We start from the raw sequence: 56,315 nt of genomic DNA, 5'->3' as shown, positions 1-56,315 counted from the left end.
CCGCCAGCTCACCGAGGACGAAGCGGCACACCCGCTCGCCGTACCCGCGCCCGCGCACGGCCGGCGCGGTGGCGACCCCGGCGACGAATCCCACCGGCGGGCAGGACCAGGCGTCGGCGGCCACCGCCACCAGGTGCCCGCCCTCGTCGCGCACCCCGGCCCAGCGCCGCACCCCCGCCACGCCCGGCACCGCCCACGCCGAGGGGGCCGCCCGCGCCAGCAGGGCGCTCACCTGCCCCTCCTGGTCGCTTGGCAGCCACCCCACCCCTCCCGGGCCCGCTCCCTGCCCCGGCGGCGGGGTGAGCGCCGCGCCCGGGGCGCCTGCGGGGGTGTCCATCCACTCGAACGTGCCCAGCACCCGAAGGCGCGCGTCCCGGGCGATCACCTCCTCGACCAGCGCCCGCTCCCCCACCATCCGGTAGGACGGGCCGACCTCCTCCAGCGCCCACCGCACCAGGGTGCTCACCGCTCCCGCCGGGCCGCACACCGTGAGGCGGTCGCGGCGGTTGAGGTCGGGGCAGGCCACCGCCACCGCCTCCCCCAGCGCCCACGCCCGCACCCCCGGGCCCATCGCCTGGGCCCCCCACAGCACGAGCGGGTCACCCGCGCAGGCCCGCGCGACCTCGGCGGCCTTCACCAGCGACCTCGGCGTGCCGTTCAGAGCGTTCAGAGGATCGCCCCGGGCCGGTAGGCGGCCGCCTGCGGGTAGCGGGCCACGACCTGCGCCACGCGCGCCACGACCGCCTCCACCTGGGCCGGGGCCGCGCCGGTGAAGGAGATCGGCTCACCCAGCAGGTCCCGCAGCGCCGCCTCGTCCAGCGGGAAACGCTCGTCGGCTCCCAGGCGGGCGATCAGCTCGTTGCCGCCCGCCTCCTCGCGCATCGCCAGGGCCGAGGCCACCGCGTGCTCCTTGATCAGCTCATGGGCGCTCTCGCGGCCCACCCCGGCGCGCACCGCGGCCATCAGCATCTTGGTCGTCGCCAGGAACGGCAGGTAGCGGTCCAGCTCGGCGGCGATCACCGCGGGGAAGGCGCCGAACTCCTCCAGCACCGTCAGCATGGTCTCCACCAGACCGTCGAACGCGAAGAACGCGTCCGGCAGCGCCACCCGGCGCACCACCGAACACGACACGTCCCCCTCGTTCCACTGGTCGCCGGCCAGCTCCCCGGTCATCGACGCATACCCCCGCAAGATGACCGCCAGCCCGTTGACCCGCTCGCACGAGCGGGTGTTCATCTTGTGCGGCATCGCCGAGGAGCCGACCTGCCCCTCGGCGAACCCCTCGGTGACCAGCTCGTGGCCGGCCATCAGCCGGATCGTCTTGGCCAGCGAGGAGGGGGCCGCGGCCAGCTGCACCAGCGCGGTGACCACCTCGTAGTCCAGCGAACGCGGATACACCTGCCCCACGCTGGTCAGCCGGTGGGCGAACCCCAGGTGGGCGGCCACCTCGTCCTCCAGCGCCGCCAGCTTGGCCGCGTCCCCGCCCAGAAGGTCCAGCATGTCCTGGGCGGTGCCGACCGGCCCCTTGATGCCGCGCAGCGGGTAGCGGGCGATCAGCTCCTCCAGCCGGGTGAACGCCACCAGCAGCTCGTCGGCCACCGAGGCGAACCGCTTGCCCAGCGTCGTCGACTGCGCGGCCACGTTGTGCGAGCGCCCGGCCATCACCAGCTGCGAGTGCTCCGCCGCCAGGCGCGCCAGCGCGGCCAGCAGTGCCACGCACCGGTCGCGGACCACCACCAGGCTGTCGCGGATCTGTAGCTGCTCGACGTTCTCGGTCAGATCCCGCGAGGTCATGCCCTTGTGCACCTGCTCGTGGCCGGCCAGCGCGTTGAACTCCTCGATGCGGGCCTTGACGTCGTGGCGGGTGACGCGCTCGCGGGCGGCGATCGACTCCAGGTCGACGTGGTCGAGGACCTTCTCGTAGTCCGCCGGCGCCTCGGGGGGCACCGCCACCCCCAGCCGCGCCTGGGCGGCCAGCACGGCCAGCCACAGGCGCCGCTCGGCCACCACCTTGTACTCGGAAGACCACAGGCGGGCCAGCTGCGCGGAGGCGTAGCGGGCGGCAAGGACATTGGGGATACGCGGCTTGGCAGTCACGTTGGGTCAGTATATTCCGCCGCCCCCGCCCGCCCCGACCAGGGGCGGGCGGGGGCGGTGAGGCAAAAGGGCCGCTCGCCCGCGCGGGCGAGCGGCCCTCCCGCTCCGCTCATCTTCGGCCGGTGGTCTACCGGGTCGTCGGCGCCAGCTCGTCCTTGTCGTAGACCTTCAGCTGCGGCCGCTCCGCGCCGTCCTTGGGCGTGCGCCGCAGCCGCTCCTTGAGCCGCTCCACCATCACGTACAGGGTCGGCACCAAAACCAGCGTCAGCAGCGTCGACGACAGCAGCCCGCCGATCACCACGATCGCCAGCGGCTGGGAGATGAACCCGCCCGAGCCGGTCAGGCCCAGCGCCATCGGGATCAACGCGAAGATCGTCGCCACCGCGGTCATCAGGATCGGCCGCAGCCTGCGCCGGCCTCCCTCGATCACCGCCTCCACGATGCCCATGCCCTGCTCGCGGTACTGGTTGATCAGGTCGATCAGCACGATCGCGTTGGTCACCACGATGCCGATCAGCATCAGCATGCCGATCAGGGCCGGAACCCCCATCGGAGTGCCCGTCGCCAGCAGCAGCCCGATCGCGCCGGTCGCCGCGAACGGCACCGACACCAGCAGGATCAGCGGCTGCACGAAGCTACGGAACGCCGCCACCATGATCATGAAGACGATCGCGATCGCCGCCAGCATCGCCAGCCCCAGCTGCCCGAACGCCTCGGCCTGGTCCGCGCTCACCCCGCCCATGGTGAAACTCGCCCCCGCGGGCAACGCCAGCGCCTCCAGCTTCGACGTCAGCCGCGTCGTCACCGCGCCCAGGTCACTGCCGGTCGCCGTACCCGACACCGTCGCGCTGCGCTCACCGTCGATCCGCGTCACCTGCGTGGGACCGGCCACCGTGGACACCTCGGCCACCTGCGACAGCTTCACCACGCCCGTCGCCGTCGGCAGCTTCAGCGCGCCCACGGCCTTGACGTCCTCGGGCGCGTCCGCCGTCCGCAGCACCACCGCACCCGAGCGGCCGTCCAGCGTCAGCTCACCCAGCGGCGCCCCGCGGAACTGCTGGGCCACCAGCTGCCCGATCTGCGTCTCCGTCAGCCCCCTGGCCGCCGCCTTCTCCCGGTCGACCCGCACCTCGACCCGCTCGGCGCCGGCCGCCAGGTTGGAGGTCACATCCCGCAGCCCGCCCAGGTCGGCCATCGCGGTGCGAACCATCTCGGCCGCCGTCCGCAGCGTCGCCACATCCGGCGCCTGAACGATCACCTGCAGCTGGTCGGTCGCCCCGCCGCCGGGGCCGCCCTGGCCGCCGCCCACGGTGACCTCACCGATCTCGGCCTCGGGCAGCTCCTTCAGCCGCCCGCGCAGCTCCTCCTCCAGCACCGCGCTGTCGGTCTCCTCGGCGACCGTCACCGAGTACGACGCCCGGTCACCGCCACCGCCGCCCGTGCCCAGAAATCCGCCGCCGCCGCCCACGTTCACCTGGTAGTCGCGCACGCCCTTCAGCGACGCCAGGACCTCCTCGACCTTCTTGGCCGCCGCGTCCGTCGTCGCCAGGTCGGTACCGGCCGGCATCCGCTGGCTGATCGACACCGTGTCCTGACCGGAGGAGTCGATGAAGTTGGTCTCCAGCCGCCCGGCCAGGCCCATCGTCGCGGCGAACACCACCACGCCGACCAGGAGCGTCACCAGCCGCCGCCGCGTCGCGAACCGCAGCACCGGCAGGTAGGCCCGCTGCAGCGGGCTGCGCAGCTCCTTGGCCTCGGCCTCCTCGCGCACCACCCGCGCCTGCTCCGGCGACAGCACCGGCGCCTTGAGGAACCAGTACGCCAGCACCGGCACCACCGTCAGCGACACCAGCAGCGACGCCAGCAGCGCCACCGTCACCGTGATCGCGAACGGCGCGAACAGCTGCCCCACCATGCCGCCCACCACCGCGATCGGCAGGAACACCGCCACCGTCGTCAACGTCGAGGCCGTCACCGCGCCACTGACCTCGCGCACCCCGGACAGCACCGCCTTGCGCTTGGCCTCCCCGTATCCCAGGTGACGCTTGATGTTCTCCAAGACCACGATCGAGTCGTCGACCACCCGGCCCACCGCGATCGTCAGCGCGCCCAGCGTCAGCAGGTTCAGCGAGTAGTCGCCCACCCACAAGGCGATCAACGCGATGACCACCGACAGCGGGATCGACGCCGCCGTCACCAGCGTCGAGCGCACCGACAGCAGGAAGACCAAGATGACCAGCACCGCGAACGCCAGGCCCAGCAGCCCCTCGGTCGTCAGGTCCTCGATCGACCGCTCCACGTACGGCGCCTGATCGAAGATCACCGTTATCTCCGAGGAGTCCCCGATCGCCCGCACCAGCTCCGCGCGCTTCTCCCGCACCTGGTGCGAGATCGCCACCGCGTTGCCGTCCGGCGTCATCGTCACCGACAACCCCAGGCTCGGCTGCCCGTTGGTCCGCGTCAGCGACGTCCCCTCGGCCAGCGTCCGCTCCACCGTCGCCACGTCCCCCAGCCGCACCGGCTTGGGAGCCGCCGGGGGGCGCTGCGCCTGCGCCTGGGCCCGCTGCGCCTGCTGGATCTGCTGGGCCTGCTGGGCCGATCCGCCGCCCGGCGCCTGCCGGGCCTGCGCCGGCGCCTGCTGCGCCGCCGGCGCGGCGGGCGTCAGGTACAGATCCTTCAACTCCTCCAGCGTCGAGACCCGCGACCCCACCTGAACCGTCAGCGACAGCTTGTCCTGGGTCAAGCTGCCCGCCGGAACCGGCTGCCCGTTGGCCCGCAGCACCTCGGCCACCGCCGTCGGCGACAACCCCAGCAACGCCAGCTTGCGGGCATCCGGAGTGATCGTCACCACCTCGTCGCGGGCTCCCGTCACCGTCGCCGAGCGCACCCCCTCGATGGCCTGCAGCTCCGGCACCACCAGCCGCTCCAGCCGCTCGGCCATGACCCGCTGGTCACCGCCGTCGCCCACCGCCAGCTGCATCACCGGGATGTCGTCGGTCCCGCCTGAGAGAACCTGCGGATCGACCCCCTCGGGCAGCTGCGCCTCGATCCGCGAGATCGCCTGCTGCATCTCCGCGACCGCCGCGTCGATGTCGGTGCCGTACTCGAACGCCACCTGGACCTGCGCCATCCCCTCCCGAGACGTCGAGGTCACCTCCGAGACCCCCTCCAGGCCCTGGAAGCTGTTCTCGATCGGCTCGGTCACCTGCTCCTCGACGATCTCAGGAGAGGCCCCCGGGTAGGAGGCCGCCACGAACGCTCCCGGAAACGACAGCGAGGGCAGCAGCTGCTGCTTCAGCGAGGGGATCGCGAAAAGGCCGAACGCGCTCAACACCAGCGCGATCATTATGACGAGGCTGCGGTTGGCGAGGCTCAACCTGGCCAGGGAGGTCATCGGGGCGGACTCCTCAAGGAGGGATATCACAACAAGATTCGCCCCAGACTAACACTTCGCCTCATACGAATATTTAACGATGCTTACCAATCCTGATAACCTTCTCAGGAAGCGAGAGGTGAGCGTGAACGACGACCGCGAACAACTGATCGACCAGATCGGCGCCATGCAACGCGACCTGGGCCGGCTCCTGGCCCAGCACAGCGCCCCATCCCCCCTCTTCGACTCCAACCTGACCATGCGCCAGCTCAAAGTCGTCATGATCCTCTCCGGCCAGGACTCCGCCTCGGGCCAGGACCTCGCCACCCACCTCGACGTCGGCCTCGGCACCGTCACCGGCCTCGTCGACCGCCTCGTCGCCCACGGCCTCGTCGCCCGCCGCGAAGACCCCCACGACCGCCGCATCCGCCGCGCCCAGCTCACCCCCGCCGGACGCGCCCTCGTCGAACAGATCACCGACGCCGGCCTCACCGAGTTCCGCCGCCTCCTGCGACACCTCGACACCCCCACCCTGCACGACCTGTCCGCCATCATGGACAAGATCCAGCAGGCCGCCCTCGCCCTCCAGGATCACCCCCCTCACAAAAAGGTGGGATGATAGGTTCTGTCGCTGTGACAGCACCCACCGACACCCTCTTCTCCCTCACCGGCCGCACCGCCCTCATCACCGGCGGCAGCTCCGGCATCGGACACGCCATCGCCCACGCCCTCGGCCACGCCGGCGCCGCCGTCATCATCGCCGCCCGCCGCACCACCGAACTCACCCGCACCCTCACCGAACTCCACGAACACCACATCACCGCCGCCGCCATCACCGCCGACCTCGCCAACCCCGACGACATCACCCGCCTGTGCCACCAGGCCCCCACCCACTTCGGCGACATCGACATCCTCGTCAACAACGCCGCCAACAACATCCGCGCCCCCATGGCAGACCTCACCACCGACGACTACCAGCAGACAATGGCCGTCAACATCACCGCCCCCTACCTCCTCGGCCAGCACTTCGGCCCCCGCATGGCCGAACGCGGCTGGGGCCGCATCATCAACATCGGCTCCCAGCAATCCCACAAAGCCTTCGGCGACAGCGGCGCCTACGGCATCTCCAAAGCCGCCATCACCGGCCTCACCCGCTCCCAGGCAGAAGCCTGGTCCCCCCACGGCGTCTGCGCCAACACCATCATCCCCGGCTTCGTCCTCACCCCCCTCACCCAACCCGCCCAAGCCATCCCCGGCCGCGTCGAAGCACTCGCCGCCCGCACCATGACCGGCCGCAACGGACTGCCCGCCGACTTCGCCGGCATCGCCGTCCTCCTCGCCGGCAACGCCAGCGCCTACATCACCGGCCAGGCCATCTGCGTCGACGGCGGCTTCTCCGTCCACTGACACCCCCACCACCAAAACCCACCATGATTGAATACGCCCCGGAGCCAACACACCCGGGGAGCTCATGACCACCACACACCGGCCCCCCACAGGCGCCCGCAAAGCCGTCTGCTACTTCTTCATCCTCCTCGGCATCACCTCCGGAGCCTGGGCCGCCCGCATCCCCGCCGTCAAACACACCCTCCACCTCAGCGACGGCCAGCTCAGCTACGGCCTCCTCGCCATCGCCATCGGACTCCTCACCGGCATGCGCTTCGCCGGACACCTCACCGACCGCCTCGGCAGCGCCCGCCTCATCACCCCCGCCGCCATCGCCACCGCACTCACCGTCATCCCCCCCGGCTACGCCACCACCCTGCCCGCCCTCATCGCCACCCTCTTCCTCTTCGGCTTCACCAACGCCTTCCTCGACGTCTCCATGAACGCCCACGGCGTCGAAGTCGAACGCGCCTACCGCCGCCCCATCATGTCCTCCTTCCACGGCATGTTCAGCCTCGGCTGCTTCACCGGAGCAGGCATCGGCGGCCTCTTCGCCGCCCTCGACCTCAGCGCCGCCACCACCCTCACCACCGTCGGCCTCCCCCTCGCCCTCGCCTCCCTGTACGCCCGCCGCCACCTCCTCCCCACCACCCCACCCCCCACAACCCCCACCACACCCCGCCGACGCACCCCCTGGACCGGCTGGATCATCCTCATGGGCATCGTCTCCTTCGCAGGCCTCGTCGGAGAAGGCGCCGCCAACGACTGGACCGCCGTCTACCTCTTCCAAAACCTCGGCGCCTCCCAAGCCGTCGCCGCCGCCGGATTCGCCGCCTTCTCCATCGCCATGACCATCGGCCGCTTCACCGGCGACCACCTCGCCCACCGCCTCGGCCCCGTACGCCTGGTCCGCTACTCCGGCCTCCTCGCCACCGCCGGCCTCACCACCACCCTGCTCGTCGGCCAGATCCCCACCGCCATCGCCGGATTCGCCCTCTTCGGCCTCGGCCTGGCCGCCATCGTCCCCCAGGTCTTCTCCGCCGCCGGCAACCACGACCCCGCCCGCGCCGGACAGGCCATCGCCCAGGTCGCCACCGTCGGCTACGCCGGCCTCGTCGCGGGCCCCGCCATCATCGGCGGCGCCGCCGAACTCATCGGCCTGCCCGCCGCCCTGGGCATCCCCGCCCTGCTCGCCGCCTTCATGGCCGCCTCCGCCGGAGCACTACACCCCAAGAAAACGGCATAACACCACACCCACTCCACGGGATCCCGGTAGTAATGAGGAAATTTCCAAGCCTGCGCCGACGACGCTGACATCGCGGTGCCGATCGGCCAGGAACACCGGCCCCGTGGTGCGGCCACCCACGGCCCCGCGAACGGGTCCGAGAACGCATCCGAAGCCGAGTGCGCGGGCCGTTGCAGGGGCAGGACACGGAACCGGTCGTCAGCAGAACACGCTGCTCACGGCCGGTGCGCGCCCTCAAGGCCGAATGGCGGGCGGCCTGCCAGCGATCGGGTTTCCATCGCTGGCAGGCCCCCCGCCACGAAGGCCGGCCGGGTAGGCGCGTCACAAGGACAGAACAGCTGTAGGCCAGGAGTCACCGAGAGCACCGAACCTCTGGATGGCCGTGGTCTCGTCCCGAAGGGCCTGAGTCAGACTCCGAACGCCGCCGGGTAGCGGATGGTGCCGGCCGGCACCGGCCGGGAGGAATCGAAGACGAGCACCATCATGTACTTGTCCTCGACATCGAAAGGCGGCCGGATGAAGTGGCTGGAGGCCGGGACGAAGCCGAAGCGGGGGTAGTACTCGGCGTGGCCGAGCACAAGCACGAGGTTCTCGCCTTGCCCACGGGCGGCGTCGAGGACGGCGTGGACGGCGGCGGCACCCGCGCCGCGCCGCTGGCGCTCGGGCCGCACGGCGCACGGGCCCAAAGTGAGGGCCGGAAAACCGTCGACGTGGCAGCGGGTGAGCAGCGCGAACCCGGCGATGGATCCGTCGGGCGCCTCGGTGACCCAGGACAGGCCGGGAATCCACGCCTGCGGGTCGGCGCGCAGCGCCTCGACCAGGTCGGCCTCATGAGAGGTGGGGAAAGCCGCGAGGTTGACCTCGCGGATCTGGGTACGGTCGGCGGCGGTCTCGGGGCGGGTGATCCAGGAAGTGGCCATGGGAGTGTTCGCGTCCGTTTCTGTGCTTGCCTGGGGGCGCAGGACGTAGCCGGTGCACTGGTAGTCAGTGCCCTGCTCGTAGCGCATGGTGATCTCTTGCGGCGTGGCCGCGACCGCTTCGCGCACCCCGGCCACGGTCGGGTCAGCCACGTGGGTTCGTTCCGACAGCGGCGTGTAGTACTCCTCGAACCAGTCGCCGTCGGGGAGCGGGTGCAGCGCGGCGGCGGCTCGCGCCAGCTCGTCGAGGAACGGCTGGTGCAGGTCGACCGCGGTGACCTCGGCGGCGGCCCCCGCGACCAGCACCAAGCCGGAGCGACCCGGCCCGCAGCCGATGTCCAGCACACGCGGACGCGGCGGAAGCGGTCCGGCCAGGGCGAGCAGGCGGCGGGTGGTCGCGTCGAAGCCGGAACCCTGGCGAGGCAGGCCGTGGTGCAGGGCGAACAACGCCGTCACGACGGGACCGGTGATCGTGTCGTGAGAGGCGCCGCTCGCGGCGGTGGCTGTTGCTTGCGGGCAACGGTCCGGCCCGGGAGTGCACTCGGCCGGCGGGTGGATCTGCGGCGTTGACGGGATGCGGTCGGTCATGACTGCTGGTCCCTGAACTTGTAGGTGGCGCGCAGATGGCTGGTGATGGCCTTCTGCCGGTCGGTACGCTCGCCGCGTAGCCGAGCATCGGTGCGCGAGGCCGCCCACGCGTTCTCGCGTTGTAGCTTGCGGTAGCTGCCCAGACGGCGCTCGGTCAGCTCGCCCGCCTGGATGGCGGCCTGAACCGCGCAACCCGGTTCGGTGTTGTGGGAGCAGTCGCCGAAGCGGCAGTCCCGGGCGAGGCTTTCGATCTCGGCGAAGACCTGTTCCAGGCCGTCGGTGGCGTCATGGAGACTGATCCCGCGCAGGCCGGGCGTGTCGATGAGGACCCCGCCGCCGGGCAGGGGAACCAGCTCGCGGCGGACGGTGGTGTGGCGGCCCTTGCCGTCCTGCTCGCGTACCGTGCCGGTGGCCAGCAGTTCCTCGCCGAGCAGCGTGTTGCCGAGGGTCGACTTGCCCGCGCCCGAGGGGCCGAGCAGCACGGTGGTGCCGTGCACCATCGCGGACAGCACGTCGATGTTGTGACCGGTGGCGACGCTGGTGACCAGGATGTCCACGCCGGGTGCCAGCGCTTCGGCCTCGGCGTGGACGGCCTCGGGATCGTGGGCTAGGTCCGCCTTGGTCAAGACGATCACCGGCTGTGCCCCGCTCTCCCAGGCCAGGGCGAGCAGCCGCTCCAGTTTGGCCGCCTCCAGGGGCGTGGCCAAAGACAGGGCGATGACGACCGTGTCGACGTTGGCGGCGAGCACCTGTCCGTGGGAGGACCTGGACGCCGACGAGCGCACGATCGCGCCGTGCCGCGGCAGCAGCGCCACCAGGTGCTCGGCGCCCGGCCGCAGCGCGGCCCAGTCGCCGGTGCAGGGCGCCAGGAGCGGGTCGGGAGAGTACAGCGCCGTGAGGGCGGCCCGCACCGGGCCGGACTCGGTGACCGCGTCACACAGGCCACGATCCACCCGTGCGATCCGGGCCGGTACCAGACCGGCCCCGCGGTATTCGGCGAAGGCGTTGTCGAGTGTTTCCGTCCATCCGTACCGGGTCAGGCCGACGTCGAATGGATCCGTGAAGAGATTTGGCAACGTGAGACACCTTGGGGAAGGGGCCCCGACGAGACGCAGACACTACCCTGCCTCGTAAGCCGGACGGCTCACGGCGAGGGTAAGAAGTGGGTCAGACCGGGGCCCGGGACGTGAGGAATGTCCGGGCGCTGCACACAGCAGCGGTCTTCACCGCGGTCATCAAACCTCACCTCCCTCTCATCCGGAAATCCAACAGCCAACGATCAGCAGCCTAGCACTCCCAGCAGAATGCCCTGTCACGGGTTCCCGCGCTGGGCCGAGTGGCATTCCCGCGTCCCCCGCGTGCGCAGGAGGTGCACCGGGGTGCCCTTGGAGGTCGGCCATCTCACCGCGGATGCCCGCCCAGCGCGGCGAACGCTCCCCCAGTCGTCGTATCGCACCAGGCCTCCCGGATCGCGGTGACCGCCGCGGCTCCACGCTACAACCGGCGATCGGGCCGCCCCGTTTTTCGGTGATGAGTCTTTAGTCCGCTGTAAATGATCTTGGCACTAGTCGAGCGCCTTTACATTGTAGATTTATTTATTGGGGCGCCTCGAAACGGGCCAGCCAGGTGGTGAGGAGCGCCTCCAGAAGGGCCGCCTCCTCGGGAGACAGCTCGTCGAGGAGGCGGCGCTCGTTGCGCATGTGCTCGGCGAACGCCCGGTCGATCAGCTCCCTGCCCGCGGCGGTGAGCGCGACCACCCGCCCCCGGCCGTCGCTCTCACTCGGACGGCGGGTGACGAGCCCGTCGCGTTCGAGCCGGTCGATGCGCTTGGTCATCGCGCCGGTGGTGACCATGGTGAAGGCGGCGAGCTCTCCGGGGGCGCGCTCGAAGGGCGCCCCTGCGCGCCGCAGGGTGGCCAGGACGTCGAACTCCCCCTCCCCGAGCCCGTACCGCCGGTAGACGAGGCAGAGCTGTTCGGTGAGGTGTCCGGCGAGCCGGTGCAGGCGCCCGATCACCCCCTGCGGGCTCACATCCACATCCGGTCGCTCACGGGCCCACTCCCGCTGGATGCGGGCGACGTGATCCAGGGATTCGCTCATGCCCCCAATATAGCTTCTAAGGAAGCTATATTCCTTCCATGGAAGCTACCTTTCGTTGGACATTGGTCACGGCGACGGCACCGGTCGCGTGGGGGACGACCTACTTCGTCACCCAGCAGTTCCTCCCGCCCGGCTACCCGCTGTACGGCGCGGCCGTCAGGGCGCTGCCCGCCGGGCTCCTGCTCCTCCTGCTGAGCAGAAGGCTCCCTCGCGGCTCGTGGTGGTGGAAGTCCCTCGTCCTCGGAACGCTCAACATGAGCGCGTTCTTCGCGCTGGTCTATCTCGCGGCCCAGCTGCTGCCGACGAGCGTCGCCTCGACGATCATGGCGATGTCGCCCGTGGTGATGATGCTCCTGGCCTGGTCGATGCTCGCCGAACGGCCGCGGATCGCCCACCTGGCCGGGGCGGGCGTCGGCATCGCGGGGGTGTGCCTCATGCTGTTCACCGGCGCGGCCGCCGTCGACGCCCTCGGCGTGCTCGCGTCCGTCGCGGCCATGGTGATGTCGTCGTTCGGCTACGTGCTGGCCAAGCGATGGACCACCGGCGCCGGCGCGCTGTCGTCTGCCTCCTGGCAGCTCATCGCCGGGGGGCTGGTCCTGCTGCCCTTCGCCGCCGCGCTGGAGGGGCCGCCGCCGGCGCTGGACGCACCCGCGGTCCTCGGGTTCGGCTACGTCACCGTCGTCGCGACGGCCCTCGCCTTCGCCGCCTGGTTCTCGGGACTGCGGCACCTGCCGGCGGCAACGGTGGGCCTCGTCGGGTTGCTGAACCCGGTGACCGGGGTGCTGCTCGGCACGACGGTCGCCGCAGAGGCCCTCACCGCGCGGCAGCTCGGCGGGCTGGCCCTGGTCCTCCTCGGAATCCTCCTCGGCCAGCCCGCCGCGGCCCGCCTCGCCGCCCTCCTGCGAGACCGCAGGCGGCCTTCGGAAACCGCAGGGGGGCGGGGCCGGCGTCAGCCGACGTGGACCAGGGGACGGCGTGCGGTCTCGGGCTCGGCCTGGCGCAGCACCTCGCGGGTGAGCGGCGGGATGTCACCGCCGCCGAAGACCAGGTAGCGCAGCAACGCGCCGACCGGGTTGCCCTCGGCGGCCCAGTGGAAGTAGACGTGCGGGGTCTTGCCGGTCTGGTCACGCAGGTACAGCAGCAGGGCGGCGATGGCGTTGGCGATGGTGGGGCTCTCCATCCGCAGGATGCGGAACCCGTGGCGCTCCTCACCGACGACGCGCAGCTCACCGGCGAACTCCGAGGCGTCGGAGACGCTCACCTCCAAAAACAGCAGGCCCTCGCCGGTGCGCAGCCGGTGCAGCTCCCAGGCCTCGCGGGCCTTGTCGACGTACTCCTTGCAGTCGCGCGCGTGCGGCTCGTTGGCGATCAGCCGGATCTCCCCCGACTCGCTGACGTAGCGGCGGGCCAGGTCGTCCAGGGTGACCTTGGTGACGCGCAGCTCGGTGGAGCGGGTGGCCCGGGAGATCAGCGAGGTGATCACGATGGCCAGCACGAACAGCAGGGCGATCACCAGGCCGTCGGGGCGTTCGACGATGTTGGCGACGGTGGCGTAGGCGAAGATCAGCGTGATGATCCCGAACGAGACCGCCGCGCGGGTGCGGCCGTCGTTCCAGGCGGCCAGGGTGACCGCGACGGCGGCCGACAGGATCAGCGCGAGCACGCCGGTGGCGTAGGCGCCGCCCTGGGACTCCACGTCGGCGCCGAAGAACAGGGTGATGAGGAAGGAGATGGCGGTGAAGACCAGCACCATCGGCCGGGCGGCGCGCGACCAGTCGGGGGCCATGCCGTAGCGGGGAAGGTAGCGCGGCACGATGTTGAGCAGCCCGGCCAGCGCGGAGGCTCCGGCGAACCACAGGATCGCGATGGTGGACAGGTCGTAGACGGTGCCGAACCCGTCGCCCAGATACTCGTGCGCCAGGTAGGCCAGGGCACGCCCGTTGGCCGCACCGCCCTCGGCGAACTCACCGGCCGGGATGAGCACGGTGGTGGCGAAGCTCGAGGTGATCAGAAAGACGCTCATGATGACCGCCGCGGTGGTCAGCAGTTTCCTCGCACCGCCGATCCGCTGGACGAGGTCCCCCTTGACCAGCGGCATCACGGCCACGCCCGTCTCGAAACCCGACAGGCCCAGGGCGAGCTTGGGCATCACGTACAGCGAGACGGCGACCATCGCGATCGGGCTGGAGTGCTCGGCCGCCAACGCCTCACCCCAGCCGGTGACCAGCGCGGGGTCGGCGAGCACCCGGTGCAGGGCCGTGCCCAGGACGACCACGTTCAACACCAGGTAGAGGGCGACCAGGACGACGGCGATCGAGATGGCCTCGCTGAACCCGACCAGGAACACCCCGCCGAGCGCGGCGATCAGCGCCAGGGTGACCGGGACCTGCCCGCCGGACAGGAACTCCGGCACGAAGGGGTTGTGCAGGATGTGAGCGGTGGCGTCGGCCGCCGACAGGGTGATGGTCACGATGAAGGCGGTGGCCACGAACCCGAGCAGGAACAGCACCAGCAACTTGCCGCGCCAGCCGGGCAGCAGCCGCTCCAGCATCGACAGCGAGCCCAGCCCGTGGGGACTCTGCCCGGCCACCGCCCGGTAGGTCGGCAGCGCGCCGAACAGGGTCAGCGCCACCAGCAGCAACGTCGCGAGCGGGCTGAGCGCGCCGGCGGCCAGCGCGGCGATGCCCGGCTGGTAGCCCAGGGTGGAGAAGTAGTCCACCCCGGTCAGGCACATCACCTGCCACCAGGAATGCCGGTGCTCTGGCGGTTCCTCGTGGTGCGGGCCGCTGGTCCTGGGGTCGGAGCGTTGCAGCCCATGCAGTAACCACCCCCGCAGCCCCGAGTCCGCCCGCGCCGATGCCGACGTACCTGCCACTGTTTCCTCTCCCTGCGCTCACGTCGTTGCCCTGCTCCTGACGGGTGTGGACGGCGCGCTGTCGCGCCGCCGGCCGCCAGGTGCCGATGTCCGGTCCCTGCCGCCCGCGTCCCGCGGCCGCGAGATCAGAGCGGGTGACCGGGGAACGTCCGCCGGGAGGGACGTCCGGTACGGGGGTGGCGTGGCCGCCGGCCACCGGCCGGCGAGGGAACTGTGAGGCGTCCCGGACGGCGGAGCGCGGCCGGGACGCCTCGCCGCGGAAGAGGAACCGGGCGGGGAGGAACCGGGAGGGATCGCCGGAGAGGAAGACAAGACACCCCATACTCCCTACCGGTCCGGCCGCCGGGCGCCTAGAAAATCATGCGGATCCATACGCGTTCTTGACGCCTGTTCATCCGAATTCGAGCAGATCCGCCCTACCGCACTCGGGCGCGGGCCGTCGTGCCCCGCTGGTGCGGCACCGCTACGGGGCCGCCGCGATGCGCCTGCCCGCTCCGGCAACCCTCATGGCACACGACCGGCCGGCTGCCGCACCGCCCCGGCCGGGGACGGCGGATACCCGGCCGATACGTGACCGAGCGCCGACACATACGCGGCCTCGACGGGATCGATGTCCGATTCGCGAACAATGATGGCCATGCTCCCTTTTCGAATGACCAGCGCGCTGGCCACGGTCACCGCATTCGCGACGGCGCTGACCGGATGCGGTGGCGCGAGCGCGCCGGCCGGATCGCCGGCGCCCGCCAAACGCGGCGCGCAAAGCGCGGGCGACCCGCTCTTCGCCTACCTGGGTAACGGCGGTTACGACGTCGGTTCCTACGACGTGAGCTACGACTACCGCGACGGCACCACGAAGATGGACGCCTCGGTGAGGATCAGGGCCACCGCGACGCACGCCCTGTCCGGCTTCAGCCTGGACGCGGCGGTGGAGAAGATCACCAAGGTGACCGTGGAGGGCCGCCCCGCCGGCTTCCGCGTCGCGGGAGAGAAACTACTGATCACACCCGGGCGAGTGCTGCCCCGAGGCCGGCCGTTCCGCGTGGACGTCTCCTACCGCGTCGACCGCGCCGCCAACCCCCAGTCCCCCGCCTTCCCCAAGGACGAGAAACCGCACCGCACCGCCTGGGTCGACAAGAAGGACGGCTTCGCGGTCATGGGCCAGCCGGACCGGGCTCACCTGTACTTCCCCGGCAACGACCATCCCGGCGACAAGGCGAAGGTCACCTTCCGCATCACCACCCCGAAGGGCCTGCAGGCGGTCGCCAACGGAACGCTCCGCTCACGGACGGAGAAGGCGGGCCGCGTCACCCACGTCTTCACCACCCGCGACCCCATCCCGACCCACGTCGTGCAGGCGGCCGTCGGCCGCTTCACCCTGATCGAGGGCACGGGGCCGCACGGCCTGCCGCTGCGCAGCCACGTCGCCACCGCACAGGCCGCCAGGACCCGCGCCCTCATCGACGGCATCGCCGACCAGATGGCCTGGATGGAAAAGCAGGTCGGCCCCTTCCCCTTCGAGACCTACGGCGTGCTCGGCGTGCCCGGCGGCTACAACGGCGTCGCCCTGGAGAGCGCGACCATCTCCACCTACGCCGTGGAAAGCCTGACCGGCACCGACCGCCAGGGCCGGGTGACCACGCAGGACACCCAGGACGACGCGATCACCATGGTCCACGAGCTGGCCCACCAGTACTTCGGCGACGCCGTCGCGGTGCGCGACTGGAACCAGATGTGGATCAGCGAGGGCCACGCCGAGTTCTACCAGCTCCTGTACGCCGCGGAGAAGGGCTGGCGCGACCTCGACGACCCCTCGCGCGGGCTGCGCGCCCGCTACGACTTCGACGGGGACAAGCGCGCCGAGTCGGGCCCCCCGGGAAAGATGAAGCACGCGCGGGACGTGCTGGTCGGCACCAACACCGCGGGCCTGTTGATGCTGTTCGGCCTGAGGGAGATGGTCGGCCAGGACACCTTCCGGCGGATCGAGAAGACCTTCTTCGCCGAGTTCCGCGGCCGCTCGGCCGACACCCGGGACTACATCGAGGTCGCCAACCGGGTGAGCGGCAAGGATCTGACCGGCTACGTCAACGGTTGGATCCACAACGCGCGGACTCCGCCGATGCCGGGCCACCCGGACTGGAAGCCCAGGGCGTGACCGGCTTCCCCACAAGCCCCCACACCCGCCGGTGCCGCCGTCAGCCTCGGGGGCGACGGCGGCACCGGCACGATCCGGACCACCTCACCTGGGGATGGAGCGCTCCCACCGCCGATCGATGATTGAGCAGGTCAGAGCGGGTAGTACCCCTTCACAACTTTCACAGCGACCGTTCTGATCCTGGCGGACACGTCGGTAGCCCCCCGCTGAACGCCACAGACGGCACTCACGTAAGGGGACCGGACATGCACACCGATCAGCGGGGCCACTGGCCGATCAGCACCGACCTGATCGGCCTGCGCCGGCATCTGTACCGCCACATGAGCCAGGTAGGGCTGGCCGGGACGCGACGCGACGACCTGCTGCTGGCGGCCAACGAGGCCGTCATCAACGTGCTGGAACACGGCGACGCGGCCGGCAGCGTGAGCGTCTGGCGCGACGAGGCGGACCTCGTCGTCGAGGTCGTCGACGACGCCGGGCGCCTCACCCCCGACCAGGCCGACCGCCACCGGCCCGGCCCGGGCGCGGTCCGCGGGTTCGGGCTGTGGCTGATGGGCCGGCTCTGCGACGAGTTCACCATCTGCCACAGCGGTGGCCGGTCCCGCGTCCGGTTGCGGATGCGCCTGCACGCCACCTCCGGCGCCGGATAGCGGCCGGCGCCCGCGGCGGCGCCCGCCGTTTCGCGCACCCGGCGAGCCCGTGCCCGCGCACGGACCGCCCCCGGACTCAGCCGCTTCACGGATCAGGCTCCGCGAAGCGGCCGGCCGTGAGCATCAACGGGGTATCGACCCCGTGCCGGGAACTCGCGTCGGCGAGGAAGGCGGCCAGCCATCCCAGCGCGTCCAGCGACCACTCGGCGAGGGTGCCGTGGAAGGTGACCCGGTGATGAGCGGGCCCGAGCCACACCTCGTCGATGACGGCGGGTTCCAGGACCAGATCGTCGTCGTCCGTCACGGAGACCGCGTCGCACCAGAAGACGTCCTGATCGAGTTCCCGCACCCACCGGAGTATCCCGGGCGCCGCCGAGCGGACGGACGGATCCTGCCCGCCGTCCAACGTCACCCGCACCCGCACCCTCAGGCGCGGATCACCGTCGGCGAACCAGCCCGCGTCCTGGAGCAGGGTCATCACCGCGCCCGCACGCGACGACGCGCCCACCGGCGCGTCGAGGCTCTGCACGGGCAGCAGGAGCTGGACCGCCCGCAGGTGAGCGGTGCCGATACGCGCCACGACGTCGTCCGCGCACGACAGGAACGCCTGCACCGGCAACGGCCGGCCGTCCGGGACCGCTCCGGTCAGCGACACCTGAAACCACGCCACGCGTGCCGGCCGCGATCGCGAGGCCGAAGCCGACGCCGGGTCGTACCCGGCGTCGTTCATCCCCCAGAGGCCGCCGACCGCGTTCTCCTCGGCCTCGGTGAGCCATCCCATCGCGGACGACCTCGCGACGAACAGGCTGTAGGCGTCCGAGGAGGCGACGAGAGGATCCCGCCACGGGTGCACCACCAGCTCGCCGTACAGAGCCGCGAGCATGGTGCCGTCGGGTCTGATACTCACGTCGCCCCTCTCGCGTCATCGCCTGCAGTAGATGTTCTGCCCCGGCGTGAAGAGCTTGCCCGGGTCGTCGGCCAGGCCGACCAGGTCGACGTCGACGACGCTGCGCCACCCCGTCAGGCTGCCGTTGGTGCAGACCGCGCGCCCGGTCGCGCGGTTGCCGGCCCCGCCGCCGGACCTCACCGTCGCGCTGCCCGCCGTACCGGCGTTTCTCCAGGTGCCGTCAGCGTAGTACTGCTGCAGCTGGACCGTGACGATCGCCAGCGTGGCGTTGCAGTTGCCGTTGATCCACCAGCCGTGCCCGGACGCCTCGAAGGCGGACCCGGAGATGTGGACGTAGTCGCCCATGGTCTGGAAGAAACACACCGCGGAAGGCGCCCGGCCGTTCTCCGGGGAACCCGAGTTCCTGGAACTCGCCTCGCCGCCCGCGGGGGCGGGCGTGGGAACGGGGGCGGGCGGCGGGGCGGACCTCTCCGGAACCGCGATCGCCGAGGTCTGGGACATCGCGAGAAGCATCGCGCCCACGATGCCGGCCGTTGTGGAGATCCTGCGAAAAGGGTTACGCATGAACCGCACCTCCGAGCTGGGTCGAGCGGGATCAGGGGTTTCCGCGCGCCCCCTGACGGGCGCGCCCCTGACGGCGGTTGAGAACGCGCACGGCGCTGACCTGGAGCGGCGCGCCGAGCGTAAGTAAAAGTGTCATCGCCATTCCGCCGTGTCAAGAAAATTAAAATCATTTGGCGGCGTTTTGTTGGCATACGACATGTGATTTCGCATACATCCTGGTAAGCGGCAGGAGAATCACCTTGTCGGCCATTTCATGGCGATTATTCGAAGGATGGAAATGGAGAAAGGGATTCCGCGCGGCGAATTTTCGGACCCCGGGGAGCTGTTTTTGTTTCTTTGTGGGACGTTTTCGGACGACAGCCGCCCGGCTTTACAATGTAGATCAAAAATTCGCGATCCGTACCCGCCGGGGCCGGCGATCGCCATGGGCCGTCGAGTTTCGTCGCGAGCCCGGCGGGTGTCCCGGCCGCCGGGTGTCAGCCGTCGAGTCCGGGCAGCACCTCGGCGCCCAGCCGGCGGATGTTCTCCAGGGTGCGGGCGTGCTCGCCCGCACCCTCGACCATGAGGATCAGGTGTTCGAGCCCGGTCACCTCGCGGGTGCGCCGGATCGTCTCCACGCAGTGGCCGGCGTCCCCCACCGGATGGACACCGGTCAGGAAGTCGACGTACTCCCCCACGTCCCGCACGGGCCGCCGCCGGCCGTCCACCGGCACGTACCCGGCCAGGCCGGGCTCCAGCCAGCGGGGCATGGCGGCCCTCACCTCCCGCACGGCCGCCCTCGTCGAGTCGGCCACGTGTCCGACGACGGCGGCCACGTGCCGTACCGCACCCACACCCGCGTCCGCTTCCGGTGGGTGGGGCGGCGCGGGCGGGCGGGCCGCGTCGTACCCGGCGAGCATCGCCGCCTTGCCCTCGTCGTCCATGTGCATGCCGAGCAGCATCGGCAGCCCCCGCCCGGCCGCCAGCCGCGCCGTCTCCGGCGAGGTGCACGCCACCACGGGCCGCATCGACGCCGCCGGCACCATCGCGACCTCGCGGAAACGGAAGAACTCCCCCTCGGCCGACACCGTGCGCCGCCCCAGGGCCCGGCACAGCAGGTCGAGCGACTCGGCGAAGCCGCGCTCGAACCTCGCCAGTCCGGTACCGAACACCTCCAGGTCGACCCAGGGCCCGCCCCTGCCGACCCCCAGCGTGAAACGCCCGCCGGACAGGTGGTGCAACATCGCCGCCTGCTCCGCCAGTGCCACCGGGTGCTGCGTGGACAGCACGCTCACCGCCGTCCCCACCCCGATCGTCCGCGTACGCCCGAGCGCCACGGCCGCCAGCGTGGCCGCCGACGGGCAGACCCCGTACGACATGAAGTGGTGCTCGGCGATCCACGCGTCGTCGAATCCCGCCTCCTCCGCGACCTCGATCGCCTCCACGCAGTCACGCAGCACCTGTCCCTGAGGCCTGCCGGGGAAACCCGCCGCGACCAGGAAGATTCCGATCCGCATCCTGCTCACGCTCTCTCACGTGGGGGCGGGGTCCCGGCGCCCGCCCGGCCGGTGGCCCGCCTCCCCCGCCGGGTGAAGGACTCCCGCTCCCGCCCGCCTACCGGAGATACCGACATCTCGCAGGCCCTCCCTCTGACCCGTCGCGGCGCGAAGAAGGCCGCGCGACTCCCTTTTTCTGCGACCTTTTCCGGCCGGTTCCGCGGCAGGACGCCGACGAGGAGCGCTCGTTCGGGGATCTCGTGTCCGGCCGGTCGCTTCGCGAGGCTAGAGATCACGTGCCGGATCCGTCAAGGTGAGGCCGGCCAGGCCGGGGGGCAAGATGGTGGTCGTCAACGCCTGAACTGCAACGAGCATGACCTGCCGGACACGGCCAGAAGCCGACCGCGATCACCGTCCCCGGCCGGAGCCCCTTCTCGCGTGCGGCGAGGTCGAAGGGAATCTCCGGGAAATCCTCGGGGCGTGTCGATCCGGCCGCGCCTCGTTCGTCGTCATGGTGTACGGCAGCCCGCCGAGCGAAAACACGAAGGAGCCAGACCGTGAAGTACATATTGCTGATGTACGGTGCCGCGACGGCCGACGGGGACGACCAGTGCGACTTCCAGGAGTGGGTGGTCTACGAAAAGGCGCTGAAGGAGGCGGGGGTCCTGGTCTCCGGGCACGCGCTGAAGGACGTGAGCACCGCCACGACGATCCGGATCGGCCCGGCGGGCGAGCGGATCGTCACCACCGACGGGCCGTTCGCCGAGACCCGCGAGATCCTCGGCGGCTACGACGTCATCGACGTGCCGAACCTCGACGTCGCGCTCGACTGGGCCGCCCGCTGCCCCGGCGCGCGCTACGGCGGATCGGTCGTGGTGCGGCCGATCGACGAGTTCGAGGTCTGACGGTGAGGGGTGGGGAGGCGGGCGAGCGGGCCGGCGACGCCAGGTCGTCCGTGGAGTCGGTGTTCCGCGAGGAACGCGGCCGGCTGCTCGCCTCCCTGGTCCGCCGCTTCGGCGACCTCGACCTGGCCGAGGAGGTCGCCTCCGAGGCCGTCGAGGCGGCGCTGGTGCACTGGCCGGTCGAGGGGGTGCCGCTCAGGCCGGGGGCCTGGCTGCTGACGACGGCGCGGCGCAGGGCCGTCGACCGGCTGAGGCGGGACCGGGCCTACGCCGCCCGGCTCGCCGTCCTGCAGGTGGAGGCGGACCGGGCCGACCCCGCCCCGCCCGCGGACGCGGACGGCGAGCTCCCCGACGAGCGGCTGCGGCTGTTCTTCACCTGCGCCCACCCGGCCCTTCCCTCCGACGATCGCACGGCCCTGACCCTGCGCTGCCTCGCCGGGCTGACGACGCCCGAGGTCGCGCGGGCCTTCCTCGTCCCGTCCGCGACGATGGCCCAGCGGATCGTGCGGGCGAAGAAGAAGATCCGCGAGGCCCGCATCCCGTTCCGCGTGCCCGGTGCCGACGAACTGCCGGAGCGCCTGCCAGGGGTGCTCCAGGTCATCTATTCGATCTTCACTGAGGGCTACGCGGCCAGCTCGGGCCCGGACCTGCAGCGGCTGGACCTCGCCGAGGAGGCCATCCGGCTGGGGAGGATACTGCGCCGGTTGCTGCCCGCCGAGCGGGAGGTCGCCGGGCTGCTCGGGCTGATGCTGCTGGTCCACGCGCGGCGCGAGGCCCGCACCGGCCCGGGCGGCGAGCTGGTGCTGCTCGACGACCAGGACCGCGGCCGGTGGGACCGCGCCATGATCGAGGAGGGCGGTGACCTGGTGCTCGTCGCGCTGACCGGCGGACCGCCCGGCCCGTACGGGGTGCAGGCCGCGATCGCCGCCCTGCACGACGAGGCCCCGGACGTCGCGACCACCGACTGGCCGCAGGTCGTGGCCCTCTACGACGTGCTGCTCGCCCTCGTGCCGTCCCCGGTGGTCGCGCTGAACCGGGCGGTGGCGGTGGCGATGCGCGACGGGCCGGAGGCGGGCCTGGCACTGCTCGACGAGCTGGCCGGCGAGCCCCGGCTGCGCGACCACCACCCCTACCCGACGGCACGGGCGGACCTGCTGCACCGGCTCGGGCGCCTCCCCGAGGCCGCCGCGGCCTACCGGCAGGCGCTCGACCTGGCCGGCACCGACCCCGAACGGGCGCACCTGCTGCGCAGGCTCGGCGCGGTCGAGACATCCGATCCCGGCGGCACGGCCGGCGCATGACGGCGGGACCTCCCCGGCCGTCGTCGTCACCCACGCACACGAGCGAGAAGAGCCGTACATGGACGACGAAGAGATCTTTTCCTGGACAGCGGACGAACGGCTCGGCCTCGCCGCCCTGCTCGACGAGCTCGACGACCACGAATGGGCGGTGGCCTCCCTGTGCCCCGGCTGGACGGTGCACGACGTGGCCGCTCACATGACGCTGTCCACGCACACCCTGTTCCTCGACACGCTCAGGGGCGTGATCCGGACGCGTGGCGACATCAACCGGGTCTTCGCCGACCAGGCGCGGGACCGGGCGGCCAGGTTCGGGCCCGCGGAGCTCGTCGCGCAGCTCCGCGGGACGGCCGGCTCACGACGCCGCGGGCTCGGCTCCCGTCCGCTGGACACGCTCGTCGACGTGCTGGTGCACGGGCAGGACGTCGCGCGCCCGCTCGGGCGCGTGCGGGAGATGCCCGCCGAACGGGCGGTCGCGGGGCTCGGCCGCGTCCTGGGGACCGGTTTCTACGGCGCCCCCAAGCGCCTGCGGGGCACGAGACTGGTCGCCACCGACCTGGACTGGTCGGCGGGCGAGGGCCCGGACGAGGTCCGGGGCCCGGCGGGCGATCTCCTCCTGCTGGCGACCGGGCGGGCCGCGGGGCTCGCGGGCCTGTCCGGTCCGGGTGTCGAGCGGGTGGCGGCCGCTCTGTAGGTGAGAGCTCCGTAGGTGAGAGCTCCGTTGACGGGGGCTCTGTCGACGGGGGCGCGCCGGGGGTCACCGGGGGTCACGGCCGGGAGGGTTCGGCCCCCGGTGCCGCCGGCGCCGCCGGCGCGCCGGTCTCTTCGGAGATGACCTGCCCGTGCCGGATACGGTCGGCCTGGCGGGCGTGCCGGGTGACGGTGGCCCGGAGGAAGTCCCGGATGAGCACCAGCTCCTCCTCGGTGTGACCGGCAAGCCCGGCTTCGTCCTCCTCGCTCAGCTGACCCCAGATCTCCTGGGCGGCCCGCTCGGCCTGGGGCGTCGGCACCACCCGCACCTGTCGCCGGTCCCGCTGGTCCCGGACCCTTTGCGCGTACCCCGCCCGCTCCAGCCTGTCGATGGCGATGGTCGCCGCGCCGGGGGACAGCTTCGCGGCCACGGCCAGCTCCCCCGCCGTCATCGGACCGAGCGCGAACACGCACCCCATGCAGCGCATGTCGGTCCGGTTGATCCCCAGGCGTGCCGCCGCGGCCTCGTCCACCGCGTCCGAGACGTTCTGCAGCTCCATCATGGCCACCTGGACCTCGTCCACCAGGGACTTCCAATTTTCTTTTGTCATTTAAAATTTCTAACTACTAGACTTTTCGATGATCGAATCATATACCGATCTTCCCGGCAACACGCCCCTCCCGGGCCCCGCCGAGGCGACTCCCGGGATCCGGGTCTTCCCAAGGAGGTGCGAGTGAGCGAGCGCGGAAGTCCCTAGAAAGAGTGTGTGGACATGGATCTCGGTCTCGCCGGGAAGGTCGTCCTCGTCACGGGCGGCAGCGGCTCGATCGGCGCTCACCTCGCCGCCGCGTTCGCGGCCGAGGGCGCCAGAGTGGCGATCACGTACCACCGCAACAGGGACGGCGCGCACCGGGTGGCGCAGGAGGGCGTCCTCGTCAACGTCGTCGCCCCCGGCCCCACCGCCACCAGGGGCTTCCTCGCGCGGGTCCCCGAGGAGTTCAGGCAGGATCTCGCCGGCAGGTCCGCGGAGGAGATCAAGCGCTTCCTGAACAGGGGCGGGCCGGCCGGTCACATCTCCACGCCCCAGGACGTCGCCGGCATCGTCCTCTACCTCGCGTCCGCGACCAACGGCAACATCACCGGCAGCGTGGTCCACGTCGCCGGAGGCAACTGACGTCCGCCTCCCGCCGGGGGGAGGGGGTCCCCGGCCGCCGCACGCGCGGGTCACCCCCTCCTCGCGGCGCCGGGATCGTGGCCCTGCCGGGGCTGGTCTCACCGCGGCCTCCCCGGGCGCGGCCCCGGCTGCCAGGCTCGACCCCATGAGCGCATTCACCGACGGCGAAATCGCGTACCTGACCAGCCAGCCGCTGGGACGCCTCGCCACGGTCGGCCGCGACGGCAGACCGGCGGTCAGGCCGGTGGGGGTCATCTACGATCCCGAGGCCGGGGCGATCGTGATCGGCGGGGTCGCCGGTTCCGGCATGGCGGGAAGCAAGAAGTTCCGTGACGCGTGGCACCACCCGGACGTGTCGTTCGTCGTCGACGACCTCGCGGCCGTGGACCCGTGGACACCGCGCGGGATCGAGATCCGGGGGTACGCGGAGACGTACGCCGAGGGCGGGGAGCAGGTGGGCGAGCGGCTCGACGCGCCGTTCCCCTTCGACCCCGCGTGGATCCTGATCCGCCCGCGGCGGATCCTGACGTGGGGCATCGGCAACGGCTCCTTCGAGATGTCGGCGCGCGAGGTGGCCTGAAGCGACCCTGCCCGGAGCCGCACGAAGCCGCACGAAGCCCCCGGCCCGGTTCCGGCGGGACCCCGAGGTCACGGGGCCTCCGAGCGCGGCCTCCACGACCAACCGACCACCGGAAAGGACCTTCCTTGCGCTACCGACCACTGGGCCGGACCGGGCTGCGGGTGTCCGAGCTGTTCTTCGGCGCGATGACCTTCTACGAGCGCGGCGGCTCCGACGTGCCGCAGGAGTACCGGGCCATGCTCGACACCTACGCCGACGCCGGGGGCAACGTCATCGACACCGCCTCGGCGTACGGCGAGAGCGAGGAGATCCTCGGCGAGCTCCTCACCGGCCGCCGCGACCGCTTCGTCGTCGCCACCAAGTACACGCTCTCCCGCGACCGCGACGACCCGAACGCCGCCGGCAACCACCGCAAGAACCTCACCCTGTCGCTGGAACGCAGCCTGCGGCGGTTGCGGACCGACCACATCGATCTGCACTGGGTGCACATCTGGGACCGCCACACCCCGGTGGAGGAGACGATGCGGGCGCTGGACGACGCCGTGCGCGCCGGGAAGATCCTCTATGTGGGCATCTCCAACGCCCCGGCGTGGCTGATCAGCCGGGCCAACACGCTGGCGGAGTGGCGGGACTGGACGCCGTTCGCGGGCCTGCAGGTGCCGTACAACCTGCTCAGGCGCGACGTCGAGCGGGAGCTGCTGCCGATGGCCGAGGCGTTCGGGATGAGCGTGGCCGCGTGGGGGCCGCTCGCCGGCGGCGTGCTGTCGGGGAAGTTCACCGGCCAGGCGGCCGCGGAGGGGGCCACCCGGGTCGATCCCGGCTCCCTCACCGCGCGGGACCACGCGGTCGCGGGTGCCGTACGGGAGGTCGCGGGCGACCTGGGCGTCACGGCGGCCCAGGTGGCGATCGCCTGGACCCGCACCCGCTTCGCCGCCGTCCACCCGATCGTCGGCGCCAGAGACGTCGAGCAGCTCACCGAGAACCTGGGCGCGATCGACGTCGTCCTCCCCGAGGAGGCGGTCCGGCGCCTGGAGTCGGCGACGGGGTTCGAGGTGGGATTCCCCGGTGACTTCATCGCCGAGTGCGAGGCCGACCCGTGGGTGTTCGGCGAGGCGCCCACGCAGCCCCGCGTCCGCTCACAGGTCTCCGGGCCGTAGGTCTCCGGGCCGTAGGTCTCCGGGCCGTAGGTCTCCGGGCCGGCGGTGCCCGCCCGGTACGGGCCGCGTAGCGGCCACCACGTCCAAAGCCGCTGTCGTCCTCGACGGCCGCCCCGGCGCGCGGCCGCTCCCGCGGCAACGGCGAGTACGCGCGTCATCATGTCCGCCACGGCGTACGGCGGGCGGGTTCGGTTCGGCCCGGCGGGGTTTCCCGCCTCCGGTCCCGGGGTCCGGCGAACGCCACGACGAGTTCCAGCCCGCCCCCCGGGTTGGGGCTCGCCCGCACGCCGGCCCCGTGCGCCCTCGCGATCGACGCGACGATCGACAACCCGAGCCCGGCGCCCTGCTCCCGGGTCGTGTGCAGGCGCCGGAAGGGCTCGAAGAGGTCGCCGAAACGTTCCTCCGGCACCTCGGGGCCGGTGTTCCTGACGGTCAGGACCCCGTCGGCGAGCGTCACCTCGACGGTTCCGCCGGGACGGTTGTGGCGGACCGCGTTGTCGACGAGGTTGGTGACGAGCCGGTTCAGCAGGATCGGATCGCCGTGGACGACGAACGGCTCCGTCCGTGCCGTCACGGTGATGTCGCCGGAGCCCTCTTCGGCCAGGACGAGGCGTACCACCTGGTCCAGGGCCACCGGTCTCAGCCTTTCCAGACCGTGTTCCGCCTGGGCGAGGACCAGCAGGGCGTCGATGAGGTTCTCGGTGCGGCGGTTGTGGAACAGGAGCTTGTCGCGGATCTCGCCGACGTCCTCGGGAAGGCCGATCTCGATCGCCGCCCGCTGGACGGCCAGCGGGGTGCGCAGCTCGTGGGAGGCGTTCGCGACGAACCGCCGCTGCCCCTCGACCGAGCGTTCGAGCCGGTCGAGCATCGCGTCGAACGTGTCGGCCAGTTCCTTCAGCTCGTCCTTCGGCCCGGTGAGCGCGATCCGCTCGTGCAGGTTCGACAGGGACAACCGCCGCGCGGTGGCGGTGATCCGGTGGACGGGCCGCAGGATCCGCCCGGCGACCAGCCATCCGACGACCACCGACACCACCGTCAGGATCCCGACCGTCAGCGCGGTCACCTCCCACTGGTAGCCGATGACGTCGTCCACCAGGTCGGGCAACGGCACCGGCATCGGCCGATCCGCCGGCATCCCCGGCACCGGTGCCACCGGCGCGGGGGGCGCCGGCACCGGGAACCGTGCGATCCGCGTGCGCAGCGTCTGGCCCAGCAGCAGGTTGACCGTGACGAGCAGGATGACCGAGGTCAGCAGGAACAGCCCGGAGTAGGCCAGCGTGAGCCGTACCCGGACCGTCGTCACAGCAGGTACCCCGCGCCGGGAATCGTCTGGACGCACGGCGGGTCGCCCAGTTTCGCCCGCAGGCGGCTGACCACGACCCGCACCACCGTCGTGAACGGGTCGGCGTTCTCGTCCCAGGCCTCCTCGAGCAGCCGTTCGGAGCTCACGACAGCGCCGTCCGCCCTCATCAGCACCTCCAGGACGGCGAACTCCTTGAGCGACAGGTGCAGGTGCCGCCCGTCCCGCGACGCCTGGAGCCGGTGGGTGTCGAGCACGATCCCGTGCCGCGCCAGCACCGGCGGTACCGGCGACCGGCTGCGCCGCCCCAGCGCCTTCACCCGCGCGACCAGCTCGGCGTAGTCGAACGGCTTGGGCAGGTAGTCGTCGGCGCCCATCCCGAGACCCTCCACCCGCTCGGGCACCGACGCCGCCGCCGTCATCATCAGGATCCGCGTACGGCTCCCGCGCGCCACCAGCTCACCGCACACGAGGTCGCCGTGCAGCCTGGGCAGGTCCCGGTCCAGCACGAGGACGTCGTAGTCGTGCAGCGCCAGCCGTTCGGCCGCCGCGGCACCGTCGTACACCACGTCGACGGCCATGGCGTGGCGGCGCAGTCCCATCGCCACGAGATCGGCCAGGTCACGTTCGTCTTCGGCCACCAGAACCCGCATGCCGACGTTCTTACTCGAACGGGGGTAACAGCGGCGTTAACCGATCCGTTCACCGCCGCGAAACCCGCTTCCGGCCACGCTGACGTTCATGATCAGAACCCTCTGCGCGGCCGTCCTGGTGACGGCCTGCTCCCTGTCCGCGCCCGCCCCGGCATTCGCGGCGGACCCGTCGCCCCGGCCGACGTCCTCGTCCTCACCGGCCGCCCCGGACGGGGACTGCGCGCCCGCCACGGCTCCGCCGCCGGAATCGGCGCCGCCGACCTCGGTGAACACGCTCCGGCAGGCGTACTTCTGCGTGCTGGACAATTACTACGGCGGCCCCGCCCTGGATTCGAGAGAGCTGCTGAAGAACGCCCTGGCCGCCTACACCCAGGCCCTGATGCGGCGCGGCGCCGACCGGGCCGATCTCCAGCTGCCCGCGCTGACCGGCGGCCGTGACACCGACTGGGCCGCCTTCGCGAAGGTCCTGGGCACCGGTGACCCCGCGGCGCTGCGCGCCGCGATCACCGGCATGGTCGCCGGGCTGCACGACAACCACGCCCGCTGGGAGAGGCCGTCCCCGCCGCCGGAGGGCGGTCCCGTCGGGACGGGCATCGCGGGCGCCTCCGCCGTCCGGGGCCGGGAACTCGACCCGGCGGCCCGGCCGCCGCTGTTCATCACCCGCGTCCTGCCCGGCAGCCCCGCCGCCAAGGCCGGTGTCAGGCCCGGCGACATCGTGGTCGAGGCCAACGGAATGCCGCCGTTCGTCGGGGAGAAGGTGAACCAGAGCTTCATCGACGTCATCGCCTCCGGCGCGGTACGGATCACCCTCAAGCGCCCCACGACGGGACGGACGCGCACCATCGACCTCAAGGAGGGGGCGATCACCCGGCAGCCTCCGGCGGTGACGTCGAAGAGGCTTCCCGGCGGCGTCGCGTACGTCCAGCTGCCCGGATTTTACGAGGGCGCCGCCGACCAGGTCATCGCCAAGCTGGGGGGCAAGCCGAAGGCGGTCGTCCTCGACCTGCGCGGCAACGGCGGCGGATCGCCTCGCGAGGTGACGCGGTTGCTCGGCGCGTTCGCGCACGGCAAGGTCACCAGCTACTTCTGCCCGCCCAGGGGCGACTGCGTGCCCAACAGGACCGACGACAGCGTTCCGCTGCTCGGCCTGCGCCTGGTCGTCCTCACCGACCGCGGGTGCGCCTCGGCCTGCGAGGACTTCAGCGCGGCCGTCAGGGGCAACGGCCTGGGCACTCTCGTGGGGACCCGCACCGCCGGGGCCGTCTCCGGTCCCGCCGCCGCGTTCCTCCTCGACGACGGCAGCGTCCTGCTGCTGCCCAGGGTCCGGCACCTCGGCCCCGACCGCGAGATCATCGACACGATCGGCGTGCCGGTCGACCACCACGCTCCCCTGACCGCCCTCGACCTGGCCACCGGGCGCGACCCGGGCGTGGCCAAGGCGCTCTCGCTCCTGTAGTCCGGTGGTCCGCGGGCGCCCGCGGACCACCCCCACGGCGGTTGTCGCCGGGTCCGTTCCGGTGGACCGAGATCCGCCCGCCCTCCGGAGGTGCGCGCGAGGCCGCGCGCACCCGAGACGCCGTAACCGGACGGTCCGGCCGGGAACGCGAGACAGGCCGGCGTCAGCCTGAGGCCGTGCCGGCGCCTGTGCCTGTGCCTGTGCCTGTGCCTGTGCCGTACAGCGCGGCGAGGCCGGCGACGGTGGCGGCCATCTGCTCGCGCAGCTCGGGCGGCTCCAGCACCTCGATGTCGGCGCCCAGGCGCAGCAGCTGCCAGTGGGCGTGCCGGGTGGACTCGGTCGGCAGGCGCAGCACGACCCAGCCGTGCTCGTCGGGCGGCCCCGCCTCGGCGAGCGCGGCCTCGGCGACCTCGGCGCCCACCGTGTGACTCAGCATCCCCTCGGTGCCGGGCGCCATCCGCACCACGGCCTCGCCGGTGTGCATCCGCTCGCGGAAGTCGGCGGCGTACTCCCGCCAGAAGACGGGCAGGTCGAAGTCGGCGGGACGCTCGAAGTGCCCCGGCGCGAGTTCGGCGCTCACGATCCGCGACACCCGGTAGGTGCGCGGCCCTCCCTCTCCGGCGACCGCCACCATGTACCACGCCCCGCCCTTGAGAACCAGCCCGTACGGGTGGGCCAGCCGCTCGACGTCGCGGGGGCCCCAGCGCCGGTAGGTCATCCGCAGCGGCCGCTGCTCCCACACCGCTTCGGAGACCTCCCCGAGGAAGGGGGCCGGGTCGGCGTCGCGGTACCAGCCGGGAACGTCCAGGTGGAAGCGCTCGCGCATCCGGGCGGCGTGGAAGCGCGGCTCGGGAGGAAGCGCGGCGAGCATCTTCAGCTCGGCGTTGGCCGCGACCTCGGCCAGCCCCAGGTCGGCGGCGGGACCGGGCAGCCCGGCCAGGAACAGCGAGGACGCCTCCGCGGCGGTCAGGCCGTTGAGCCGGGTGCGGTAGCCGTCCAGCAGGCGGTATCCGCCGACGGGGCCCCGGTCGGCGTAGACCGGCACCCCGGCCGACGACAGCGCCTCCACGTCGCGGTAGACCGTGCGGACGGAGACCTCCAGCTCCCCGGCCAGCTCGGTGGCCGTCATCCGCCCCCGGGTCTGCAGGAGCAGCAGGAGTGAGAGCAGACGACTCGCGCGCATGACGGCCATTGTCCCGCACGTTTGCCAACCTCACATCACCCATGTTCAAATGAACATGTGGAAAGCAACAATCGCATTCGCGCGATCATGTCGGCGCTGCAGGCCAGCGACGCGGTCTCGGTCGCGGAGCTGGCGGTCGAGCACGCCGTGTCGGAGATGACCATCCGCCGCGACCTCGACGAGCTCGCCCAGCAGGGCGTGGTCAGGCGGGTCAGGGGCGGCGCGGTGAGCCTGCTGCTGCGCGGGGACGAGCCGCCCTTCGGGGTGCGCGAGCGCGAGGCCGTGGAGGCCAAGCGGCGGATCGCCGCCGAGGTCGCGGCCCTGCTCGCCGACGGGGAGGCCGTGCTGCTCGACAGCGGCACCACCTCCCTGGAGATCGCGCGCGTGATCCGCGACCGCCGCCTGACGGTCCTGCCGCTCTGCCTGCAGTCGGCCACCGAGCTCAGCGCGGCCTCCCGGATCCGCCTGGTGCTCCCCGGGGGCGAGGTCCGCCCCGGCGAGCTGAACTTCGCCGGCCCGCTGACCGAGAACGCCATCCGCTCCCTGCGCTTCGACACCGCGGTCATCGGCTGCTGCGGCCTGTCCGCCGAGCACGGCCTCACCGCCCACGACCTCTCCGAGGTCGCCGTCAAACAGGCGGCGATCGCCTCCGCCCGGCGCGTGATCGTGGCCACCGACTCCGGCAAGTTCACCCGCACCGCGTTCGGCGCGGTCTGCCCGCTGGACCGCCTCGACATGGTCGTCACCGACACCGCGCTGCCCCCCGCCGAGCACGACGCCATGATCGCGGCAGGCGTCGCCGTCCGCACCGTCTGAGTCACACCACCTGGTTCGCGGCGTCCGGCCGGAATCCGCCCCGCGACCATGCCGGACGCGCGGGGTTCGCCCGCCCCCTCCGATCCGCCCCTTCTGACTGGAGTCCTCCCCCATGCACGTCGCCCCCCTCGACCGGGCCGCGCTGCTACGCGGCCGGGTGGCGGTCTACCTGCTCTTCCTGCTCTCGGGCATGTCCATCGGCACCTGGACGGCACGCATCCCGTCGATCAAACAGGGGCTGGGGCTGAGCGAGGGCGAACTCAGCCTCGGGCTGCTCGGCATCGCCGCCGGGGCGATCGCCGGCATGCAGGTGGTCGGCCGCCTGGTCGACCGCCACGGCAGCGTCAAGGTGATGCTGCCGATGGCCTTCGCCCAGGCCCTCGCGCTGATCCTCCCCGCCTTCGTGCCGAACCTGGCCGTCCTGGCCGTCGCGTTGTTCGTCTTCGGGGCGGTGCACGGCACGCTGGACGTGGCGATGAACGCCAACGCCGTCGAGATCGAGCAGGCCACCGGCCGTCCGATCATATCGTCCTTCCACGCCGTGTTCAGCATCGGCGGCTTCCTCGGCGCCGCCGCCGGAGGGCTGCTCGCCCAGGCCGGCCTCAGCCCGGGGGCGACGTTCACCGCGGTCGCCGCCGTGATCGTCGCGCTCGCGCTCTGGGCCGCCCGCTGGGCGCTGTCCCTGACCGCCCACGCCGCCCCCGCCGGGACCGGCCCGGCGACCGGCGGGGGCGGCGGGGGCGGGGGGATGCTGCTGCTGGGCGTCCTGGCCTTCTGCTGCATGCTCGGCGAAGGGGCCACGGCCGACTGGAGCTCGGTCTACCTGAGCGAGAGCCTCAACAGCTCCGACGGGTTCGCCGCCGCCGCCTACGCCGCCTTCTCGATCATGATGACCGCGGGCCGCCTCGCCGGCGACAGGCTGGCCACCCTGCTGGGACCGGTCAACCTGGTGCGCGCGTGCGGGGCGCTGGCCGCCTGCGGGCTCGGCCTGGGCCTGCTCGCCGGCCACCAGATCGCCGCGGTGATCGGTTTCGGCTGCTTCGGGGCCGGCCTGTCCTGCATCGTCCCGCAGGTCTTCTCCGCGGCGGGCCGGCGCGACCCGGCCCGGGCCGGGAAGGCACTGGCCCGGGTGGCGAGCCTGGGCTACGTGGGATTCCTCAGCGGACCCGTGCTGATCGGTGGCGCCGCCGAGCTGATCGGCCTGCCCCGCGCGCTGGCCATCCCCGCCCTGCTGGCCCTTTTCGTCGCCCTTGCGGCCGGCGCGCTCAGAACCCCGCCCTTTACAAAGTAGATCAATGGATCGTGACCTCAGGGCAGCAGGAGGGAGACGATGCCCATTCTGCGAACTACACGCTGTCACTTTGACTACGCAGAGCGACTCTTCCTTTGGCCTTAAGAAGGTGCCTCGAGTCCTCCGGATGACGCATCGCCCCGCTGACATGATCAAGCGGTGAGCACCATCGCAGCCGCTCGACGTAGTGGGGTGATCCCAAGCCAGGCTGTCAGTGGCGTCTGCGACCGTGTGCGGCATGGGTGAGCTGATCGAGCGGGTGGATGAACAGGACCGCGTGCTGGAAGTCGTGGAGCGCGCAGAGGCGGTGCGTCAGCGGTGGATGCATCGGATCGCGACGACGATCTGCCGCGATCCGATGGGGCGGATCCTCGTGCTGCGCCGAGCCGAGGGGCATGTTCGCTTTCCCGGCCACTATGACGTGATGGTCGGCGGCGCCGCGGGCGTGGGCGAATCGTATGAGGACGCGGCGGCCCGCGAACTGGCCGAGGAACTGGGCGCCGGCGTCCCGGTCCGCTTTTTGTTCAAGTTCCTGTTCCAGGACGGGATCAGCCCTGTCTGGTTCGGGGTGCACGAGGCCTTGATCGCCGAGCCATTGGCTCCAGATCCGTCCGAGATCGCTTGGCATGCCTGGCTCACGGAACTCGAACTGTGGAAGGTGGTCAATCGAGGGCCCTTCGTTCCAGGTGGGCGAGAAGCCCTGCGCCGATATCTTGGCCGCTCAGCTCAGTGACGAACAGCCGCTCCCTGGCTGATGCTTCCTCAGTCAAAGGACGGGGCGGCGGCTTCAGTACATTCGTGACCAGCTCCGCCACGAGCCGCCGCCTCAACCCGCTCGCCAGTTGGAAGTGTGCCGAAGGCGTCCTTGCCCTCCACGTAGGCCGGCACATGCAGGCGCTTGCGGGCGAACCGCTCGGCCATCAGCGGTAGGAAGCCGGCAACGGCGCCGCGGCTGGGAATCTCGGTAAAGATCGCCCGTTTGAGGCTGGTGACATGGGCGTTACCGGCACGTCCGCCGTGAGTTCAGCCAGACTGAAGGACTTTCATCGGGAACCGACGTCGGTTCGGTTTGTGGGAGCCGAAAACGTGGAGAGTTCGACCAGCACTGAAGCTTCGCAGTCAAGCCGGAATATGGCGGAGAGTGGGCCTGGAGGTATGTTTGGGCTGGTTAGTGGCTTCTCTGCGGCGGGGCGTCAGGCCCCGTTCCGCCCGTTGGGGGCGTCATAGACCGGGGTGTATCGCCAGAACAGGCGCCGTCGGATCCGGGCGCCGGGCAGTTTCCGTGCGGCCGAGGCCCGGATGTCGGCCAGGGTCTCCCGCGGAGACGCACATCGCGCACTCGAAACCGAGAGCGCATCGGGCCTTTGGAACCCCTGCGCCAGGTCACCCACCGGTAGCCTGCCCGGCCCGGCTCGGCTCGGCGGCCAGGTCCCTCAACGAGGATGCCGCGCAGCGGTAACGGGCCGCGGGCTTGCGCCCGTTACCGCTCCACGCGGGCGTGGTGGGCACCGCATCATGGGGGTGGGCGGACTCATCGGAGCGGACCGCGACGATGAAGTCCAGATCACGCGACTCCCTCTGCGGTTCGAATATCGACACGTCTGGATGGGGACACCACTTGGTTCTCCTTCATTGGGGGGTGGGAACCTCAGCCGACCGGTGTGGCGGCTCAACGCCGTTTCGTTGGTCTCCGCGCTGAACACCACGTCCGGCCGGTTCTTACCGGTGTCGCCGGACAACCGCGCCCTGGTTCGAGGCGTTCGGAACCGTTCGCGTCACCGTCGTGGACGACGATGCCCGGCCTGGCCTCCGTGGCTTCGGCCGGTACGGCTCAGCCGTGAGCCGCCTGGTGAAGTTCACCTACGCAATCGGTTTGCCGTCGCTGATCCGCGTAGCCGTCCTGAAGCCGCCCTCATTGCGGTGGCACGACCGGCGAGTACCGTCCCGCACTCAGCGCCGGCAGCCGGTAACTCCGGCGTCGGTCGCGTTCGCGTAGCTCGTTCCGATCGCTCACATGTTTCTCCAGACATACCGCGGTGTCCGGCGAATGGCACCACGGGGGGTGTGATCCTGAGGGACTGCGTGAGCGGATGGTGCTGTCGGTCAGCCCGGCCGACGCACGAACCAGCACGAACCCCGCCAGGACGTCGATCTCGAAGGCGACAAGATCTTCTTCGCTGTTAGGGGCTCGGTGCTCGCGTAGATCTCGTACAACTCCCAGCGCCAACCCGTACCTCCCGACTTCACCGGCGCCGCCGTCTCATCACTCCTGCGACAAAAGCTTCACAGAGAGTGAAGCCGCTTCGGTGTGGTGATCAATCCGGCAAACGAAAGAAGATGCAGTTCGCAGGTAGCGAGCGTGCAGGTCGAGGAGGGGCCGGCGCCCTCAACTCAAGAACTGTTACTTACCCGGGATGCGCAGCATCGGCCGGCTCGGAACGAGACCGCGCGCCAGAAAATGACCTTGAGGGTGTGGCGGGCCCTCCGGCGGCCGGACGGGGCCCGGGTCAGCTCGTGCCGCGCGGGACCAGCCGCAGCCGCAGCGCCACCTCGCGGGCGGTCCCGGGCCGGTCGAGCCGCTGGATGAGCAGTTCCATCGCGGCGTGCCCGGACTCCTCCAGGGGCTGGCGCACGGTGGTGAGATCAAGGGCGTCGGCCAGGTCGCTGTCGTCGAAGCCGACCACCGCCAGGTCGCCGGGGACGGCGAGGCCGAGGTCGTGGGCGGCCCTCAGAATTCCGGCCGCGAGGGTGTCGTCGGCGGCGAAGACCGCGGACGGGCGGTCCGGTGCCGACAACAGCCTCCCTGCGGCGGCACGGGCCGGCGCGACGCCGTGCGCTGTCAGCAGCACGTCGCCGTCGGCGAGGGTGTGGCCGGCCTCGGCCAGGGCCGAGCGGTAGCCCGCCAGCCGTCGCTGGGACGGCGAGACGTACAGCCCGGATCTCTGCGCCTCACCGAGGAAGCCGAATCGGCGGTGACCACGGCTGATCAGATGCTCGGCGGCGAGCCGGCCGCCCGTGGCGTCGTCGGTGTGCACGGAGTCGAAGCGGGGATGGCGGACGTCCACCAGGACCGTGGGCAGCCGCAGGTCGGTCAGGCGGTCGGCCACCGCCTCCTCCAGGGAGAGGCTGACGACGATGAGCCCGTCCAGGCGGCCGGTGATGGGCAGGCTGGCGAGTAACGGCGAGGAGCTCTGCGCGGCCGACTCCTGGTCGAACACGACGACCTCCAGGGGCCGGTGGCCGACGGCCCGCAGGATGCCGTTCAGGCGCCGGGCGACGGACGGGTAGGAGGTGAACGGCGCGATGACGCCGACGCGCCCCACGCCGCGCCGCGCCTTGGCGACCGCGTCCTGCTTGGGGACGAAGCCGAGCGCGTCCGCCGCCGCGAGGACCTTGCGCCTGGTCGCCTGGCTGACCCGGGCCGGGGAGTTGAGGGCCAGCGACACGGTGGAGATGCTGACGCCCGCCGCGGCGGCGACGTCGTAGATGGTCGTCCGTGTCACCGTGCGGCCCTCCTTCCGGAAACGCGCTCTCGCCGCCGGCAGGAATCGTATCAAGCGCCCGAAGGTATCGAAGTGCTTCGATAGAAGTAATTGACATTTTCGCGGACGATCACGTCTCATGGGGAGGAGACAGCCGTGCGTCCGGGCGGGAGAGGAACACCGGCCCGCGTCGCGGCGGGCGGGAGCGCGCCGGTGGGAGGGCAAGAGCATGAGCCGTTCGTACGTGGTGACGGGAGGCGGTCGTGGCATCGGCAGGGCGGTGGTCGAGCGCCTGCTCGGCGACGGCGGCGCCGTCGTCGCCGTCGAGCGCGACCCGGCGGCCCTGACCTGGCTGGACGGCCATCCCGCCGGCGCGCGCCTGGCCGGTGTCACCGGTGACGCCGCCGACGAGACCGTGGCGGAGCGGGCCGCCGAGCTCGCGCGGGCCGCGGGCCCCCTCGCCGGCTGGGTCAACAACGCCGCCGTGTTCCGGGACGCCTCCCTCCACTCCGCCACGACCGGACAGGTGCTGGATCTCATCGCGGCCAACCTGAACGCCGCCGTCGTCGGGTGCGCGACCGCGGTCCGCCGCTTTCTCGCGGCGGGAACCCCGGGCGCGATCGTCAACGTCTCCTCGCACCAGGCGCGGCAGGCGGTCCCCGGCTGCCTGCCGTACGTCACCGCCAAGGCGGCCGTCGAGGGGATGACCCGTGCGCTCGCGGTCGAGTACGGCCCGCGCGGCATCCGCGTCAACGCCGTGGCGCCGGGCTCGGTGAACACCGAGCGCTACGCGGAGTTCCTCGGCGCCCAGGGGCCTGCCGGCGCGGCCCGCGTCGAGCGGGAGATGGCGCTGTCGCACCCGCTGGGCAGGGTGGCGCGGTCCCAGGAGGTCGCGGCCGTGATCGCCCACCTGCTCTCCGAAGACGCCGGCTTCGTCACCGGCGCGACCGTGCCCGTCGACGGCGGGCGGTCGGTGCTCGCACGCGATCCCGAGTCACAGTAGGTCACAGCAACGACAGGGCCCGGGCGGCGACCCCGGCCATGCCCAGGCGCTCGGCCAGGCGCAGCGCGCGGCGGAGCAGGCGGGCGGGATCCCCTCCGGAGTCTCCGAAGGGGTCTCCGGAGGGGATCCCGCCCGCGCCCTCTCGCAGGCGCAGCGCCCTGGCACGGTCGAGGTGGAGGTGCGCGATCAGCGGTGAGGCGGCGCCGGCGAGCGGGAGCGCCGCGTCGAAGCACCGCAGCGCCTCCTCGGCGTCCCCCTCGGCCAGCGCGAGCAGCCCGAGATAGCGGTCCGTCGGCCCCAGCAGGATCGTGGGCCACCCGGCGAGCGCGATCTGCCCCCGATGGGCCGACAACCGCTCCCGCACGAGGGCGCCGCACCGCGACAGCTCGGGATCGCCCTGGCCCGCCTCGATGAGGAGCGCGCACGCCTCGGCCAGCAGGGCCAGTGTCGGAACCGACCACCCGTCGGGCGGCAGCGCGCCGAGATCGGAGGTCTCGCGGAAGAACGCCCTCAGCCGGTCCCTCGCGTCCTCGTGCCCGCCGATCTCGCAGAGCGCCAGGATGAGCGCCGCGCGCCAGATCGGGAAGTACTCGTACTCCACCACCTGCCTGGCGAGCCCGGAGCCGAAGAGCTCTCCCAGCCTTCCCTGCTCGCGCAGCAGCCAGTAGTGCTGCCCGATCAGGGTCTGCCGCAGGGTGTCGGCGGCCACTCCCCCGCCCTCGCCCTCCTTGCCGAGCTGCTTCCACTCGGCCAGGACGCGCTCCTCGGCACGGCCGAACTCCCCGTGCCACACGTCCATCAGCGTGTCGAGGGTGGTCTGCAGCCAGGGGCCGAAGACCCGGTGGTTGCGCGCGACGTGCCTGCGGTGACCGGCCACGGTGGCGGCGGCCTCTCTCAGGCGGCCCAGCCTCAGCTGGTCGATCGTGAGGGCCACCATGGCCTCGCTGCGAAAGTGCGCGGACGCCGCCTGGATGCTCGCCTCCTGGAGCCGCTCGGCGATGCCCAGCAGTTCCTTCGGGTGCGCGAAGTCGTACAGGCCCCATCTGCACTCGTTCAGCACCTCGCAGCGGATGAGCGGCCCGGCCCCGGACTCCTCCAGCTCGCGCAGCGTCGCGCGGGCCAGCTCCACCCCGGGCCGCAGGCCGGCGTACGTGGGGTCGAGGCTGTCGCTGACCGCCATCGTCAGCTTGTGGGCGAGATGCGCCCGCAGCTGCAGCCGCAGCGGGACCGCCTCCTCGCCGGTGTCCTCGCGAAGCGCCTCCAGGCTGCCGCTCAGCACGTGCAGCAGCTGCCGGTCGGCCTGTCCGGGGTCCGACCAGCGGCGCGCCAGCCTGATCGCCGCCACCGCCGCGAGCCTCGGCAGGCTCTCGCCGTCGCGGTGGGCCCGCAGGTACAGGCGCTCGGCCTCCTCCAGGTCACCGGCGTCGTTGCGCGCGTCCCCCAGCGTGATCAGCAGGCCGGTCCGGGTCTCGGTGTCGCACCGCAGCTCCAGCCCGGCCAGCGCCCACGTGATCGCCCCCTCGGTGGCGAAGCCGCGCTGCTGCGCCCGCGCGGCGCCCAGGCAGGCCGCGGCGACACGTTCCTGGGACAGCCCGCTCCCCGAGGAGCGGGCGTGTTCGGCGACGCGCACCGGCAGCGCCGGGTCGATCCAGCCGTCCCCGGTGGTCCGCGCCAGCCGCTCGTCCAGGCTTTCGAACGCCCGGCGGTGCAGCTCCATGGCGAGTGCCGGATGGCGCCCCAGCTCCTGGAGCAGGCTCTCCCTGGCCGTGTCGTGGCCGAAGCGCAGTCCCTGGTGGTCGACGACCGTTCCCGCCGTCACGGCCACCGCGCGCCTGCGGTTCGCCTCCCGGGTGTCGAGTTCCAGCATGCCCGCGACGAGATCGGGGTCGATCTCCCGGCCCAGGGCGGTGACGGCCGCCGCGGCGAGCCAGCGGAACATCGGGCTGGAGGCGGTGTCGTGCCGCGGCAGGTCGCGGGGAAGGCCACCGGCCTCGGTGATCCGGCACAGGTCCAGCGGCAGCCCCCCGGTCTCGTCCACGGCCCTGCCGGTCTCGGCGCGCGTCGGTTCGCGGCCCCACGTCGCGCCCAGCCACTCCGCCACCTCCTCGGCCCCCAGCCGGGACAGGGCCAGCACGTCCATCCGTCCCCGCCAGCGCGACGGCTCGGAGCGGTCGGTGAGCACGAAGCCGACGGGGACCTCCCCGAGGGCCTCCCGCACGTTGTGCAGCAGCTCCTCGGCGTCGGAGCGGAGCAGGTGGGCGTCGTCGAAGGCGACCAGGAGACCGGCGCCGGCGGTCAGGCGCAGCAGGGAGACCAGGAGGGCGACCAGCCGCCTCGGGTCGCGTTCGTGGCCCGGCCCGCCGAGCGAGACGAACAGGCCCGCCGACATCAGGCCCTCCAGCGTCTCGCGCTCCTCGGCGCCGAGCGGGACGGCCGGGCCGGCCAGGTCGCGCCGCAGGTCCTCCCAGAGGGTCCCGACCAGCACCCGCCACGGCTGCAGGTCGCCGAGCTCCTGGCACGGGACGGTCACCATGCGCGTCCTCGGGGGCAGGAGCACGGCCAGCTCCTCCACCAGCCTGGTCTTGCCGACCCCGGGGACGCCGCAGACGGCCAGGGCGACCGGCTCGCCGCGTTCGAGCCGCCCGGCCAGCGCGGAGAGCAGCAGGACCTCGTCCCTGCGGCCGATCAGGGACCGCGGGCCGCCGTGACCGTAGGCGTGCCCGTGGACGCGGGCGGCGGGGGGCGGCGACGGCGGGCGGCCGAGGCCGTGCCCGCGCAGGGCCAGCAGGTCCTGCGCCCGGCTCACCGCGTCGTCGCCGGGGGAGATCGCGCGGCGCCGCTCGATCAGCTCCCTCGCGGTGACCGCTCCCTCGTCGCGCAGGGTGATGAGGAAGCGCAGCAGCCACAGCGGGCCGCTGTCCTCCTGCCCCTCGGCGGCGACCTCGCCGGTGAGGAACGCCGCGTCGCCCAGCAGGTCGAGCCGGATGGCGACGCGGGCGACGAGCCTGATCAGCTCCCGGCGCCGCTCCCGCAGCCGGGCGTGGTAGCTCTCGCAGACCCTGGGCGGGATCCACCCGCCCGCCAGCGACGCGAACGGGTCACCGGACCACTCCCCGAGGGCCTCCCGCAGCGTCCGCAGGGACGCGGCGAGGTCGCCCCTCTCCAGCAGCGTCCGCCCGTCGCGCAGGTACGCCTCGAACCTGCGCGTGTCGACGGTGGCGGCGAGGCGGCCCGGGGCGTCCTCGACCAGCTCGTAGACGTGCGAGCGCCTGGCCCGCGGGATGTCCAGCCCGCTGCCGCGCAGCAGCCCGCGCAGCCGCGAGACCGGCGGCGCCACCTCCACGTTCCTGCCCGCGGAGGGCTCCGACAGCCCGGCGGCCAGGGCGGCCGGGGAGATCGGGCCACGGGCGGAGACCAGCATCGCCAGCGTCTTCGCCGACTGCGGGTTGATCTCCTGCGGCACCCCGTCGATCACGATGTCCACCGCGCCGAACAGCCTGATCTCGAAGCTCGCCACGTCCACCGCCCGGGGGGATCGATCCGTGTTTTTCCGGCGACGGCTCCGGCTGCAAGGTCCTCGCAAGGTCGCCCGCCCCATCGTGGAGGCGAGCGTGGAAAGCAGATCGAAGCGCTCGACAACGATGTCACAGGAGATGACCGCATGGCCAAGATCGAGGATTTTTCCATCGGCCCGCCGGGCGACGGCCCGTGGAGAAAGGCCGGGGAGAATGGCCGGCGCGGAAGAAGCGCTGAATTAGATAAACCACTAAGTGTGGCAATAATGGGACAAACAGGGGTAGGTAAGACTTCGCTCCTGAATTGCCTGTTCGGCACCGATCTCGCCGTCGGTCACGTCCGGCCGGTCACCCGGAGGCCGGAGCCGGTCTCGATACCCGGCGCCTCGGGCCACACGCTGACCTTCTGGGACATGCCGGGGATCGGGGAGTCCGCCGCCGCCGACGAGACCTACCTGGCCATGTACCTGGAGAGGCTGGTCCAGTGCGACGTCGTCATCTGGGCCTTCCACGCCGACAGCCGCTCCACCGCCTACGACGAGCGGTGCCTGAGCGGGCTGCTCGACGGTGTCGCGATCGAGACGCGGCGGCTCGTCATGAGCAAGCTGACGTTCCTCCTCACCAAGGCGGACACCCTGACCCCGCCCCCGTGGATCTTCGACATGCGCGGGGAGCGAGGCACCTTCGCCCCGGGCGGGGCACTCCTGCGCCGCCTGGAGGAAAAGGCCGCCTACTACGAGAGCGTCTTTCTCGAACCCCGCGCGGACATCCTCCTCACGAGCACCTACGGCACCGGGGAGTTCACCGTCTCCGACGAAAGGCTCGGCTTCGACCGGCGCGGTGTCCACTATCGCGGCTATTTCTCGCAGCAGGTGTGCGACGCCTACTCGGCGCGTTATCCGGCACACCGGGAGGTTTTCTCCCGCCTGCGCGACAACCATCGCGTGCTGCCCTGCTCGGCGCTGTTCAGGTTCAATCTCACGCGGCTGATGACCGGCGTCGTGAACAGGCTCGGCCCCACGGCCGTCTTCCGTTTCCGGCGCCTTCTCCAGGACGTGGACGACCTCAGCGGCGTGCCGGTGGCCACGGCGCGCACCTACGGCAACCTGATGATCTGGGACGGCGAACGCGGCACCAAGGCGTTCGACCTCACCGAGATCCCCCTGTGAGGCCCCGCGAGGAGCGGTGAGGGCGGGGCGGCACCTCGCGGGTGGCCGGCGCCGCCTGACCGGCCGGACGGGATCCGGCCGGTCAGGGGCGCCCGGGGCCGCCGGGACGCCGGCGGCCCCGAGCCGGGAGTCCCGAGGGGTGCGGGGTCAGGCCGTACGGAGCCAGACGGCGGTGTCGGAGGGGAGCAGGTTCCCCTCCAGCGGGCCGCTGGCCAGCAGGACCGACTCGTGCTCGGGCAGGGAGGCCGGCTCCTGGCCGAGGTTGACCACGCAGACCAGGCCGGACTCCCGGCGGAAGGCCAGCACCCCGTCCTGCGCGTCCAGCCAGGTCAGCGTGCCGTCACCGAGCAGCTCGCGGCGCAGGTGCAGCCCGGTGCGGTAGAGGGTGAACATGGACGTGGGGTTGGCGGCCTGCGCCTCGGCCGTCAGCGCCTTCCACTCCAGCGGCTGCGGCAGCCACGTCGGCCCGGCACCGAACCCGAACGGCGGCTCGTCACCCGACCACGGCAGCGGCACCCGGCAGCCGTCGCGTCCGCGGTCGGTGCGGCCCGAGCGGATCCAGATCGGGTCCTGGCGCAGGTCGTCGGGGATGTCCTCGACCTCCGGCAGCCCCAGCTCCTCGCCCTGGTAGACGTAGAGGCCCCCGGGCAGCGCCATCGCCAGCAGCGCCGCCGCGCGCGCCCTGCGCTCGCCCAGCACCGGGTCGGAGGGCATGCCGTGCTTGCGGTCGGCGTGGCTGAAGGAGGTGTCGGCCCTGCCGTACTTGGTCACCGGGCGGGTCACGTCGTGGTTGGACAGCACCCAGGTGGGGGGCGCGCCCAGCGGGGTGTGCGTGGCCAGGGTCAGGTCGATCGACCCGCGCAGCGCGGCCGCGTCCCAGGTGCACGCCAGGAAGTCGAAGTTGAACGCGGTGTGCATCTCGTCGGGGCGCAGGTACTGGGCGAACCGCTCCTGGTCGGGCAGCCACACCTCGCCGATCAGGATCCTGTCCTCGTACTCCTCGGCCACCCTGCGCCAGCCGCGGTAGATCTCGTGGACGCCGTCGAGGTCGGTGTAGGCCTCCTCGCCTCCCAGGCTGTCCATGTCCTTGACCAGCAGGGCGGCCGAGTCGATCCGGATGCCGTCCACGCCCCGGTCGAACCAGAACCGCAGCACGTCGTGGAACTCCTCGACGACCTCCGGGTTGTCCCAGTTGAAGTCGGGCTGCTCGGGGGCGAACAGGTGCAGGTACCACTCGCCGTCGGCGATCCGGGTCCACGCCGGGCCACCGAAGATCGACTGCCAGTCGTTGGGCGGCAGCTCGCCGCTCTCCCCCCGGCCCGCGCGGAAGTGGAAGCGCTCCCGCTCGGCGGAGCCCGGCCCGGCCTCCAACGCCTGCAGGAACCACTTCTGCCGGTGGGAGCCGTGGTTGGGGACGATGTCGGTGATCGTCTTGATGCCCAGGGCATGCGCCTCGGCGATGAACTCCTCCGCCTCGGCGAGCGTGCCGAACGATGGCTCGATGTCACGGTAATCGGCCACGTCGTACCCACCGTCGGCCATCGGCGACGGGTACCAGGGGTTGAGCCAGATCGCGCCGACGCCCAGGTCGGAGAGGTACGGCAGGCGCGCGCGGAGTCCCGCGAGGTCGCCGATGCCGTCGCCGTTGCCGTCGGCGAAGCTCCGGAGATAGACCTGGTAGATCGCGGCTCCCCGCCACCACGTTTCGGACATGCTGGAACAACTCCTTAGTAGTTGTGGGTGGGTGACGAGGTCAGCCCTTGAGGCTGCCGGCGGTGAGGCCGGCCATGATGCTGCGCTGGAAGACGAAAAAGACGATCATCGTCGGGATGCTCGCGATCACCAGCGAGGCGATCAGCACGTTCTGCGGCATCTGCGCCGAGAGCGAGGCGATGCCCACGCTGATCGTCATCTTCTCCCCGTCCGGCAGCACCAGCAGCGGCCAGACGAAATCCTTCCAGACGTTGACCACGGAGAGGATGGACACCACTCCGAGGATCGGCCGGGAGACGGGCAGCACGATCGACCAGAGGATACGCGCCGGAGAGGCGCCGTCGATCTGGGCGGCCTCCAGCAGTTCCCTGGGGATCGAGTCGAAGAAACGCTTGAGCAGGAAGATGAAGAACCCGTTGGCCGCGGCGGGAAGCCAGATCACCCACGGGGTGTTCAGCAGGTCCCAGCCGAAGATCGGCATGTCCTTGACCGTCAGGTAGGCGGGCAGCAGGATGACCATCGGCGGGATCATGAGCGTGGCCAGCATCATGCCCAGGACCAGGTTGCCCAGCACCGGCCGCAGCTTCGACAGCGCGTAGGCGGCCGAGACGTCGACGGCGAGCGTGAACAGCCAGGCGCCGCCGGCGTAGACGACGGTGTTGGTGAGGAACAACCCCAGGTCCAGCTGGTCCCACGCCTCGGCGTACACCCCGAAGTCGAACGACGTCGGGAAGAAGCTCGGCGGGATCTGGGCGAGCTCCTCGGGGGTCTTGAGCGCGCCGGTGACCATCCAGTAGAGAGGGAACACGAACACGGCGGTGAACAGGAGCACCACGAAGGTCAGCACGGCGCGGTAGATCCACCGCCCGTGCGGGGTGGTGAGGGTGTGCGGGGAGACCAGGCTCCGGAACTCCCTGGCCGGCTCCTTGGGTTTGCGCGACCGCCGTGCCCTCTTCCCGGAGTCCCGCTCCGGCGGCGGGGCGGGAGCCGGGCGGCTTGGTTGAACGGTGAGGTTCGACATCGGCTCAGCTGCCTCCTTAGCTCTGGTTGTCCCGCGACAGGCGCAGGTAGAAGGCGGAGAACACCATCAGCACGACCATGAGCATCAGCCCGAGCGCGCCTCCGGCGCCGAAGTCGCCGAAGTTGAAGGCGTACTGGTACATGAGGTAGGCGACGGTGAGCGTCGCGTTCTCCGGGCCGCCGCCGGTGAGCAGGTACGGCTCGATGAAGACCTGCATGGTCGCCACGATCTGCAGCAGCAGCATCACCAGCAGGATGAGCCTGGTCTGCGGGATCGTCACGTGCCAGACCCGCTTGAAGAGCCCGGCGCCGTCCAGTTCCGCGGCCTCGTACAGCTCGCCGGGGATGCTCTGCAGCGCGGCGAGGTAGATCAGCGTGCCGGTTCCCAGGTTCATCCAGGTGGAGACGATGACGAGGGAGATCAGCGCGGTGTCGGTGGAGTCGAGCCAGCTCAGGGCCGGCAGGTGCGCCAGGTCCAGGATCTGGTTGAACAGGCCGGCACCCGGGTCGTAGAACCACTTGAACAGCAGCACCCCGACGGCGGGCGGCAGCATCACCGGGAGGTAGACGATGAACCGCAGGTAGGCCCGCGCGTGCCGCAGCTCGTTCAGGACGATCGCCGCCACGAACGGGACGACGTAGCCGAACACGAGCGCTAGGCCGGTGAAGGCGATGGTGTTGATCCACGCCTGGGCGAACGCCGAGTCCTCCGTCACGGTACGGAAGTTGTCCAGGCCGACCCAGGTGGGGTCGTCGACGAAGTTCGTCTGCTGGAAGCTGAGCAGGACCTCCCTCACCATGGGGTACCAGGAGAAGAAGGCGAAACAGATCAGCGCCGCGCACAGGAACCCGTAGGCGGTCAGGTTGCGTCGCAGCCCTCGCCGGAACGCTCCCGGCTTCCGCCGCCGCGGACCTTTCACGGTCAAAGTGGTCATCGGTTGACTCCCGATATCGACATGAGTGTCGGGGTGCCGGCCGACGGGCCGGCACCCCGGGTGTCAGAAGGTCAGCTCGACTTCGCCAGCACCTTGTTCGCCTTGGCCTCGGCGTCGGCGAGGAGCTTGTCGATGTCGGCGTCCTGCCTGGTCAGCACCGCCGACATGGCCACGTCGAGGATCGCGTAGAGCTCCTGCGACTTCGGCGGCTCAAGCTTGTTCTGGATGGCCGCGGAACCCTCCACGAAGGGGGCGAAGTTCTCCACCGGCACGGTGGCGTTCGCCTTGCGCAGCTCGACGATCTCCTTGCCGGGCGCGGTGTCGCCGTACAGGTCGGGGATCGGCAGGCCGACGGGGCGGCCCTGCTGCTTGCTGCGCGCGTAGTTGAACTGGCCCTGGCCGGGGGTCAGCTCGTGGAACTCCAGCCACAGCATGGCGGCCTTGATCTTCTCGGGCGTGGCCTTGGGGTTGATCATGTAGCCGTCGCCACCGCTGAGCGAGGCCTTGGCCTCGGGCAGGGCGGTGACCCCGTAGTCCTCGAACTTGCCCTTGAAGTCGTTGTTGACGGCCTGGACGACGTCGGGGGCGCCGATCATCATGCCGAGCTTGCCGCCGCCCATCATGCGCATCAGGTCCTCCCACTGGAGGAGCTGCTTGGCGCCCATGCTGTTGTCGGTCCAGCGCATGGTCTTGAGGTTCTCCAGGACGGCCTTGCCCTCGGGGCTGTTGAAGGCCGCGGACTTGCCGTCGGGGGTGACCATCTCGCCGCCGCGCCCGTAGAGGGAGGCGGCGAAGTGCCAGCCGCCGGTGTTGCCGGCGCTGTACTCGCCGAAACCGACGTACCCGGGGCCGAGGGCGCTGATCTTCTTGGCGGCCGCCTGCACCTCGGCCCAGGTCTTGGGCGGTGCGGCGGGGTCGAGCCCGGCCTGGGTGAAGAGCTTGCGGTTGTAGACCAGGCCCATGGAGTAGTTGTTCCTGGGCAGGCCGTAGAGCTTCTCACCTTCCTTGAAGGTGGCCAGGACGTCGGGCCGGATGTCGTTCAGCAGCTTGATGCCGCCGACGTACGGGGTGATGTCGGCGGCCTGGCCCGCGGCGATGATCTTCTTGATATCGGTGAAGTAAACGTAGAAGACGTCCTCCATCGAGCCACCGGCCAGCTTCGCCTGGAAGGTGTCCGGGTTGATGCAGGGGAAGGCGTCCTTGCTGTCGATCGTGATGTGCGGGTGCAGCTTCTTGAACGCTGCCACGTCCTCGTCCCAGGCGGTCCGCTCCAGCGGGTTGCTCTTCGGCGGCTGACAGCCGACGGAGATCGTGACCGGAGCCTCGGCCCCGGCGGCACTCGGCTTGGTCTCCGCGGCCTGTGATCCGCTGTCGTCGTTGCCGCACCCGGCGGCGGTGAGCGCGATGGCTGCGGCGAGCAGCATCGAGAGCTTGGGGGATTTCATCCGAGGCACTCCTTGGCGGGTCGGTTGCGAGAAACATATAGAGGCGTGCAGGAACTAGCAAGAGTCCGTCAATTCAGATGCAAAAAAGTGACAGTGATCCATCGGCCATCTCCCGGTAACACCCCCGCCGCGCGCGAGAACCCCGCCCCACCTGGGGCTACACACACATGACACGGAGTGGAGTCATCCACTTGCGGGAAGATGTTTGATGACGTCATCTTCCTGTCGAAATTTTTAGAGACGGCTGCCGGGAAGGTGGCTGGAGGAGCCGGCGGCGGGCGCGGCCCCGCGGCGGTTCGGGAACGGTCAGGCCGGTACGGCCCTGGGCGCCGCCGGCGCGGTGGAGGCGCGGACCACGAGTTCGGGGTCGAACAACAGCTCGCCCCCCGGCAGGGCGGCGGCGTCGATCTGGGCGACCAGCAGGTCCACGGCCGCGCGGCCCATCGCCTCGATCGGCTGGCGAACCGTGGTCAGCGGCGGGTCGGTCCGGTTCATCATGGCCGAGTCGTCGTACCCGATCACCGAGACGTCGCGCGGCACCGCCAGCCCCTCGCGCCGGGCGGCGCGCACCGCGCCGAGCGCGAGCAGGTCGCTGCCGCAGATCAGGCCGGTGACCCCGCGCCGCACCAGCCGGGTGGCGGCGGCCTGGCCGCCCTCCATCGAGAACATGGCGTGCTCGACGAAGCGGGCGCCGAAGTCCATGCCGTGCGCCCGCGCGTAGGCGGCGAAGGTCTCCAGCTTGCGGCGCGACGGCATGTGGTCGGCAGGCCCGAGGAGCATCCCGACGCGCTCGTGTCCGAGGGCGCGCAGGTGGCCGGCCGCCATCTCGGCGGCGGCGACGTCGTCGCAGGAGACCTGGGAGAAACCGAGGTGCCCGGCCGAGGCGTTCACCAGGACGGCGGGCAGGCGCCGCTCCAGGATGCGCGCGTAGTGGTCGTGGGAGGCGTCCCCGTCGGCGTACGCGCCTCCGGCGAAGACCACGCCCGAGACGTGCTGCGCCAGCATCAGGTCGACGTAGTCGGCCTCCTGCAGCCCGCCCGAGGTGCGCGTGCACAGCACGGAGGTGAACCCCTGCTGGGCGAGCGCCCCGCCGACGACCTCGGCGAACGCGGGGAAGACCGGGTTGTGCAGGTCGGGGAAGACCAGGCCGACCAGGCGGGCGCGGTCGCGGTGCAGCCGGGTCGGGCGCTCGTAGCCGAGGGCGTCGAGCGCCGTCAGCACGGCGTCCCTGGTCGACTCGGAGACGCCGCGCCTGCCGTTGAGCACGCGGCTGACCGTCGCCTCGCTCATCCCGACCCTCTTGGCCACCTCAGCAAGCCTCCGCGTCATACCCGCAAGCATACGGCGGCTTTCGCAAGCGTTTACATCCACTTTGCGGATCGGCGTCATACCGGCTCGCGGGAATGACGCGTCATGACAGTCCGAGATGTGGGCTTCATGCCCCGATGGAGTCGATTGCCGGACCTCAACTCGCTGTTCGCGCGGCCTCGCCGGGCAGCTCCACCTGCACGCGGAGCCGGAGGGGTCCGCTCGGCGTCACATCCACGACAGCAGGGGACGCACGACAAGCGCTTCTTTGCTGTATAAGGATGAAATATTGCGGCTATCTGTTCGTCATCCTATGATTTTTGTATCATCTGATACCGCTCTTCTGCCGAGACGGCGGCATCGCCACACGGTCACCGGCGGACGAAGGGGTGACCCCGGCCAGGCGGCCGGGTGCGTGCGGACGTCAGGCGGGCCGCGCGGCACCCGTACTCCCCCGGTCGTACGCCCGGGGGCGACCGGCCCCGTGTACACCACGGGAAGTACGGCGGAGCGCTTCGCCGGGGTGACGACGCCCGCGCCCCGGACCGGGAGCCTGGACACCGAAATCCGACGGAGGTGTCCATGAGTTCCCCACCCGCTCCGACCGGCCGGGCCCCCGTGCCCGCCCCCGCCGATCCGGCCCGCGTGCCCGCCCGGACCGATCCGGCCCGCGTGCCCGCCTGGATCGTCTGGTCCCTGCGGGTCACCGCCACCCTGCACCTGGTGACCGTGCTCGGCCAGGCGGTCATCGCCGGCATGTTCGTCACCGGGAAGGTGGACCTGCTGGCCCATCACAACCTCGGCGCCATGGTGACCACGGCACTGGTGGGCCTGCAGCTCATCGCCGCGATCACGCTGTGGCGGCCGGGACGCGGCCCGCTGTGGCCGCTCGGGGTGAGCGTCCTGCAACTGGTGCTGGTGAACGCCCAGATCGTGCTGGGTCAGGAGCGCATGGTCGCCGCGCACATCCCGCTGGCGATGGTCGTCTTCGGCCTGGCCGTGTGGATGACCGCCTGGACGTGGCGGGCTCAGTGGAGGGCGGCCGCGTGATCTCCAGAAGGCGTTTCCTGGGCGGCGCGCTCGGCGTGACGGGCCTGGCCGCGGCCGGATGCGGTGCGGTCTCGGCCGAGACCGCGGGCCAGGTCCTGTCCAGCGCGCTGCCGCTGCCCAGGCCGTTCACCGTCCCGCTGCCGATCCCCGCCGTGGCGCGCCCCGCGCGGCCGGGACACTACGAGGTGGTCCAGCGTCCCGCGAAGGTGGAGATCATCCCGGGGACGACGACCGAGGTCTGGGGGTTCGACGGCACCTTCCCCGGACCGACCTTCCAGGTGCGGCGCGCGAGTCCCGTCACGGTCCGGGTCCGCAACGAGCTGCCCGTGCCGACCTCCACGCACCTGCACGGCGGGGTGACCCCGGCCGGCTCCGACGGCTATCCCACCGACCTGGTGGTGGCCGAGGGCCGCGGCTTCCGGCCCCCGCCCGGCGGCCACTCCCACCACGGCATGCGCGTGGATCCCTCCCAGTGGACGCTGCACGCCGGGGCCAGGGACTACGCGTACCCGCTGGACCAGCGGGCCGCCACGCTCTGGTACCACGACCACCGGATGGACTTCACCGCCCCGCAGGTCTGGCGGGGGCTGGCCGGATTCATGATCGTCGGGGACGACGAGGACGACGCGCTGCCGCTGCCCAGGGGCGAGCGGGACGTCCCGCTGATGATCTGCGACCGCGCGTTCGAGGAGGACGGCTCGTTCCGCTACCCGGCGACCGATCCCAGCCTGCTGGTGAGCGCCGGGGTCGAGGCCGCCTACATGGAGGGCGTCGAGGGTGACGTGATCCTGGTCAACGGCGCCCCCTGGCCGGTGCTGGAGGTCTCGGCCACCCGCTACCGGCTGCGGCTGCTCAACGCCTCCAACGCCCGCCGCTACCGGCTGGAGCTCACCCCCGGCGGCAGGTTCGTCCAGGTCGGCAGCGACGCCGGACTGCTGGCCGCCCCCGTCGCGCACGAGGCGATCACGATGGCCCCCGCCGAGCGGTTCGACGTGGTCGTCGACTTCTCCGCCTACCCGGTCGGCACCGAGGTGACGATGGTCAACACCCTCGGCACCGGCCCGGCGCGCGACGTGATGCGCTTCCGCGTCGCGCGCCGGGCCAGGGAGGACAGCGCGGTGCCGGGGCGCCTGGCGGCGGTCGAACCGGCCCTCAGGTCGTCGGCGGCCGCCTCGCGGCTCTTCGACTTCCGCAGGACCGGGCAGGGCCCGGACGCCGCCTGGACGATCAACGGGCTGCCGTTCCGGCCCGGCAGCCCGCTGGCCCGCCCCCGGCTCGGCACCACCGAGGTCTGGCGCCTCACCAGCGACTTCCACCACCCCGTGCACGTGCACCTGGCCCACTTCCAGGTGCTGTCACGCAACGGCCGGGTCCCGGCGGCCACGGACGGCGGCTGGAAGGACACCGTCGACGTCCGCCCGTACGAGGTGGTGGAGGTCCTGGTGCGCTTCGAGGGCTTCCGGGGGCGCTACATGATGCACTGCCACAACCTCGAACACGAGGACATGGCGATGATGGCCGACTTCGAGGTGGTCTAGACGGGTAAGCCTGGTCAGCGGTCGCGGGCGATCGGCTCAGCCCCAGGGCTTAGCGGACGGCTCATTGTTGCCGACCGGTGGTATCCCAGTAGTAAGACCTGTTCGGGTTGCGGCGCGGTGAAAGCCAAGCTCGCCCTGTCCGAACGCACCTACGCCTGCGCCGGGTGCGGCCTGGTCGCCGACCGGGACCTCAATGCCGCGCTGAATCTGGCCGCGCTCGCGGCCGACGTCGCCCAGAGTCGCGGAAAGACGCGAAACGCCCGTGGAGGAGCGGTAGGACCCGGCACCCGTGCCGGGCGCGCACCGGCGAAACGGGAACCCCGGAAACGGGGAACGCTCCGGCGCAAGCCGGAAGCTGCCTGAGAGGGTGCTTACCACAGCACACTCACAAGCAACGGGATGGGAACGATGGCGGAACGACTGGTGGTGATCGGCGGCGACGCCGCGGGGATGAGCGCGGCCTCCCAGGCCAGGCGCCGGCGCGGGCCCGGCGATCTGCGGATCGTCGCCTTCGAGAAGGGCGCGCACGCCTCCTACTCGGCCTGCGGCATCCCCTACCTCGTGGGCGGGGAGGTCACCGACGTGGAGTCGCTGATCAGCCGGCGCCCGGAGGTGTTCCGCGACGAGATGGACATCGACCTGCGGCTGCGCAGCGAGGTCGTCGAGATCGACCTGGACCGGCGCGCGGTGGCCGTGCGCGACGAGCGGGGCGACCGGGGCTGGGAGCCGTTCGACCAGCTCGTGGTCGCCACCGGCGCCGTGCCGGCCCGCCCCGACCTGCCAGGCGCCGATGCCGAGGGGGTGTACGGGGTGCAGACCCTGGACGACGGCATCGCGCTGCTGCGGGCCCTGGAGGACGAGCCGCGCAGGGCGGTGGTGGTCGGCGGCGGCTACATCGGCCTGGAGATGGCCGAGGCGATGGTACGGCGCGGGCTGGAGGTCTCTCTCGTCGACGCCGCCGAGCAGCCGATGGGCACGCTCGACCCCGACATGGGCGCCCTCGTCGCCGGCGCCCTGCGCGACCTGGGCGTGAAGGTGCACCTCGGCGAGCGCATCGAGGGCTTCGAGGAGTCCGGCGGGCGGGTCACGGCGGCCCGCACCGAGAACCGGACCCTGCCCGCGGACCTGGTCGTCCTGGGGTTGGGCACCCGGCCGAACAGCGCGCTGGCCGAGGCCGCGGGCATCCCGGTCGGCGAGACCTCGGGGATCGTGACCGACCGGCGGATGCGGACCCCGGTGGAGGGCGTCTGGGCCGCCGGTGACTGCGTCGAGACCTTCCACCGGGTCTCCCGGCGGCCGGTGGCGATCGCGCTCGGCACCCACGCCAACAAGCAGGGACGCGTCGTGGGCATCAACATCGGCGGCGGGCACGCCGCCTTCCCCGGCGTCGTGGGCACCGCGGTGTCCAAGATCTGCGAGTACGAGGTGGCGCGCACCGGCCTGACGACCGCGGCGGCGCGGGAGGCCGGGTTCGAGCCGGTCGGCGGGATCGTGGAGTCCACCACGCGCGCCGGATACTACCCCGGCGCCCGCGAGATGAAGATCAAGACGATCGCCGACCGGGGGACGGGCCGCCTGCTGGGCGCCCAGATCGTCGGCCAGGAGGGGGCGGCCAAGCGGATCGACGCCCTGGCCGTCGCCATCTGGCACGAGATGACGGTGGAGGAGATGTCGGGGCTCGACCTGTCGTACGCTCCCCCGTTCGCCCCCGTGTGGGACCCCGTCCTGATCGCCGCGCGCAAGGCGGCCGAGCACATCGACCGCCTCGACGGGAAGGCCTGACCGCTCGGTGGCTCACCGGCCCGTGGTCGCGGGAAAAACCGGGGAGATGGTTGGGCCGGATGAGAGCGGGCAAGGGCGAAGAATCGAAAGCCCGATACCGACAAGGAGGAGCAATGCTCACATTGACGGACACGGCAGCCCAGGTAATCCGGGACCTCAGCTCGCAGGTGACAGACTCTCCGGATACCGGGGTTCGCATCTCATCCCAGAGCGACGGGACCGGATCGCTCGTGCTCTCGATCGCGGAACACCCCGAATCCGCCGACAGGGTGGTGGAGTCGGAAGGAGCACGGATCTTCCTCGACCCGCAGGTCGTGGACATGCTCGACGACAAGTCGCTGGACGCCGACGTCGACGAGGGGGGCGGCGTCGCGTTCCTCGTCACCGAACAGCATCACTGACCACTCCGGGCAGACCCGGCACGCGGGCCCCGGTCCCCTCGCGGGACCGGGGCCCGTGCGTGCTCTTCCCGGGACCTCCACGCCTCTTCCGGGGAACCTCTCCGCCAGGGGACCTCTCCGCGAGGTACGGGCGAGGTCAGGCCTTCGAGGCGCGGGCGAGGTCAGGCGCGGGCGCTGCTCAGGGCGAGCGGGTCCCTGGGCGCCGCGGGCTTGGCCTTCTCCATCTCCTCACCGAGCTCCTGGAGCCTCTTGCGCCCCATGGCCTCCCGCACCTGCGGGAACCACTCCTGCTCCTCCTCCTCGACGTGGTGGCGGACGTTCTCGATCAGCACCGTGACCTTGGCGTCGAACCGCTCGTCCTTGGGGTCGAGCTTGGCCAGCTCGGAGAGCATCCAGACCACCACGTGGTGCTCCTCGACGCTCTCCAGGACGTGGTCGGAGGTCTCCGGAACGCTCTCGCGGGCGGCCGGGTAGAAGATCCGCTCCTCGATGTGGGCGTGGGCGGTGAGCTCCTCGATGATCTGGTCGACGAGTTCCCGCTTCTTCTTGTACGCCCGCTCGCCCGCGTTCTCGAACTCCTTGAACAGCTTCTCGACGGTCTTGTGGTCGTCCTTGAGCAGAACGATCGCGTCCATCTTTCTCCTTAAAACGACGTGTCCGGTGTGATCAGGGGTTGAGCAGGACCTTGATGGCCCCGTCCCGCTTCTTCTGGAAGATCTCGTAACCGTGCGGCGCCCGGTCGAGGGGGAGCCGGTGGGTGGCCAGGTCCATGACCGCGAGGGGGTCGGAGTCGTCGGTCACCAGCGGCATCAGGTCGTCGATCCAGCGCTTGACGTGGGCCTGGCCCATCCGCAGGGTGACGCCCTTGTCGAACATCCTCAGCATCGGCATCGGGTCGGCCATGCCGCCGTAGACGCCGACGACGGAGATCGTGCCGCCGCGCCGTACCGTGTCGACGGCCTGGTTGAGCGCGGCCAGCCGGTCCACGCCCGCGTTGGACATCAGCGGGGCGGCGATCGCGTCGGGCAGCAGGCCGGTGACGGCGTGGGCGAACTTGGCGACCGGGGAACCGTGCGCCTCCATGCCGACCGCGTCGATCACGGAGTCGGTGCCGCGCCCGCCGGTCAGCTCCCTGACCGCCTCGGGGATGTCGCCGGTCACGGAGGCGTCGAGCACCTCGGCGCCGTGCCTGCGCGCCATCGCGAGCCGTTCGGTCACCCCGTCGACGCCGATGACCCGGTAGCCGAGATGCCTGGCGATCCTGCAGGTCATCTGCCCGATCGGGCCGAGCCCGAAGACGGTGACGCTCCCGCCGTCGGGGATGTCGGCGTACGCCACCGCCTGCCAGGAGGTGGGCAGCACGTCGGACAGGTAGACGAACCGCTCGTCCGGCGGCCCCTCGGGGACCTTGATCGGGCCGAACTGCGCCTGCGGGACCCGCAGGTACTCGGCCTGCCCGCCGGGGACCTCGCCGTACAGCCTGGTGTAGCCGAACAGGGCCGCGCCCATCCCCTGGTCGCGGACCTGGGTGGTCTCGCACTGGGCGAAGAGGTTCAGGCCGCACATGTGGCAGTGGCCGCAGGAGATGTTGAAGGGGATGACCACCCTGTCGCCCGGCTTGATGGCGGTGACCTCGGGGCCGACCTCCTCCACGACGCCCATCGGCTCGTGGCCGAGGATGTCGCCCTGTCCCATGAAGGGCCCCAGCACCTCGTACAGGTGCAGGTCGGAGCCGCAGATCGCGGTGGTGGTGACCCTGATGATCGCGTCGTTCGGCTCCTTGAGCACCGGGTCGGGAACCTCCTCGACCCGTACGTCGCGCCTGCCGTGCCAGGTGAGAGCTTTCATGATCTTCTCCTCGGGGGTGTCAGCGCAGCCGGGGCAGGACCTCTTTGGCGTAGAAGTCGAAGAAGGCGTCCTGCTCCTGGCCGATCTGGCTGATGTAGACCTCGTCGAAGCCGGCGTCCACGTACTCCTTGATCGCCTTGACGTGCACCTCGGGATCGGGGCCGCAGGGGGCGGCGATGTCGTCCTCGGTCACCGTCTCGGCGAGCTCCTCGAAGTGGCGGGGCAGCGGCAGCAGCTGCGAGGCCTCGCCCTGGATGCCCTGGGTCGGCCAGAGCCGGTGCGCGGTCTTGCGGCCGGTGGCCTCGTCGGCGGCGTGACAGACCTTCAGCCCGCCCTGGGAGGGTTTGCCCGCGCCGCCCGCCTCGTGGAACTTCTCCACCAGCTCCGCGCTCGGGGAGGTGCAGATGTAGCCGTCGGCGATGCGCCCGGCCAGCTGCACGGCCTTGTCCCCGAAGGCGGACATGTAGACGGGCGGCGGCTCGTCGGGAAGGGTGTAGAGGCGGGCGGTGTCGACGCGGTAGTGCTCTCCCCGGTGGGTCACCAGCTTCCCGCTCCACAGCTCCCGCATGAGCTCGACCGCCTCCTCGAGCATCTCCAGCCGCTCGGAGGCCGGGGGCCAGCGCGAGTCGACGATGTGCTCGTTGAGCGCCTCACCGGTGCCGACGCCGAGCCGGAACCGGCCGCCGGACAGCGCCGCACTGGTCGCGGCGGCCTGCGCGATGATCGCCGGGTGGGTGCGGACCAGCGGGCAGGTGACGGCGGTGGTGATGGGCAGCGAGGTCGCCTCCGCCACCGCCCCGATCACCGACCAGACGAACGGGCTCTGGCCCTGCACGTCCAGCCAGGGGTGGAAGTGGTCGGATATCCACAGGCCCTCGAAGCCCGCCCGCTCGGCGAGCTTGGCCTGCCGTACGAGCTCCGCCGGCCCGTGTTCCTCGCTCGACAGGAAGTATCCGAACGTGGTCATCTTCCCCTCCCCGATCATCTGAGCTGCAGTGACGTCTCCCTTACCCCGTCCGTGAAGGTCAAACGAGGGGGTGTGCGGGGGTAGGCGTGATCTCCCCCCTGACCTCCCCGAGGAAGCGGCGCAACCCGGCGGCGAGCTCGACCGGGGCCCCTGCCCCGCGATCGGGGCAGGGGGGCAGGGGCCCCGGTCAGTACGTCCCGATCAGTACGGCCAGGCCCAGTCGCGGATCTCGGCCGGGTCCTCGCCGTGCTCGCGGGTGTGGGCGCGGGCGCGCAGGCGGGCGTCGGCCATGTGCTGGCGCAGGTGCGC

At 71.5% G+C, this 56,315-nt stretch carries 49 protein-coding genes (1 of these 49 running past the window's edge); 23 read left to right on the top strand and 26 right to left on the bottom strand.

All coding sequences use genetic code 11. The annotated features are described in order from the left end of the window. From ACTOQ1_RS12330 to ACTOQ1_RS12320, 3 genes are all read right to left on the bottom strand, one after another. On the bottom strand, positions 1–637 hold the 5' portion of the coding sequence (locus ACTOQ1_RS12330) for a GNAT family N-acetyltransferase (RefSeq protein WP_440066643.1). 119 nt of this gene lie to the left of the window's left edge; 637 of the gene's 756 nt are visible here — the first part of the coding sequence; its start codon is at positions 635–637; its stop codon lies beyond the left edge, outside the window. A 29-nt stretch (positions 638–666) separates the two neighbouring features. Then, positions 667–2,097: an adenylosuccinate lyase gene (purB, locus tag ACTOQ1_RS12325; RefSeq protein ID WP_440066641.1), complete on the bottom strand. Its 1,431-nt coding sequence runs from the start codon at positions 2,095–2,097 to the stop codon at positions 667–669. Positions 2,098–2,224: 127 nt separating this feature from the next. Then, the gene (locus ACTOQ1_RS12320; RefSeq protein ID WP_440066639.1) at positions 2,225–5,491 is read right to left on the bottom strand and encodes an efflux RND transporter permease subunit; all 3,267 of its coding nucleotides are present in this window, start codon (positions 5,489–5,491) and stop codon (positions 2,225–2,227) included. A gap of 118 nt (positions 5,492–5,609) precedes the next feature. Here ACTOQ1_RS12320 and ACTOQ1_RS12315 point away from each other — a divergent pair, with 118 nt between their 5' ends. The 3 genes from ACTOQ1_RS12315 to ACTOQ1_RS12305 all read left to right on the top strand — a co-directional run bounded on the left by ACTOQ1_RS12315 (position 5,610) and on the right by ACTOQ1_RS12305 (position 8,102). Then, entirely contained in the window at positions 5,610–6,089 is a 480-nt protein-coding gene (locus tag ACTOQ1_RS12315) for a MarR family winged helix-turn-helix transcriptional regulator (RefSeq protein ID WP_440066637.1), read from the top strand. A gap of 14 nt (positions 6,090–6,103) precedes the next feature. Beyond that, complete coding sequence (locus tag ACTOQ1_RS12310; RefSeq protein WP_440066635.1) at positions 6,104–6,877, top strand: SDR family NAD(P)-dependent oxidoreductase; 774 nt, start codon at positions 6,104–6,106, stop codon at positions 6,875–6,877. 64 nt (positions 6,878–6,941) lie between these two features. After that, complete coding sequence (locus ACTOQ1_RS12305; protein ID WP_440066634.1) at positions 6,942–8,102, top strand: MFS transporter; 1,161 nt, start codon at positions 6,942–6,944, stop codon at positions 8,100–8,102. Between the two features lie 407 nt (positions 8,103–8,509). On the opposite strand, the gene ACTOQ1_RS12300 is transcribed toward ACTOQ1_RS12305, so the two are convergent. The 3 genes from ACTOQ1_RS12300 to ACTOQ1_RS12290 form a co-directional block, all read right to left on the bottom strand. Then, the gene (locus ACTOQ1_RS12300; RefSeq protein ID WP_440066632.1) at positions 8,510–9,607 is read right to left on the bottom strand and encodes a GNAT family N-acetyltransferase; all 1,098 of its coding nucleotides are present in this window, start codon (positions 9,605–9,607) and stop codon (positions 8,510–8,512) included. After that, positions 9,604–10,683 (bottom strand): ribosome small subunit-dependent GTPase A, encoded by a 1,080-nt coding sequence (gene rsgA / locus ACTOQ1_RS12295; protein ID WP_440066631.1) that lies wholly within the window; start codon positions 10,681–10,683, stop codon positions 9,604–9,606. The genes ACTOQ1_RS12300 and rsgA overlap by 4 nt, the downstream gene beginning before the upstream one ends. A 519-nt stretch (positions 10,684–11,202) precedes the next feature. After that, positions 11,203–11,706, bottom strand: coding sequence for a MarR family winged helix-turn-helix transcriptional regulator (locus ACTOQ1_RS12290; RefSeq protein WP_440066629.1), 504 nt, complete (start codon positions 11,704–11,706; stop codon positions 11,203–11,205). Positions 11,707–11,744: 38 nt separating this feature from the next. On the opposite strand from ACTOQ1_RS12290, the gene ACTOQ1_RS12285 reads away from it, so the two are divergent. Further along, the gene (locus tag ACTOQ1_RS12285) at positions 11,745–12,758 is read left to right on the top strand and encodes an EamA family transporter (RefSeq protein ID WP_440066628.1); all 1,014 of its coding nucleotides are present in this window, start codon (positions 11,745–11,747) and stop codon (positions 12,756–12,758) included. On the opposite strand, the gene ACTOQ1_RS12280 is transcribed toward ACTOQ1_RS12285, so the two are convergent. Further along, positions 12,656–14,581: an amino acid transporter gene (locus tag ACTOQ1_RS12280; protein WP_440066626.1), complete on the bottom strand. Its 1,926-nt coding sequence runs from the start codon at positions 14,579–14,581 to the stop codon at positions 12,656–12,658. The genes ACTOQ1_RS12285 and ACTOQ1_RS12280 overlap by 103 nt on opposite strands. Positions 14,582–15,218: 637 nt before the next feature. On the opposite strand from ACTOQ1_RS12280, the gene ACTOQ1_RS12275 reads away from it, so the two are divergent. Beyond that, positions 15,219–16,733 carry a M1 family metallopeptidase gene (locus ACTOQ1_RS12275; RefSeq protein ID WP_440066625.1) on the top strand — a complete coding sequence of 505 codons (1,515 nt, stop codon included), beginning with the start codon at positions 15,219–15,221 and terminating at the stop codon, positions 16,731–16,733. Between the two features lie 245 nt (positions 16,734–16,978). Beyond that, the gene (locus ACTOQ1_RS12270) at positions 16,979–17,383 is read left to right on the top strand and encodes an ATP-binding protein (protein WP_440066623.1); all 405 of its coding nucleotides are present in this window, start codon (positions 16,979–16,981) and stop codon (positions 17,381–17,383) included. Between the two features lie 85 nt (positions 17,384–17,468). Here ACTOQ1_RS12270 and ACTOQ1_RS12265 read toward each other — a convergent pair whose 3' ends face one another. The 3 genes from ACTOQ1_RS12265 to ACTOQ1_RS12255 all read right to left on the bottom strand — a co-directional run bounded on the left by ACTOQ1_RS12265 (position 17,469) and on the right by ACTOQ1_RS12255 (position 20,350). After that, positions 17,469–18,290: a hypothetical protein gene (locus tag ACTOQ1_RS12265; RefSeq protein WP_440066621.1), complete on the bottom strand. Its 822-nt coding sequence runs from the start codon at positions 18,288–18,290 to the stop codon at positions 17,469–17,471. 15 nt (positions 18,291–18,305) lie between these two features. Beyond that, positions 18,306–18,854, bottom strand: a complete 549-nt coding sequence (locus ACTOQ1_RS12260; RefSeq protein ID WP_440066619.1) for a hypothetical protein — start codon at positions 18,852–18,854, stop codon at positions 18,306–18,308. Positions 18,855–19,330: 476 nt separating this feature from the next. After that, a complete protein-coding gene (locus ACTOQ1_RS12255) occupies positions 19,331–20,350 on the bottom strand; it encodes an LLM class flavin-dependent oxidoreductase (protein ID WP_440066617.1) in 1,020 nt (339 codons plus the stop codon). A 536-nt stretch (positions 20,351–20,886) separates the two neighbouring features. Between ACTOQ1_RS12255 and ACTOQ1_RS12250 the strand changes: the two genes are divergently transcribed. Genes ACTOQ1_RS12250 through ACTOQ1_RS12240 form a run of 3 tightly spaced genes read left to right on the top strand, consistent with a single transcriptional unit; the run spans position 20,887 to position 23,223 of the window. Then, on the top strand, positions 20,887–21,234 hold the full coding sequence (locus ACTOQ1_RS12250) for a YciI family protein (protein WP_440066616.1): 348 nt from the start codon (positions 20,887–20,889) through the stop codon (positions 21,232–21,234). A 2-nt stretch (positions 21,235–21,236) separates the two neighbouring features. After that, on the top strand, positions 21,237–22,532 hold the full coding sequence (locus tag ACTOQ1_RS12245; RefSeq protein WP_440066614.1) for an RNA polymerase sigma factor: 1,296 nt from the start codon (positions 21,237–21,239) through the stop codon (positions 22,530–22,532). Between the two features lie 58 nt (positions 22,533–22,590). After that, the gene (locus ACTOQ1_RS12240) at positions 22,591–23,223 is read left to right on the top strand and encodes a maleylpyruvate isomerase family mycothiol-dependent enzyme (RefSeq protein WP_440066612.1); all 633 of its coding nucleotides are present in this window, start codon (positions 22,591–22,593) and stop codon (positions 23,221–23,223) included. Between the two features lie 73 nt (positions 23,224–23,296). Here the strand turns inward: ACTOQ1_RS12240 and ACTOQ1_RS12235 are convergent, their stop codons facing one another. Beyond that, a complete protein-coding gene (locus tag ACTOQ1_RS12235; protein WP_440066610.1) occupies positions 23,297–23,830 on the bottom strand; it encodes a MarR family winged helix-turn-helix transcriptional regulator in 534 nt (177 codons plus the stop codon). A gap of 162 nt (positions 23,831–23,992) precedes the next feature. Between ACTOQ1_RS12235 and ACTOQ1_RS12230 the strand changes: the two genes are divergently transcribed. From ACTOQ1_RS12230 to ACTOQ1_RS12220, 3 genes are all read left to right on the top strand, one after another. Next, entirely contained in the window at positions 23,993–24,394 is a 402-nt protein-coding gene (locus ACTOQ1_RS12230; protein ID WP_440066608.1) for an SDR family oxidoreductase, read from the top strand. 145 nt (positions 24,395–24,539) lie between these two features. Then, positions 24,540–24,974 (top strand): PPOX class F420-dependent oxidoreductase, encoded by a 435-nt coding sequence (locus ACTOQ1_RS12225; RefSeq protein WP_440066607.1) that lies wholly within the window; start codon positions 24,540–24,542, stop codon positions 24,972–24,974. Between the two features lie 125 nt (positions 24,975–25,099). Next, positions 25,100–26,131, top strand: coding sequence for an aldo/keto reductase (locus tag ACTOQ1_RS12220; RefSeq protein ID WP_440066605.1), 1,032 nt, complete (start codon positions 25,100–25,102; stop codon positions 26,129–26,131). A gap of 157 nt (positions 26,132–26,288) precedes the next feature. On the opposite strand, the gene ACTOQ1_RS12215 is transcribed toward ACTOQ1_RS12220, so the two are convergent. After that, a complete protein-coding gene (locus tag ACTOQ1_RS12215) occupies positions 26,289–27,434 on the bottom strand; it encodes a sensor histidine kinase (RefSeq protein WP_440066604.1) in 1,146 nt (381 codons plus the stop codon). After that, positions 27,431–28,084 carry a response regulator transcription factor gene (locus ACTOQ1_RS12210; protein WP_440066602.1) on the bottom strand — a complete coding sequence of 218 codons (654 nt, stop codon included), beginning with the start codon at positions 28,082–28,084 and terminating at the stop codon, positions 27,431–27,433. The genes ACTOQ1_RS12215 and ACTOQ1_RS12210 overlap by 4 nt, the downstream gene beginning before the upstream one ends. Positions 28,085–28,172: 88 nt before the next feature. On the opposite strand from ACTOQ1_RS12210, the gene ACTOQ1_RS12205 reads away from it, so the two are divergent. Next, entirely contained in the window at positions 28,173–29,540 is a 1,368-nt protein-coding gene (locus tag ACTOQ1_RS12205; protein ID WP_440066600.1) for a S41 family peptidase, read from the top strand. A 163-nt stretch (positions 29,541–29,703) separates the two neighbouring features. Here the strand turns inward: ACTOQ1_RS12205 and ACTOQ1_RS12200 are convergent, their stop codons facing one another. Beyond that, a complete protein-coding gene (locus ACTOQ1_RS12200; protein WP_440066598.1) occupies positions 29,704–30,723 on the bottom strand; it encodes a helix-turn-helix transcriptional regulator in 1,020 nt (339 codons plus the stop codon). A 57-nt stretch (positions 30,724–30,780) separates the two neighbouring features. Between ACTOQ1_RS12200 and ACTOQ1_RS12195 the strand changes: the two genes are divergently transcribed. From ACTOQ1_RS12195 to ACTOQ1_RS12185, 3 genes are all read left to right on the top strand, one after another. Continuing rightward, entirely contained in the window at positions 30,781–31,539 is a 759-nt protein-coding gene (locus ACTOQ1_RS12195; RefSeq protein ID WP_440066596.1) for a DeoR/GlpR family DNA-binding transcription regulator, read from the top strand. 112 nt (positions 31,540–31,651) lie between these two features. Continuing rightward, entirely contained in the window at positions 31,652–32,830 is a 1,179-nt protein-coding gene (locus tag ACTOQ1_RS12190; RefSeq protein WP_440066595.1) for an MFS transporter, read from the top strand. Positions 32,831–33,068: 238 nt separating this feature from the next. After that, positions 33,069–33,563 carry an NUDIX hydrolase gene (locus ACTOQ1_RS12185; RefSeq protein ID WP_440066593.1) on the top strand — a complete coding sequence of 165 codons (495 nt, stop codon included), beginning with the start codon at positions 33,069–33,071 and terminating at the stop codon, positions 33,561–33,563. 29 nt (positions 33,564–33,592) lie between these two features. Here ACTOQ1_RS12185 and ACTOQ1_RS12180 read toward each other — a convergent pair whose 3' ends face one another. The 3 genes from ACTOQ1_RS12180 to ACTOQ1_RS12170 form a co-directional block, all read right to left on the bottom strand. Then, positions 33,593–33,751: a hypothetical protein gene (locus ACTOQ1_RS12180; RefSeq protein ID WP_440066591.1), complete on the bottom strand. Its 159-nt coding sequence runs from the start codon at positions 33,749–33,751 to the stop codon at positions 33,593–33,595. Positions 33,752–34,213: 462 nt separating this feature from the next. Next, positions 34,214–34,429 (bottom strand): transposase, encoded by a 216-nt coding sequence (locus tag ACTOQ1_RS12175; RefSeq protein ID WP_440066589.1) that lies wholly within the window; start codon positions 34,427–34,429, stop codon positions 34,214–34,216. 908 nt (positions 34,430–35,337) lie between these two features. Beyond that, complete coding sequence (locus tag ACTOQ1_RS12170) at positions 35,338–36,333, bottom strand: LacI family DNA-binding transcriptional regulator (RefSeq protein WP_440066588.1); 996 nt, start codon at positions 36,331–36,333, stop codon at positions 35,338–35,340. Between the two features lie 208 nt (positions 36,334–36,541). Between ACTOQ1_RS12170 and ACTOQ1_RS12165 the strand changes: the two genes are divergently transcribed. Continuing rightward, on the top strand, positions 36,542–37,315 hold the full coding sequence (locus ACTOQ1_RS12165; protein WP_440066586.1) for an SDR family NAD(P)-dependent oxidoreductase: 774 nt from the start codon (positions 36,542–36,544) through the stop codon (positions 37,313–37,315). A gap of 1 nt (position 37,316) precedes the next feature. Here ACTOQ1_RS12165 and ACTOQ1_RS12160 read toward each other — a convergent pair whose 3' ends face one another. Next, positions 37,317–40,838, bottom strand: a complete 3,522-nt coding sequence (locus ACTOQ1_RS12160) for an AAA family ATPase (protein ID WP_440066584.1) — start codon at positions 40,836–40,838, stop codon at positions 37,317–37,319. A 138-nt stretch (positions 40,839–40,976) separates the two neighbouring features. Here ACTOQ1_RS12160 and ACTOQ1_RS12155 point away from each other — a divergent pair, with 138 nt between their 5' ends. Then, complete coding sequence (locus tag ACTOQ1_RS12155; RefSeq protein WP_440066582.1) at positions 40,977–41,999, top strand: GTPase family protein; 1,023 nt, start codon at positions 40,977–40,979, stop codon at positions 41,997–41,999. A gap of 147 nt (positions 42,000–42,146) precedes the next feature. On the opposite strand, the gene ACTOQ1_RS12150 is transcribed toward ACTOQ1_RS12155, so the two are convergent. The 5 genes from ACTOQ1_RS12150 to ACTOQ1_RS12130 form a co-directional block, all read right to left on the bottom strand. After that, positions 42,147–43,712 (bottom strand): glycoside hydrolase family 13 protein, encoded by a 1,566-nt coding sequence (locus ACTOQ1_RS12150; RefSeq protein ID WP_440066580.1) that lies wholly within the window; start codon positions 43,710–43,712, stop codon positions 42,147–42,149. Between the two features lie 40 nt (positions 43,713–43,752). Beyond that, on the bottom strand, positions 43,753–44,733 hold the full coding sequence (locus ACTOQ1_RS12145; protein ID WP_440066578.1) for a carbohydrate ABC transporter permease: 981 nt from the start codon (positions 44,731–44,733) through the stop codon (positions 43,753–43,755). A 16-nt stretch (positions 44,734–44,749) separates the two neighbouring features. Then, entirely contained in the window at positions 44,750–45,667 is a 918-nt protein-coding gene (locus tag ACTOQ1_RS12140; RefSeq protein WP_440066576.1) for a carbohydrate ABC transporter permease, read from the bottom strand. Between the two features lie 71 nt (positions 45,668–45,738). Further along, on the bottom strand, positions 45,739–47,112 hold the full coding sequence (locus ACTOQ1_RS12135; protein WP_440066574.1) for an ABC transporter substrate-binding protein: 1,374 nt from the start codon (positions 47,110–47,112) through the stop codon (positions 45,739–45,741). Between the two features lie 306 nt (positions 47,113–47,418). Beyond that, positions 47,419–48,441: a LacI family DNA-binding transcriptional regulator gene (locus tag ACTOQ1_RS12130; protein WP_440066572.1), complete on the bottom strand. Its 1,023-nt coding sequence runs from the start codon at positions 48,439–48,441 to the stop codon at positions 47,419–47,421. Between the two features lie 561 nt (positions 48,442–49,002). Between ACTOQ1_RS12130 and ACTOQ1_RS12125 the strand changes: the two genes are divergently transcribed. The 5 genes from ACTOQ1_RS12125 (at position 49,003) to ACTOQ1_RS12105 (ending at position 53,191) form a co-directional block, all read left to right on the top strand. After that, positions 49,003–49,470 (top strand): hypothetical protein, encoded by a 468-nt coding sequence (locus ACTOQ1_RS12125; protein ID WP_440066570.1) that lies wholly within the window; start codon positions 49,003–49,005, stop codon positions 49,468–49,470. Beyond that, on the top strand, positions 49,467–51,008 hold the full coding sequence (locus tag ACTOQ1_RS12120) for a multicopper oxidase family protein (RefSeq protein ID WP_440066568.1): 1,542 nt from the start codon (positions 49,467–49,469) through the stop codon (positions 51,006–51,008). The genes ACTOQ1_RS12125 and ACTOQ1_RS12120 overlap by 4 nt, the downstream gene beginning before the upstream one ends. Before the next feature lie 30 nt (positions 51,009–51,038). Continuing rightward, positions 51,039–51,371, top strand: coding sequence for a zinc ribbon domain-containing protein (locus ACTOQ1_RS12115; protein WP_440067171.1), 333 nt, complete (start codon positions 51,039–51,041; stop codon positions 51,369–51,371). Positions 51,372–51,416: 45 nt separating this feature from the next. Beyond that, complete coding sequence (locus ACTOQ1_RS12110; RefSeq protein ID WP_440066566.1) at positions 51,417–52,790, top strand: FAD-dependent oxidoreductase; 1,374 nt, start codon at positions 51,417–51,419, stop codon at positions 52,788–52,790. Positions 52,791–52,903: 113 nt separating this feature from the next. Continuing rightward, positions 52,904–53,191, top strand: coding sequence for a Fe-S cluster assembly protein HesB (locus ACTOQ1_RS12105; protein WP_440066564.1), 288 nt, complete (start codon positions 52,904–52,906; stop codon positions 53,189–53,191). Between the two features lie 161 nt (positions 53,192–53,352). On the opposite strand, the gene ACTOQ1_RS12100 is transcribed toward ACTOQ1_RS12105, so the two are convergent. From ACTOQ1_RS12100 to ACTOQ1_RS12090, 3 genes are read right to left on the bottom strand one after another with little or no spacing between them, the layout of a single operon-like run. After that, positions 53,353–53,826, bottom strand: a complete 474-nt coding sequence (locus tag ACTOQ1_RS12100) for a hemerythrin domain-containing protein (RefSeq protein WP_440066562.1) — start codon at positions 53,824–53,826, stop codon at positions 53,353–53,355. A gap of 31 nt (positions 53,827–53,857) precedes the next feature. Beyond that, complete coding sequence (locus tag ACTOQ1_RS12095; RefSeq protein WP_440066561.1) at positions 53,858–55,039, bottom strand: zinc-dependent alcohol dehydrogenase; 1,182 nt, start codon at positions 55,037–55,039, stop codon at positions 53,858–53,860. Between the two features lie 19 nt (positions 55,040–55,058). Beyond that, a complete protein-coding gene (locus ACTOQ1_RS12090; protein WP_440066560.1) occupies positions 55,059–56,006 on the bottom strand; it encodes a TIGR03557 family F420-dependent LLM class oxidoreductase in 948 nt (315 codons plus the stop codon). Between the last annotated feature and the right edge of the window lie 309 nt (positions 56,007–56,315).

This window comes from Streptosporangium sp. OZ121 (assembly GCF_051918885.1).
GTDB lineage: Bacteria > Actinomycetota > Actinomycetes > Streptosporangiales > Streptosporangiaceae > Streptosporangium.
Note: the sequence above shows the minus strand (reverse complement) of the source record. Positions and strands in the feature narration are given on the sequence as shown.

Bases quoted from the DNA above. Each gene is read 5' to 3' on its own strand.
- ACTOQ1_RS12090 (WP_440066560.1), bottom strand. From the start codon at position 56,006: ATGACCACGTTCGGATACTTCCTGTCGAGCGAGGAACACGGGCCGGCG.
- ACTOQ1_RS12105 (WP_440066564.1), top strand. From the start codon at position 52,904: ATGCTCACATTGACGGACACGGCAGCCCAGGTAATCCGGGACCTCAGC.
- ACTOQ1_RS12235 (WP_440066610.1), bottom strand. From the start codon at position 23,830: ATGACAAAAGAAAATTGGAAGTCCCTGGTGGACGAGGTCCAGGTGGCC.
- ACTOQ1_RS12270 (WP_440066623.1), top strand. From the start codon at position 16,979: ATGCACACCGATCAGCGGGGCCACTGGCCGATCAGCACCGACCTGATC.
- ACTOQ1_RS12130 (WP_440066572.1), bottom strand. From the start codon at position 48,441: ATGACGCGGAGGCTTGCTGAGGTGGCCAAGAGGGTCGGGATGAGCGAG.
- ACTOQ1_RS12290 (WP_440066629.1), bottom strand. From the start codon at position 11,706: ATGAGCGAATCCCTGGATCACGTCGCCCGCATCCAGCGGGAGTGGGCC.
- ACTOQ1_RS12210 (WP_440066602.1), bottom strand. From the start codon at position 28,084: ATGCGGGTTCTGGTGGCCGAAGACGAACGTGACCTGGCCGATCTCGTG.
- ACTOQ1_RS12095 (WP_440066561.1), bottom strand. From the start codon at position 55,039: ATGAAAGCTCTCACCTGGCACGGCAGGCGCGACGTACGGGTCGAGGAG.
- ACTOQ1_RS12320 (WP_440066639.1), bottom strand. From the start codon at position 5,491: ATGACCTCCCTGGCCAGGTTGAGCCTCGCCAACCGCAGCCTCGTCATA.
- ACTOQ1_RS12275 (WP_440066625.1), top strand. From the start codon at position 15,219: ATGCTCCCTTTTCGAATGACCAGCGCGCTGGCCACGGTCACCGCATTC.
- ACTOQ1_RS12285 (WP_440066628.1), top strand. From the start codon at position 11,745: ATGGAAGCTACCTTTCGTTGGACATTGGTCACGGCGACGGCACCGGTC.
- ACTOQ1_RS12240 (WP_440066612.1), top strand. From the start codon at position 22,591: ATGGACGACGAAGAGATCTTTTCCTGGACAGCGGACGAACGGCTCGGC.
- ACTOQ1_RS12125 (WP_440066570.1), top strand. From the start codon at position 49,003: ATGAGTTCCCCACCCGCTCCGACCGGCCGGGCCCCCGTGCCCGCCCCC.
- ACTOQ1_RS12135 (WP_440066574.1), bottom strand. From the start codon at position 47,112: ATGAAATCCCCCAAGCTCTCGATGCTGCTCGCCGCAGCCATCGCGCTC.
- ACTOQ1_RS12205 (WP_440066600.1), top strand. From the start codon at position 28,173: ATGATCAGAACCCTCTGCGCGGCCGTCCTGGTGACGGCCTGCTCCCTG.
- ACTOQ1_RS12165 (WP_440066586.1), top strand. From the start codon at position 36,542: ATGAGCCGTTCGTACGTGGTGACGGGAGGCGGTCGTGGCATCGGCAGG.
- ACTOQ1_RS12100 (WP_440066562.1), bottom strand. From the start codon at position 53,826: ATGGACGCGATCGTTCTGCTCAAGGACGACCACAAGACCGTCGAGAAG.
- ACTOQ1_RS12185 (WP_440066593.1), top strand. From the start codon at position 33,069: ATGGGTGAGCTGATCGAGCGGGTGGATGAACAGGACCGCGTGCTGGAA.
- ACTOQ1_RS12230 (WP_440066608.1), top strand. From the start codon at position 23,993: ATGGATCTCGGTCTCGCCGGGAAGGTCGTCCTCGTCACGGGCGGCAGC.
- ACTOQ1_RS12200 (WP_440066598.1), bottom strand. From the start codon at position 30,723: ATGCGCGCGAGTCGTCTGCTCTCACTCCTGCTGCTCCTGCAGACCCGG.
- ACTOQ1_RS12300 (WP_440066632.1), bottom strand. From the start codon at position 9,607: ATGACCGACCGCATCCCGTCAACGCCGCAGATCCACCCGCCGGCCGAG.
- ACTOQ1_RS12180 (WP_440066591.1), bottom strand. From the start codon at position 33,751: ATGGCCGAGCGGTTCGCCCGCAAGCGCCTGCATGTGCCGGCCTACGTG.
- ACTOQ1_RS12190 (WP_440066595.1), top strand. From the start codon at position 31,652: ATGCACGTCGCCCCCCTCGACCGGGCCGCGCTGCTACGCGGCCGGGTG.
- ACTOQ1_RS12150 (WP_440066580.1), bottom strand. From the start codon at position 43,712: ATGTCCGAAACGTGGTGGCGGGGAGCCGCGATCTACCAGGTCTATCTC.
- ACTOQ1_RS12255 (WP_440066617.1), bottom strand. From the start codon at position 20,350: ATGCGGATCGGAATCTTCCTGGTCGCGGCGGGTTTCCCCGGCAGGCCT.
- ACTOQ1_RS12305 (WP_440066634.1), top strand. From the start codon at position 6,942: ATGACCACCACACACCGGCCCCCCACAGGCGCCCGCAAAGCCGTCTGC.
- ACTOQ1_RS12110 (WP_440066566.1), top strand. From the start codon at position 51,417: ATGGCGGAACGACTGGTGGTGATCGGCGGCGACGCCGCGGGGATGAGC.
- ACTOQ1_RS12140 (WP_440066576.1), bottom strand. From the start codon at position 45,667: ATGACCACTTTGACCGTGAAAGGTCCGCGGCGGCGGAAGCCGGGAGCG.
- ACTOQ1_RS12225 (WP_440066607.1), top strand. From the start codon at position 24,540: ATGAGCGCATTCACCGACGGCGAAATCGCGTACCTGACCAGCCAGCCG.
- ACTOQ1_RS12260 (WP_440066619.1), bottom strand. From the start codon at position 18,854: ATGCGTAACCCTTTTCGCAGGATCTCCACAACGGCCGGCATCGTGGGC.
- ACTOQ1_RS12145 (WP_440066578.1), bottom strand. From the start codon at position 44,733: ATGTCGAACCTCACCGTTCAACCAAGCCGCCCGGCTCCCGCCCCGCCG.
- ACTOQ1_RS12155 (WP_440066582.1), top strand. From the start codon at position 40,977: ATGGCCAAGATCGAGGATTTTTCCATCGGCCCGCCGGGCGACGGCCCG.